General features: G+C 40.7%; 46 protein-coding genes, 1 tRNA gene and 1 riboswitch (1 of these 48 only partly in view). Of the genes, 39 read left to right on the plus strand and 8 right to left on the minus strand.

Annotated features, from left to right (window positions below; genetic code table 11):
* Positions 1 to 124 precede the first annotated feature (124 nt).
* From trhA to M3O96_RS00300, 10 genes are all read left to right on the plus strand, one after another.
* Entirely contained in the window at positions 125 to 769 is a 645-nt protein-coding gene (gene trhA / locus M3O96_RS00255; RefSeq protein ID WP_249717430.1) for a PAQR family membrane homeostasis protein TrhA, read from the plus strand.
* Between the two features lie 130 nt (positions 770 to 899).
* Positions 900 to 972: transfer RNA gene (locus tag M3O96_RS00260), tRNA-Gln, on the plus strand.
* A gap of 123 nt (positions 973 to 1,095) precedes the next feature.
* Positions 1,096 to 2,241 (plus strand): 1-acyl-sn-glycerol-3-phosphate acyltransferase, encoded by a 1,146-nt coding sequence (locus M3O96_RS00265; RefSeq protein ID WP_249717432.1) that lies wholly within the window; start codon positions 1,096 to 1,098, stop codon positions 2,239 to 2,241.
* A 493-nt stretch (positions 2,242 to 2,734) separates the two neighbouring features.
* A complete protein-coding gene (locus tag M3O96_RS00270) occupies positions 2,735 to 2,869 on the plus strand; it encodes an ATP-binding protein (RefSeq protein WP_349630826.1) in 135 nt (44 codons plus the stop codon).
* A gap of 4 nt (positions 2,870 to 2,873) precedes the next feature.
* A complete protein-coding gene (locus tag M3O96_RS00275; RefSeq protein ID WP_249717434.1) occupies positions 2,874 to 5,267 on the plus strand; it encodes an ATP-binding protein in 2,394 nt (797 codons plus the stop codon).
* A gap of 79 nt (positions 5,268 to 5,346) precedes the next feature.
* Positions 5,347 to 5,619 carry a response regulator gene (locus M3O96_RS00280; RefSeq protein WP_249717436.1) on the plus strand — a complete coding sequence of 91 codons (273 nt, stop codon included), beginning with the start codon at positions 5,347 to 5,349 and terminating at the stop codon, positions 5,617 to 5,619.
* Positions 5,620 to 6,183: 564 nt separating this feature from the next.
* Positions 6,184 to 6,756, plus strand: a complete 573-nt coding sequence (locus tag M3O96_RS00285) for a peptidylprolyl isomerase (protein WP_249717440.1) — start codon at positions 6,184 to 6,186, stop codon at positions 6,754 to 6,756.
* Positions 6,757 to 6,963: 207 nt separating this feature from the next.
* Entirely contained in the window at positions 6,964 to 10,206 is a 3,243-nt protein-coding gene (locus M3O96_RS00290; RefSeq protein WP_249717443.1) for a S41 family peptidase, read from the plus strand.
* Positions 10,207 to 10,433: 227 nt separating this feature from the next.
* On the plus strand, positions 10,434 to 10,838 hold the full coding sequence (locus M3O96_RS00295; RefSeq protein ID WP_249717447.1) for a hypothetical protein: 405 nt from the start codon (positions 10,434 to 10,436) through the stop codon (positions 10,836 to 10,838).
* 93 nt (positions 10,839 to 10,931) lie between these two features.
* On the plus strand, positions 10,932 to 12,314 hold the full coding sequence (locus M3O96_RS00300; protein WP_249717450.1) for a glycoside hydrolase family 30 protein: 1,383 nt from the start codon (positions 10,932 to 10,934) through the stop codon (positions 12,312 to 12,314).
* Between the two features lie 6 nt (positions 12,315 to 12,320).
* Here M3O96_RS00300 and M3O96_RS00305 read toward each other — a convergent pair whose 3' ends face one another.
* Positions 12,321 to 13,688, minus strand: a complete 1,368-nt coding sequence (locus tag M3O96_RS00305) for an exonuclease domain-containing protein (protein ID WP_249717452.1) — start codon at positions 13,686 to 13,688, stop codon at positions 12,321 to 12,323.
* Between the two features lie 261 nt (positions 13,689 to 13,949).
* On the opposite strand from M3O96_RS00305, the gene M3O96_RS00310 reads away from it, so the two are divergent.
* Positions 13,950 to 15,158: a Gfo/Idh/MocA family protein gene (locus M3O96_RS00310; protein WP_249717454.1), complete on the plus strand. Its 1,209-nt coding sequence runs from the start codon at positions 13,950 to 13,952 to the stop codon at positions 15,156 to 15,158.
* A 124-nt stretch (positions 15,159 to 15,282) separates the two neighbouring features.
* Here M3O96_RS00310 and M3O96_RS00315 read toward each other — a convergent pair whose 3' ends face one another.
* From M3O96_RS00315 to M3O96_RS00325, 3 genes are read right to left on the minus strand one after another with little or no spacing between them, the layout of a single operon-like run.
* Positions 15,283 to 15,621, minus strand: a complete 339-nt coding sequence (locus tag M3O96_RS00315; protein ID WP_249717457.1) for a nucleotide pyrophosphohydrolase — start codon at positions 15,619 to 15,621, stop codon at positions 15,283 to 15,285.
* Complete coding sequence (locus M3O96_RS00320) at positions 15,621 to 16,694, minus strand: mannose-1-phosphate guanylyltransferase (protein WP_249717459.1); 1,074 nt, start codon at positions 16,692 to 16,694, stop codon at positions 15,621 to 15,623. Before M3O96_RS00320 ends, M3O96_RS00315 begins: the two co-directional genes overlap by 1 nt.
* Positions 16,695 to 16,703: 9 nt before the next feature.
* On the minus strand, positions 16,704 to 17,672 hold the full coding sequence (locus tag M3O96_RS00325) for a KpsF/GutQ family sugar-phosphate isomerase (RefSeq protein WP_249717462.1): 969 nt from the start codon (positions 17,670 to 17,672) through the stop codon (positions 16,704 to 16,706).
* A 102-nt stretch (positions 17,673 to 17,774) separates the two neighbouring features.
* Here M3O96_RS00325 and recQ point away from each other — a divergent pair, with 102 nt between their 5' ends.
* The 4 genes from recQ (at position 17,775) to M3O96_RS00345 (ending at position 23,172) form a co-directional block, all read left to right on the plus strand.
* Entirely contained in the window at positions 17,775 to 19,952 is a 2,178-nt protein-coding gene (recQ, locus tag M3O96_RS00330) for a DNA helicase RecQ (RefSeq protein WP_249717464.1), read from the plus strand.
* 14 nt (positions 19,953 to 19,966) lie between these two features.
* On the plus strand, positions 19,967 to 21,265 hold the full coding sequence (purD, locus tag M3O96_RS00335; RefSeq protein WP_249717467.1) for a phosphoribosylamine--glycine ligase: 1,299 nt from the start codon (positions 19,967 to 19,969) through the stop codon (positions 21,263 to 21,265).
* Positions 21,266 to 21,401: 136 nt separating this feature from the next.
* A complete protein-coding gene (locus tag M3O96_RS00340) occupies positions 21,402 to 22,724 on the plus strand; it encodes a PSP1 domain-containing protein (protein ID WP_249717470.1) in 1,323 nt (440 codons plus the stop codon).
* A 1-nt stretch (position 22,725) separates the two neighbouring features.
* A complete protein-coding gene (locus M3O96_RS00345; protein ID WP_249717475.1) occupies positions 22,726 to 23,172 on the plus strand; it encodes a gliding motility lipoprotein GldH in 447 nt (148 codons plus the stop codon).
* A 2-nt stretch (positions 23,173 to 23,174) separates the two neighbouring features.
* Here the strand turns inward: M3O96_RS00345 and M3O96_RS00350 are convergent, their stop codons facing one another.
* Positions 23,175 to 27,119, minus strand: a complete 3,945-nt coding sequence (locus M3O96_RS00350) for an AAA domain-containing protein (protein WP_249717479.1) — start codon at positions 27,117 to 27,119, stop codon at positions 23,175 to 23,177.
* Between the two features lie 4 nt (positions 27,120 to 27,123).
* Complete coding sequence (locus M3O96_RS00355; RefSeq protein ID WP_249717482.1) at positions 27,124 to 27,936, minus strand: SDR family oxidoreductase; 813 nt, start codon at positions 27,934 to 27,936, stop codon at positions 27,124 to 27,126.
* A gap of 173 nt (positions 27,937 to 28,109) precedes the next feature.
* On the opposite strand from M3O96_RS00355, the gene rlmD reads away from it, so the two are divergent.
* The 12 genes from rlmD to M3O96_RS00415 all read left to right on the plus strand — a co-directional run bounded on the left by rlmD (position 28,110) and on the right by M3O96_RS00415 (position 44,451).
* On the plus strand, positions 28,110 to 29,516 hold the full coding sequence (gene rlmD / locus M3O96_RS00360; RefSeq protein WP_249718043.1) for a 23S rRNA (uracil(1939)-C(5))-methyltransferase RlmD: 1,407 nt from the start codon (positions 28,110 to 28,112) through the stop codon (positions 29,514 to 29,516).
* Positions 29,513 to 29,890 carry a hypothetical protein gene (locus tag M3O96_RS00365; RefSeq protein WP_249717485.1) on the plus strand — a complete coding sequence of 126 codons (378 nt, stop codon included), beginning with the start codon at positions 29,513 to 29,515 and terminating at the stop codon, positions 29,888 to 29,890. The genes rlmD and M3O96_RS00365 overlap by 4 nt, the downstream gene beginning before the upstream one ends.
* A gap of 283 nt (positions 29,891 to 30,173) precedes the next feature.
* On the plus strand, positions 30,174 to 30,782 hold the full coding sequence (locus M3O96_RS00370) for an RNA polymerase sigma factor (RefSeq protein WP_249717488.1): 609 nt from the start codon (positions 30,174 to 30,176) through the stop codon (positions 30,780 to 30,782).
* Between the two features lie 113 nt (positions 30,783 to 30,895).
* Entirely contained in the window at positions 30,896 to 31,933 is a 1,038-nt protein-coding gene (locus tag M3O96_RS00375; protein ID WP_249717490.1) for a FecR family protein, read from the plus strand.
* Positions 31,934 to 32,104: 171 nt separating this feature from the next.
* Entirely contained in the window at positions 32,105 to 35,563 is a 3,459-nt protein-coding gene (locus tag M3O96_RS00380; protein WP_249718045.1) for a SusC/RagA family TonB-linked outer membrane protein, read from the plus strand.
* A gap of 11 nt (positions 35,564 to 35,574) precedes the next feature.
* Positions 35,575 to 37,095 carry a SusD/RagB family nutrient-binding outer membrane lipoprotein gene (locus tag M3O96_RS00385; RefSeq protein ID WP_249717491.1) on the plus strand — a complete coding sequence of 507 codons (1,521 nt, stop codon included), beginning with the start codon at positions 35,575 to 35,577 and terminating at the stop codon, positions 37,093 to 37,095.
* 77 nt (positions 37,096 to 37,172) lie between these two features.
* Positions 37,173 to 38,108, plus strand: a complete 936-nt coding sequence (locus M3O96_RS00390) for an RraA family protein (protein ID WP_249717494.1) — start codon at positions 37,173 to 37,175, stop codon at positions 38,106 to 38,108.
* A gap of 26 nt (positions 38,109 to 38,134) precedes the next feature.
* Complete coding sequence (locus tag M3O96_RS00395; RefSeq protein WP_249717497.1) at positions 38,135 to 39,421, plus strand: mandelate racemase/muconate lactonizing enzyme family protein; 1,287 nt, start codon at positions 38,135 to 38,137, stop codon at positions 39,419 to 39,421.
* Positions 39,422 to 39,472: 51 nt separating this feature from the next.
* Positions 39,473 to 40,753, plus strand: coding sequence for a mandelate racemase/muconate lactonizing enzyme family protein (locus M3O96_RS00400; RefSeq protein WP_249717499.1), 1,281 nt, complete (start codon positions 39,473 to 39,475; stop codon positions 40,751 to 40,753).
* Positions 40,754 to 40,777: 24 nt separating this feature from the next.
* Positions 40,778 to 41,728, plus strand: coding sequence for an RraA family protein (locus tag M3O96_RS00405; protein WP_249717501.1), 951 nt, complete (start codon positions 40,778 to 40,780; stop codon positions 41,726 to 41,728).
* Between the two features lie 59 nt (positions 41,729 to 41,787).
* On the plus strand, positions 41,788 to 43,272 hold the full coding sequence (locus M3O96_RS00410; RefSeq protein ID WP_249717502.1) for a mandelate racemase/muconate lactonizing enzyme family protein: 1,485 nt from the start codon (positions 41,788 to 41,790) through the stop codon (positions 43,270 to 43,272).
* 99 nt (positions 43,273 to 43,371) lie between these two features.
* Positions 43,372 to 44,451: a bile acid:sodium symporter family protein gene (locus M3O96_RS00415; RefSeq protein WP_249717504.1), complete on the plus strand. Its 1,080-nt coding sequence runs from the start codon at positions 43,372 to 43,374 to the stop codon at positions 44,449 to 44,451.
* A gap of 76 nt (positions 44,452 to 44,527) precedes the next feature.
* On the opposite strand, the gene thiL is transcribed toward M3O96_RS00415, so the two are convergent.
* Positions 44,528 to 45,556 carry a thiamine-phosphate kinase gene (gene thiL, locus M3O96_RS00420; protein WP_249717506.1) on the minus strand — a complete coding sequence of 343 codons (1,029 nt, stop codon included), beginning with the start codon at positions 45,554 to 45,556 and terminating at the stop codon, positions 44,528 to 44,530.
* 127 nt (positions 45,557 to 45,683) lie between these two features.
* Positions 45,684 to 46,088, minus strand: coding sequence for a methylmalonyl-CoA epimerase (gene mce / locus M3O96_RS00425; protein ID WP_249717511.1), 405 nt, complete (start codon positions 46,086 to 46,088; stop codon positions 45,684 to 45,686).
* Positions 46,089 to 46,178: 90 nt separating this feature from the next.
* Here mce and M3O96_RS00430 point away from each other — a divergent pair, with 90 nt between their 5' ends.
* The 12 genes from M3O96_RS00430 to M3O96_RS00485 all read left to right on the plus strand — a co-directional run.
* Positions 46,179 to 46,505, plus strand: a complete 327-nt coding sequence (locus M3O96_RS00430; RefSeq protein ID WP_249717514.1) for a HesB/IscA family protein — start codon at positions 46,179 to 46,181, stop codon at positions 46,503 to 46,505.
* Between the two features lie 117 nt (positions 46,506 to 46,622).
* The gene (gcvT, locus tag M3O96_RS00435; protein WP_249717517.1) at positions 46,623 to 47,717 is read left to right on the plus strand and encodes a glycine cleavage system aminomethyltransferase GcvT; all 1,095 of its coding nucleotides are present in this window, start codon (positions 46,623 to 46,625) and stop codon (positions 47,715 to 47,717) included.
* A 65-nt stretch (positions 47,718 to 47,782) separates the two neighbouring features.
* Positions 47,783 to 48,505 carry a 2-phosphosulfolactate phosphatase gene (locus M3O96_RS00440; protein WP_249717519.1) on the plus strand — a complete coding sequence of 241 codons (723 nt, stop codon included), beginning with the start codon at positions 47,783 to 47,785 and terminating at the stop codon, positions 48,503 to 48,505.
* 111 nt (positions 48,506 to 48,616) lie between these two features.
* Positions 48,617 to 49,543, plus strand: coding sequence for a ribose-phosphate pyrophosphokinase (locus tag M3O96_RS00445; RefSeq protein WP_249717521.1), 927 nt, complete (start codon positions 48,617 to 48,619; stop codon positions 49,541 to 49,543).
* A gap of 41 nt (positions 49,544 to 49,584) precedes the next feature.
* Positions 49,585 to 50,157, plus strand: coding sequence for a 50S ribosomal protein L25/general stress protein Ctc (locus M3O96_RS00450; protein ID WP_249717522.1), 573 nt, complete (start codon positions 49,585 to 49,587; stop codon positions 50,155 to 50,157).
* 88 nt (positions 50,158 to 50,245) lie between these two features.
* Entirely contained in the window at positions 50,246 to 50,806 is a 561-nt protein-coding gene (gene pth, locus M3O96_RS00455; protein ID WP_249717524.1) for an aminoacyl-tRNA hydrolase, read from the plus strand.
* A gap of 310 nt (positions 50,807 to 51,116) precedes the next feature.
* Positions 51,117 to 51,222: riboswitch (SAM riboswitch) on the plus strand.
* A 314-nt stretch (positions 51,223 to 51,536) separates the two neighbouring features.
* On the plus strand, positions 51,537 to 52,706 hold the full coding sequence (locus M3O96_RS00460; protein WP_249717526.1) for a trans-sulfuration enzyme family protein: 1,170 nt from the start codon (positions 51,537 to 51,539) through the stop codon (positions 52,704 to 52,706).
* A 174-nt stretch (positions 52,707 to 52,880) separates the two neighbouring features.
* Positions 52,881 to 53,411 (plus strand): YdeI/OmpD-associated family protein, encoded by a 531-nt coding sequence (locus M3O96_RS00465; protein WP_249717528.1) that lies wholly within the window; start codon positions 52,881 to 52,883, stop codon positions 53,409 to 53,411.
* A gap of 5 nt (positions 53,412 to 53,416) precedes the next feature.
* Positions 53,417 to 53,842: a DUF1801 domain-containing protein gene (locus M3O96_RS00470; protein ID WP_249717530.1), complete on the plus strand. Its 426-nt coding sequence runs from the start codon at positions 53,417 to 53,419 to the stop codon at positions 53,840 to 53,842.
* Positions 53,843 to 53,941: 99 nt separating this feature from the next.
* Entirely contained in the window at positions 53,942 to 54,355 is a 414-nt protein-coding gene (locus M3O96_RS00475) for a hypothetical protein (RefSeq protein WP_249717533.1), read from the plus strand.
* Between the two features lie 77 nt (positions 54,356 to 54,432).
* The gene (locus M3O96_RS00480) at positions 54,433 to 55,929 is read left to right on the plus strand and encodes an efflux RND transporter periplasmic adaptor subunit (RefSeq protein WP_249717535.1); all 1,497 of its coding nucleotides are present in this window, start codon (positions 54,433 to 54,435) and stop codon (positions 55,927 to 55,929) included.
* Between the two features lie 67 nt (positions 55,930 to 55,996).
* On the plus strand, positions 55,997 to 57,671 hold the 5' portion of the coding sequence (locus M3O96_RS00485; protein WP_249717537.1) for an efflux RND transporter permease subunit. 1,415 nt of this gene lie beyond the right edge of the window; only the first 1,675 of its 3,090 coding nucleotides appear in the window; it begins with the start codon at positions 55,997 to 55,999; its stop codon lies beyond the right edge, outside the window.

Here is a 57,671-nt window from a genome sequence, read left to right on the forward strand (position 1 = left end):
TTTCTATAAATACAATATAATCAGATATTTAGTAACATTAATTTAAATTACAATCGATTTCGATATAATAATTGGTGGGTTATTTTTGATTCTTGTCACTATATTTAATGCAACTTATCAAGGAATGGAAAGAAAGCAATCGCTTCAAGAAGAATTTGCCAACAGCATCACCCATGGTTTCGGGATTTTATTCAGCATCATCGCCATCGCATTGTTGGTCACTTTTACCGTACTTAATGGGTCAGCCATCCATATTGTCAGTTGTAGCCTTTTTGGAGCCTCCATATTGTTGTTATATACCTTTTCTACCCTTTACCACGCTACGCCTCCGGGTGCCATCAAAACTTGGCTGAGAACCTTTGACCATATAGGAATCTATTTCCTGATTGCGGGAACATATACACCATTTTTACTATTGGCCGTCAAAGGGATATTAGGCTGGGTTTTTTTTGGGATCATTTGGGGACTTACAGTGTTTGGTATTATTTTTAAAATATTCTTTACTCATAAATTCCAAAAAGCTTCACTGATACTCTACTTGGGTATGGGTTGGATGGCAGTCTTCCTGATCAAACCCCTGCTGACTACCTTGAGCACCCCTACCCTATTTTTAATTGCGGCGGGAGGACTCAGCTATACCCTCGGTACCATTTTTTATACCAGACCCCAAATGCGCTTTGGTCATACCATCTGGCACCTATTTGTCTTGACCGGTACAATCTTACATTTTATAGCGATCATGAACATGATACTGGTCGATAACCTATAAACTTTTTGGGCTGACATTAAAGCATTTAAAATATATACTCAAAAAATCTTCAGTACCCTACTTGCATAAAAAGGAAAGTACCCCTACATTTGTGACACCTTTCAAAAAAGGGGTGAATTCAATTAAAAATTGGCCGATGGTGTAACTGGCAACACGTCTGATTTTGGTTCAGAAGAGTCCAGGTTCGAAACCTGGTCGGCCAACATAAGAGCAGCTCAAAAGGCTGCTTTTTTTATTTTCATTCATATGGATTCATTTTCGAAATCCAAACCCAGCTTCCCCCTTTACCTGAAATTCACTTAATTTGCAATATCAAAACCATTAAGATGTCATCATTCGATTCTATCAGGCCATATTACGATACAGAAGTAAATGACGCAATCCGGGAGATCATGGACCACCCGATGCTGAAGGCCATGATGAATTTTACCTTTCCCGAGGAAAAAGATGAATTCTGGAAAAACCTGATGCTGCATTGCCACTCCATCAGGGACTTCCAAATCAACTTTATCTACCCTGCCATCCAAAAAGTGCTGGAGAAAAGTTCCAGTGGCCTTTCCACATCAGGATTTGAAAAACTAGAAAAAAACACCTCCTACCTTTTTATATCCAATCACAGGGACATTATTCTTGATACATCTTTGCTGAATGCCTCACTATACGAACACGGTCTCCGTATGACCACCTCAGCTATTGGCGATAACTTGGTAAAAAAGCCCTTCCTGAGAACTTTGGCAAGATTGACGAGGAGTTTTATAATCAAAAGGGGGATACCATCAAGAGAATTGTTGGAAAGTTCCAGGTCAATTTCTGCTTTTATAAAACAATCTCTCCTGAGAGAAAACAGATCTGTATGGATAGCACAGCGTGAAGGCCGCACCAAAGACGGAAACGACATGACCCACAAAGGCGTGCTGAAGATGATTGGAATGGCTGCAGGACCGGGAGAAAATATCCTTGATTACTTCAAAAAAATCAATGTCGTACCCGTAAGTATCTCCTATGAATATGACCCTACGGATGTGCTCAAAATGCCTGAACTATTGGCTAAAGCCCGGTCAGAAGCCTATGTCAAAGGAGAGAATGAAGACTTTCATACCTTATTGAATGGCATCATAGGCCAAAAAAGAGGGATACATATCCATATCGGAGATGTACTTACTGACCCAATTGATCATATTTCAAAAACAGTTTCCACCGGTGTCAAACAAATGCAGGAGTTAGCAGAATTGGTTGACAGACAGATCATTCTTGGATACAGGTTATGGCCTACCAAATACGTCGCGCATGACCTCCTCCAAGGGACAGATGATTATTCAGATAAATATACCGCGGAGGAAAAAGAACTTTTCGAAAGAAGATTCAGAAAAGGCGTTGACCAATCTGACCCTATGGCTGTAAAGAGTTTTCTAGCCATGTATGCCAATCCTGTAGCCAATCAGATGAGGATTATAAAAGAGACTTTAAACTGATTTCAGTTTGCCTCTTCTTCATATTGGCTAATTTTATTATTTCGACTGATTTGCTCACGTTTTATCGCTTATTTAATCAGGTCTTATACCACTCATCTAGAAAATAAATTTTATTCCAAAAAAAATCTTGATCAACGTAATTATCAAACCCTAATTTTTTTTTCCCACGCAGGATTTTTAATGACTTAGAAAAGTATTTAAAACTTACTTTTATATAATAAGTACCAAAATTCTATTAAATACGACTTTTTTTATAATAACCAGATGATTTTCAAGCATTCAGGTCATTTTCACTGACAAAATACACCAAGCTATATTCTTTAAAAAAGATGAATTTTGTCGGTCAAATATTCTTAATTTCATAATACTTAAACCTGAAAATGAGCCGGCCAGGCAGGTTTCAGGTTTTTGTTATGATCTACTAGACTCTCTTTCGCTAACCGAATTACCCAACATTACCCCTAAAAACCTCTGTTATTTTCGAAAGCACCTTATCCAAAAAGAATTTTCCGGCACAGGAATCGGTCTCGCCATCTGCAAAAAAATAGTCGAAGAACTTGGCGGGAAAATATGGGTCGAATCTACCCTCGGTCTTGGAAGTACATTCCATTTTACAATTCCAAAATAATCTGATGAGAAAAAAATTAAAGTCGCTGCTCAAGAATTTCAATAAAAGGCCGGTTCTGACAGGAATAGTTGCTTTTCTATTCACCCTTGGACTGACCCAATTTCTGACATATAAAGATTACCTACTTGTAAGGTCTTCTGAAAGGGAAGCTGTTATAGAACAGACAAACCTATTGGAAAACAAAATTGTGACAGGTTTGAGCTTTGTCTTGTCAGCCACCAAAACACTTTCTTACCTCGAGAGAAAGTATGGCATCGGGGGTGATTTTAATGAAATAGCCAGGGAAATCCTACAACACAATCCCAATGTGGATGCCATTCAATTGCTTGAAAAAGGAACCATCAAATACACCTATCCATTCATAGGAAATGAAATTGCCATTGGATATGATATTTTTGCTGATTCTTTGAGAAGGACAGAAGCCATCAAAGCCATGGAAAGTAAAACCCTGTTCTTTGCCGGCCCTTTTCAACTCAAACAGGGAGGTTCCGGAATTGTAGGACGATTGCCTATATTCAAGAAGAATGAATTTTGGGGTTTTGCAGCAGCAGTGGTCCGGCTGGAAACGTTTTATGATATCATTGGAATGGATGACTTGGATCAAACTTCCTATGCTATCCAATTTTCAAAAATCAATCCCGATACAGGAAAGGAGGAATTTTTTCTCCCAAAACATGACAGTGAATATTCAGGTCATCGTCACGATATGCGTATTCCACTCGGAGATTGGAAGCTATCTGTACAACTAAAGGAATCCCAAGCATTAAAGAAGAATTACCTTTCATTTGTCTTGCGTACAATCTTGTCAGGGATTTTGGGTATTACAGCATGGTACCTCGCCATACAGCCTTCCATCCTTCAAAGCAAAGTCAACAGGCAATCCAAACAACTGAAAAAAAGCAACGAAAGATTTGAATATGCGACCATGGCAACGTCTGATGCCATTTGGGACTGGGATTTGGTTTCCAACAAAGTGTACCGATCGGATAATTTCGAAAAAATGTTTGGGTACACGAAAGCGGAATTCAATGACCAATCTGATTTTTGGAATTTGCACATTCATCCGGAGGACCTGAATAAAACCAGAGATGAACTAGACAAAACCATCCAATCCAAACAGGAATACTGGGAGCAAGAATTCCGGTTTTTGAAAAAGGAAGGAAATTATGCCTATGTCGTGGACAAAGGCATCATTATAAGAAACAACAGGGGAAAAGCAATAAGACTAATTGGTGCTACCCATGATATCTCCAAAATCAAAGCTACAGAGCTGGCCATTGAAAAAGAAAAAGAATTTCTCAATGCGATGATGGAAAATATTTCGGAAGGCATCGTGGCATGCGATGATAAAGGACAAATATCTGTCATCAACCGGGCAACGAGAAATCTTTTTGGATTGGCTGATCACTTTGAGATTTCTGATTGGGCTGATCATTATGAACTTTTCAAACCTGATGGCATCACTCCTATTCCAATCTGTGAAGTTCCCTTATATCGCGCATTTAGAGGAGAGCAGGTCACTGATTATGAGATGGTCATTTTATCCAAGGTGGGTCTGCGTAAAATTGTCTTATGCTCGGGAGAAGAAATAAAAACCACTGATGGCAGAAAACTCGGCGCAGTCGTCGTCATGCTGGACATTACAGAAAAAAGAGAAAAAGAAAAAGACCTCATCAAAATGAGTGAGGAACTTAAAACCAGGGCAATAGAACTAGAAATTTCCAACTCAGAGTTGGAGAAGTTTGCCTATGTAGCCTCTCATGATCTTCAGGAACCGTTGAGAATGATTACTAGTTTTTTGAAATTGATCGAAAAAAAATATGAAGCGATTTTGGATGAAAAAGGTAAGCAATACATTCACTTTGCTACTGATGGGGCAGTCAGAATGAGGCAGATTATAATGGATCTGTTGGAATATAGCAGGACCGGCAATTCAGGTAAGATGGAGAAATTTGAGCTACAGGAAATCATGGAAGATGTGATCCTGCTAGAAAAAAACCACTTTAAGCGCCTAGGTGCCATATTGACCCAAGATCCGCTACCACTGATATTTGCTGCCAAAGCACAGATCAGGCAGTTGATGCAGAATCTTATCAACAATGCCTTGAAATATAGCACCCCAGGCACCAAACCAGAAGTCCATGTTTCCAGCAAAGGACATCCTGGTTATTGGGAGATCAGTGTCAGGGACAATGGAATCGGTGTGCCAACCGAACATCATGGAAAGATTTTCCAGATTTTCCAAAGGTTACATTCAAGAGAGGAATATGAAGGGACAGGCATAGGCTTAGCCATCTGCAAAAAAATAGTAGAAAGTCATCAAGGGAAAATCAGCATCATTTCAAATGACGGTTTAGGCAGTACCATTTCTTTTACCTTAAAGAAGCCGATGGACTGAATGAAGAAATAATACTGCTTCAGGCCTGCCATTGTAGGGGTTTCGGATTGATTTTTTTTGGGCCTCTGAATCACCACTTATGGAAATTTACAGTAAACTGAAGGTTAAGAATTATCTTAAGTTCAATCTTAATTCGGAGATCAACCATATGGAGGCAATAAATATACTTTTGGTCGAAGACAATGAAGGTGACATTGTGTTGACTTTGGAAGCATTTGAGGATGCCAAATTCAATATCGATATAAGCATTGCAAGAAATGGTGAGGAAGCCATTGACTTTCTCCTCAAAAAAGGCAGATTTATACAAGACAAAACACCCGAATTGGACACTGTCCCGAAAAAATGGCATTGAAGTGTTGGAATTTATCAAATCGCTAGAATCATTCATGCAGATTCCTGTGATCATGTTGACTACCTTCTCTTCCGAAAAAGACATCGCCAATTGCAATTAGAATCATGCAAATTATTTTATTACTAAACCCTTGGGTATTTAGGAATTTAGCAAGGCCATCCCTGAAATTGAAAATTTCTAGTTAAGGCTAGCCAAACTTCCCCAAAATAACTCCAAATAATACACCGCATAATGTTTCAAAAAGACAGCCCCTATTGTGCAAGTGATGGGTGATAGGTACTATCTCCACCCTCTTTCCTCCCACCTTCCCCTATACCTTCCTTAACCCCTCCCTGTAGATACTCCGTGTCTGAGTTACCGATACTCCGTGTCTGAGCTACAGATACTCCGTCTCCTACTTACACCTGACCTATTCCTGATGTACCAATGAGGTATTCCCGATTGACACTTTCACTCTTCAATACCACATCTTCTTTTCAAATTCTGCTTTCCTTTATTTCATTTGTATTACATTTAAATACCCAAATGAACTTTTGCCATTTTCCTTAAAATAAAAAGAGAAAAATGAAAAAATCCATATTCATTGTAATTGCGTATATCTTTTCCTCATTTTCATTTGCACAGGAAAAGAACCCTATTGGCCTGATCGAAACCCCAAAAGGAAACATCTACATCCGTCTTTTTGACGAAACCCCAAAGCACCGGCAAAGCTTTATTCAACTGGCGGAAGCCGGATATTGGGATTCCCTGACTTTCAATAGGGTCATCCCCAACTTTGTCGCACAGGCCGGTTGTCCGGATACGGAAGAAGGGTTCAAAGATCCTGAATACCTCCTCGAACCGGAGTTTGTCAAAGGCATCACCCATATTTATGGGGCTGTGGGTGCCGGTAGAGATGATAATCCGGGAAAGCTATCTGCAAGGTGTCAGTTTTATATCGTCCAAAACAAAAACGGATTGCATAGATTAGACAATGATTATACTGTTTTTGGTCAGGTTGTCAAAGGGATGGATATCGTCGATCAGATTGTCTACCAAAAAAGAGATAGCAAAGATGAACCCGTGAATCCTATCACCCTAAAAATCAAAATGCTCTATCTGACCAAGGCTGAACTGGAAAAACTGATAGAATCCTAGGATTTTTTTGCGCTAGCAAGTACAGAGAGTTCATTCCCACGGTATGTATCTTTATTAATACACCCATACGGAGTTGGAAAAAGACATGCAACAGCCCAAAGAAAACAGACTCATTGAATTACAAATCTTCTTTCTACATTTTTTGAACGGTTTTACGAAATGTCCCCATTTATTTAAATTTAAAACTTATTCACTCCCAAATATGCTATGAAAAAAATCTCTTTTCTCTTTGTGCTATTGATAACCACCCAATTTGCGCATGCCCAAGGCACAAGATTGCTTCGGGAACCTACCATCAGCCAAGAACATATCGTATTTGTCCATGCCAATGACCTTTGGAGGGTATCCAAATCCGGTGGAGCTGCAGTTAGGCTTACCAGCAATGAAGGGGCGGAAACATTGCCAAGATTTTCTCCCGATGGCAAAACCATTGCCTTTACGGGTCAGTACGACGGCAACACAGATGTCTATGTAATCCCTGTAGAAGGTGGAGAACCAAAACGGCTGACTTGGCATCCTGGTGCCGACTTGGTCACAGGTTGGACTCCTGACGGCAAGGAGGTACTTTTCAATTCGGCGAGAGTCGGTGTACCAACCCAAGAATCCAAGTTTTTTAAAGTTTCCAAGGACGGTGGCATGGAAGAACCATTGGATATCCCGAGGGCTGTCAACGGCAGGATTTCTCCGGATGGAAAATCAATTGCATACCAACAAATCGCATTTTGGGATCCAGAATGGAGAAATTACCGTGGTGGTCAGGCCAAGCCGATCTGGATCGTGGACATGAAAAGCCATGCGCTCAAATTGACTCCACAAATGGACAACGAGCGGCATACCCAACCCATTTGGAACGGAGACAAGGTTTTTTTCTTGTCAGAAAGAGATTTTGCCAACAACATCTGGTCTTTTGACCCAAAGTCGGAAACATTAAAGCAGGAAACATTCCATACTGATTTTGACATCAAAAACCATGATTCCAACGGTACTGATGTAGTTTATGAGCAAGGCGGTTATCTCCATATCCTCAATCCGGCAACAGGGGCTTCAACGCAATTGGCGATCAATGTCAACGGGGATTTTCATTGGGCAAGAGAAAGATGGCAGGAAGTCAATGGCAGAAGCCTCACCAATGCTTCCCTGTCTCCTACAGGCCAAAGGGCAATTTTTGAATACAGAGGAGAAATCATCACGGTGCCAAAGGAAAAAGGTGATGCCCGCAACCTGACCAAAACATCGGGCATTGCTGACCGCTCACCCGTTTGGTCGGCGGATGGACAGCAGATTGCATGGTTTTCGGATGCTTCAGGTGAATACCAACTCATGATCGGAGATCAGGAAGGGCTATCGAAACCAAAAGCAATCGCCCTTCCCAACAAATCCTTTTATTTCAGACCGGAATGGGCTCCGGACGGAAAAAATATTGCGTTCACGGACACAGATTATAACCTTTGGATAGTCAATGTGGCCACAGGTGAAGCTAAAATCGCCGACACAGAACGATTTGCACATCCCAACAGAAGCTTAAATCCTGTATGGTCTCCCGATTCCAAATGGGTAGCCTATGCAAGACTTTTGGATAATCAATTCAAAGCAATATTCGCTTACCAAATTGAATCTGGCAAAAAGGTCCAAGTGACCGACGGTTTGGCGGACGCCATCAGCCCGGTTTGGGATGCCAATGGAGATTACCTGTATTTCCTGGCAAGTACCAACTTTGGGTTAAATTCAGGTTGGCTGGACATGAGTTCTTATGAAAGACCCACGACCAGAAGTTTATACCTGGCAGTTCTAAACAAAAACGGGAAATCACCCCTACTACCAGAAAGTGATGAGGAGAAACCAAAGGAAACAGAGAAAAAGGAACCAGAAAAGAAAACAGAAACCAAACCCATAATCATAGATGAAGATGGATTATGGAATAGAATAATTGCTGTGGATATTCCGGCAAGGGATTTTACCGGCTTGGTCAAGGGGCCCGAAAACTTTTTGTTTTATACCGAATCCGTCCCAAACCAACAAGGGCTGACTTTGCACCGATATAATATCAAAGAAAGTAAGGCTGAAGTTTTCCTTGCAGGAATCAGCTTTGCCACGGCCTCAGCTGACAGAAAATCATTGCTCTATCAGGCAAATGGAAATTGGGGAATCGTGGACAGCAATGGCGGTCCCAAAAAAGTAGGAGATGGAAATCTGAAGGCATTAGCCAATTTCAAAATTAAAATCAACCCAAAGGAAGAATGGGAACAGATTTACAAAGAAGGATGGAGATATCAGCGTGATTTTCTCTATGTCGACAATGTGCATGGCGCACCTTGGAATGACATTTACAATTGGTACAAACCCTGGGTTTCACATGTCAAGCACCGAAGCGATCTGAATTACATCGTGGATATTCTTGGCGGGGAGGTCGCTGTGGGTCACAGCTACACATCGGGCGGTGATTTTCCTGATGTCAAATCGGTGAACATCGGATTGCTGGGGGCTGACTACGAGGTCAACCAAGGAAAATATAGAATCTCCAAAATCTATAATGCAGAAAGCTGGAACCCAAACCTGAAAGCCCCACTTGCTATTCCGGGAATTGATGTCAAAGAGGGAGATTATCTCCTAGAAGTAAATGGTATTGAAATCACCACATCAGAAAATCTTTACAAATACTTTGAAGGAACAGCAAACAGGCAAATCAAGATCAGGGTAAATGGTAAACCGGGTTTGGACGGATCTAGGTTAGTTACAGTCGTTCCGATCGAAAATGAAACGCAGCTAAGGATGATGAATTGGGTAGAAAGCAACAGAAGGAAAGTGAATGAATTGTCCGGCGGCAAATTGGCTTATGTCTATGTACCCAATACCGGAAATCCCGGTTACACCTATTTCAACCGCTATTATTTTTCGCAGCAGGATAAAAAAGGGGCCGTGATTGACGAAAGGAACAATGGCGGAGGCTCCGCAGCAGATTATATGGTGGACATCATGGCACGCGAGCTTCACGGGTATTTCAATAGCCGTGCCGGTGACAGAAGACCATTTACCACACCAATGGCAGGGATCTGGGGTCCAAAAGTGATGTTGATCAATGAAAGGGCCGGTTCTGGAGGAGACCTTCTCCCCTACCTCTTCAATAAAATGGAGATTGGGCCCCTGATCGGAACCAAGACATGGGGAGGATTGGTCGGTACTTGGGATACGCCTCCCTTTATAGATGGCGGCCGAATGGTTGCTCCAAGGGGCGGGTTTTTCGATGTCAATGGCGAGTGGGCAGTAGAGGGTGTTGGAATTTCTCCGGATATTGCTGTAGAACAAACACCAAAAGAAGTCATCCAAGGAAATGATCCACAACTTGAGCGGGCTGTAAAAGAAGCTTTGAAGCTCCTCGAAACCGAAGGTGTGGAATTGAAACCTGAACCAAATGCTCCCGTCCGATATGCAAGGCCACAAAAGAAAAATTAATCCTTCGGAGATGAAAAATTTAAAATTAAATTTCAGTGAAATACCACAAAAAGCTGGTTAATAACCCATCGAATCATTGAAACTTTAAAAAGAATAAAATAAATGTATTTGTCCTAATTGATGGATTAAATTGCAGGATATTGATAGAAATAGATCAAAACGGTAAATTTTTATATAAAAACAAAATATTTACCCTCAATCTTTTTACCTTTAAAGAAAAAACCATTATGAAAAAATCAATCTTTCTTTTCGCCATTTTGATCATGGCATTATTCTCTTTTAATGCAGAAGCACAGGCAATCAAAACGCCTAAAGTGGAAGTGCCGACCGCAGACCTTAAAAAACAATTGCTTGGAGCTTTGGACAATGTGCAGGGACTTGGACTGAGTGCTGATCAAACGTCAAAATTAAAAACCAACAACAAAGGTTTTGCCGATGAGATATTCAAAATACTTGGCGGTACCGGAACAGATGATGCAAAAAAAGGCCTTCTAAATAATTTGGGTGGTGAGAGACAGAAGTTCTTAACCGGACTTTTGGGTAATGATTTATTGGGAAAATACACCAAAAAAATTAACGGCTTGGTCAAACCATTTAAAAGTAAATTAGGATTGGCTTCATTGCTTTTCTAGATTCTTAAAAACCTTTTTTCCAAAGAAGGACTTACATTTTCAAAGCCGTGAAATTTCTTGTAAATTTCACGGCTTTCTTATTTAAACCCACCTATGAAGCTAATTCCCTATTTTATAATATTGCTGCTATTTGGTTGCAACCAACCAAAAATTGAAGCTGAGTTTCGTTTGACAGATCCCAAAAACAGCATCCTATTTGAAAAGCAGCTTCCGGTAATTTTTTCCAAATCTTCTCCTGAAGACCCCACAATCAACATCGATGAAACCCTGACTTATCAAGTGATGGATGGATTCGGCTTTACCCTTTCCCAAGGAAGTGCAAAGCATCTATTGGGGATGAATCCAACTGCGAGGAAAGAAATTCTAACTGAGCTTTTTGGAAATGAAGAAAACAGTATCGGAGTCAGTTACCTCAGGTTGTCAGTGGCTGCATCTGATCTAAACGAGTATCCCTTTTCCTACCATGATGTGGAGGAAGCAGAAAAAGACACCTTGCTTTTGCAGTTTGACCTAGGACCAGATAGAAATGATGTAGTTCCTATCTTAAAAGAAATTATGGGCATCAATCCTGATATCAAATTGATGGCCTCGCCATGGTCTCCCCCTGCTTGGATGAAGGACAATAAAGACACCCGTGGTGGAAAATTACTACCGGAATATTATGACCGATATGCTTTGTATTTGGTCAGGTACATCCAACAGATGGCAGACGAAGGGTTTACAATAGATGCCCTTACCATCCAGAATGAACCTTTGCATCCCGGAAATAACCCTAGCCTTCTGATGCTTGCTGAGGAGCAAAGAGATTTCATTAAATACCATTTGGGTCCTTTTTTTGAATCTGATCAAATCAATACCAAAATCATCATTTATGATCACAATGCAGACAGACCTGATTATCCGATCAGTATCTTGGATGATCCCGAAGCTAAAAAGTACATCGACGGATCGGCATTTCACCTTTATGGGGGTAAGATAGAGGCTTTATCAGAAGTTCATAGAGCCCATCCTGACAAAAACCTGTATTTCACTGAGCAATGGGTTGGATCACCGGGAAACCTTGCTGGTGACCTTACTTGGCATACCAAAAACCTGACCATTGGTGCGACGAGAAACTGGGCCAAAACTGTATTAGAGTGGAATTTGAGCTCTGCACCGGATCTCAAACCCCACACCGACCGTGGCGGATGTGACCAATGCCTAGGCGCGATTACGATCAAAATCGATAATGTTTTGCGGAATCCGGCTTATTATGTGATTGCCCATGCATCCAAATATGTGTTGCCCGGATCTATTAGGATCGATAGCAGTGAACCGGAAGGGTTACCTAATGTTGCCTTCAAAAGACCTGATGGAAAGATAGTCTTACTGATATTGAATGAGTCAAAAGAAGCCAAATCTTTCTACATCAAGAACAAAGAATGGTCTGGAGATATGACTTTGGAAGCAGGCGCTGTAGCTACTCTGCTATGGTAAATGGCATTATTTTACCACCAAAATCTGATTTAGGGAGATCTTAGGTAAAAAAGACCGTAAAATATATTTGGTTTCAGGAAGGTGCTTGACCTTTTTGAGATTCTGTAGGATCTCGGTTTCATCCGTAAAAGCATCTTCTTTATTTAGAAATCCATAGGCAGCAAAAACACCCTTTTCAAAATAAAGAAAAGCTGTCTCATTGGGATAGATTCCCATTTGTTTGATCATCACTGCTCCATCTTGTTCGACAATGGAATCCATAAACTGAAGAACGCGTTGATTATAATCTTCCGGTGATTCGTGGTTACAACATGCACCCTTACATTTGTGAATCTGAAAATCATAGCAGGCACCGACAGTTTTATGCAAGCCCGATAGTTTTGGGCAAAGCTGATAAACTTCTACCTGATCCATCAGATACTTCCACCCTTCCGAATGAAATTCAAATTCAAGCAGCGGTTTAAGATTTGCCGAATTCTTTCCCACCTGAAACCTTAAATATCCTTGCCCATCCTCATATTGGTACAAACCCCAATTCAAAGAATTGTATTTAAGTGCTTTATTAAATTTTGGCCATAAACGTTTGATTTCCAATGATTCAAGTAAAAATGCCAAAAACTCATTCCCGGTCAATTCCCAACTGATATCATGGATTTCATTGTAAAGCCGCATTTTGTCTTTGGAGCTAGATGAGAAATGGCCTTTGAACCTGCTTCGGATATCATTGGCCTTGCCTACATAAATTACCTGACCGTTTTTGCCATGAAAATAGTAAATCCCTGTACCTTCAGGAATCTCCAAAAAGCGCTCTTTGGAAATATGTGGAGGCAGAAAGCTCTCCCCGCTGCTCTTTTTTAAGGTTTGGAAAATGACATCCGGACTGCTCTTGATAATCCTGTCAAACAACTCCACAGTTGCCTCAGCATCTCCCATGGCCCTATGCCTTTCTTTGATCGAAATGGAAAGGTGCTCACAAATCCTTCCTAGGCTATAAGATCGAAATCCTGGAAACACTTTTCGGCTTAATCTGACAGTACATAACTTGGGGGCATTGTACTCTATCCCTGCAAGCTTCAAAGCTTCACGGATAAATGAATAATCGAAATTGACATTATGAGCCACAAAAACATTTCCTCTCAGGAAATCATGCAGCTCTTCAGCCACCTCTGAAAAAGTCGGCGCACCCTCAAGCATATTGCTGTCTATCCCGGTCAATCCTGTGATGAAATTCGGAATCATCCTTTGTGGATCAATTAAAGAATGAAACCTATCCAATACCTGATCACCGTCATGCAGGATGGCCGCAATCTCGGTAATTCCCCCTTGAGTGGGATTACCGCCTGTTGTTTCGATGTCTACGATGACGTATTGCATGGGATATATTTGCATGACAAGATTAATGAACTTTTTGTTCTGTTTATTTCTCTTTCTTTCATTCCGTCAGAGACTGTCAGGTATTTTTTGGGGATATTAAAAAAATGAATGATACAATTCCAATGAATGCATCCTACCACCCCAGATCGATTGACTGATTATCCGCAGCTTTAATCACTAATTTGAGCTTATTTCAAAGTAGCGGATAATCATAAAATTTTTTATACTTTTCTAGTCAGGTTCATCTAAACAACTACTACTTTGAAAAGGAGAGATTTTGTCAAATTGGGATCGATTTTATCCGCAGGCTCTTTGCTGCCAAGTACATTGTACTCAGGCTCCCCGCTTGAATCCCATGTAAAACCTTTTACAATAGGCATTTTGGGTTACGGAGACCGGGGATCAGGTTTATGCCAATTAATGAGCAGTCTTCCTGACATGTTTGAGGTAAAAGGTATTTGTGAGACCATCCCATTCAGACTTCAAAAGGCCAGAGAAACGTTCGGTTCCAAAGTCCTGTATCACACTGATTATTTATCACTTTTGGATCAAAAAGACATCGATGTAATTCTGATTGCCACCCCACTTTATCTCCATTTTGACCATGCTAAAGCCGTATTGGATGCTGGTAAGCATCTCTATTTGGAGAAGACCATGACCTTTTCTGTTGAACAGGCGATTGAATTGAACAGCTTGTCCAAGAAATACCCGAATCAGGTCATTCAGGTTGGACATCAATACCGATACTCACCGCTATATTTCAAAGTCAAAGAATTGATTCAAAACGGTTGGTTGGGAAAGGTTACCCAGATAGATGCAAGATGGGACCGAAATGCTGATTGGAGAAGATCGGTACCCTCACCCGAACTTGAAAGGCAAATCAATTGGAGGATGTACAGGGAATATTCCGGTGGCCTGACTGCCGAATTGCTTTCCCATCAGATTGATTTTATCAATTGGGCATTTGAAACTTCCCCAACAGAGATTGTCGGAACAGGGGGAATAGATTTTTTCAAAGATGGAAGAGAAACGTATGACAATGTCCAGGTCATGTTGCGGTATGGAAAAGAGGGTATGATCGGAAATTTTGGAGCTACCTGTGCCAACCAGTACGATGGGTATGCATTTAAGATAAAAGGAAATAAGGGAATGGTGTCTTTGTTGACCAATGACGGGGTATTCTATCCTGAACCTGATACTCGGGATGCATTGGAATCAGTGGATGGGGTGTCCGGCGCCACAAAACTCGCTTGGGCAGATGATAAAAAAGGGTTGAGAATTTTGGATGAACCGATCAGAGACGGATCATATTATGCAATTACTGATTTTTATAGATGTTTGGTAAATAAGGAATTGCCACATTCCAATGTTTCTAATGGTGCAAAAACTGCCATTACTGTGGCTTTGGCAAATAAATCAATCTATGGTGAAGAAAAGCAATTTTGGAAACCTGAATATAATTTTGGGTAAAAATTATATTAGATAAAATGGTAAAAATTAACGGCAGGATAATGATATGTCCGTTACATCGGTCTTCCTACTCTATTGAAACGGAAATTAAGTCACTGGCAAAGAAGCGTAATTCTATAAATTGTTACCTCAATTTTTTATTCTCCTGATGCCTGTCTTTGTCTCTGATATTTTTTTTATCAAAGTTCTTTTGTAACGCTTCTGTCAGGTCTACACCTGTTTGATTGGCTAGGCAAATAAGGACCCAAAGGATATCGGCCATTTCATCTGCCATGTTGATATCTTTGTCAGATTCTTTGAAGGATTGTTCACCGTACTTTCTTGCCATGATTCTGGCAAGTTCCCCCACTTCTTCCATCAATATCGCGGTATTGGTCAGTTCATTAAAGTAGCGAACACCGACTGTTTGGATCCAATCATCCACTAATTTTTGGGCTTCCGAAATGGTGACTTCTTTATTCATCAGACAAAATCCTCCCCTTTGGCTTTTGCTGCATTGACAAATTCTCTGAATTTTTTATCCCCATCCATTTTGCAGATGATGAGGACATTTTCTGAGTCATTGATGAGGTATTTGTCTAACCCTTCAATTACCACCAATTTCTGCGGGCTTACTTTGATAAAGCAGTTTTGGGTATTATAAAGAAGGGCATTTGCTTCCACAACATTATTTTCTTCATCCTTGTCATGAATTTCATGCAAACTTGACCATGAACCAAGGTCGGACCATCCAAAGTCCCCGAGAACAACATAAACCTCATCGGCCTTCTCCATGACACCATAATCAATAGAGATGTTTTTGACCAAAGAATAGGCCTTCTTGATAAAGTTTTCTTCACTTTCCTGAGCAAAATGCGTTACACCTTCTTCAAAAACCTCAGCCACATCAGGCATATATTTTTCAAAAGCCTTGATGATACTACTGACCTTCCAAACAAACATCCCGGAATTCCAGACGAAATCCCCGCTTTCCATAAATGTCAAAGCCAATTTTGCATTGGGCTTTTCAGTAAAGGTCTTTACTTTTTTGACAGGATTCCCTTGGTTGCTGATGTATTGGATATAACCGTAACCCGTCTCAGGCCTGTTAGGTCTGATGCCAAGAGTAATCAACCTATCATCTGTGTCCGCTGCTGCAATGGCTATTTCAATAGTTTGGAAAAAATTGTTCTCTTGAAGTATAAGATGATCGGCCGGAGTCACAATGACTTTAGCCTCAGGGTTTTTATTCAAAATCCTATAACTCGCATAGGCGATGCAGGTAGCCGTATTTCTTCTCAGAGGTTCAGTAAGGATTTGGTCTTCCGGTATTTCAGGAAGCTGTTCTTTAACCAGATTTTCATACTTGGAATTGGTCACTACAAAAAACTGTGATTTGTCAGAAATCATCACAAACCTGTCGTAAGTCATCTGTAACAATGTCCTTCCGGTACCAAGGATATCTAAAAATTGTTTGGGTCTGTTGTTTCTGCTATATGGCCAAAACCGGGAACCGATTCCACCAGCCATAATCACAATATAGGGTCGATCTTCCATCAAAGTTGGTTAAACTATTCCTTCTTTCATTAAATCATGAATATGGATAAATCCCGCCACTTTTTCGCCATCCAAGGCCACCAGTTGTGTAATATTAAATTCCTTCATTTTATTTAGTGCGACGATGGCATATTCTTCGACCTGAATGCTCTTTGGATTTACGGTCATGATATCGAGTGCCCTTACCTTGGAGATATCAGTCATCCTTTGAAGCATCCTCCTCAGGTCACCATCAGTGATGATGCCCATCAGCTTAGACCCCGAATCTAAAACAGCTGTCGCCCCCAGTCTTTTTCCGCTGATTTCCATGATTATTTCTGCCAAAGGCGCATTCTCTCCCACTGCCGGAACCTGGTTTTTTGGAACCACATCACCTACAGTTAGATAAAGCTGTTTGCCCAAAGCACCTCCCGGGTGGTATTTTGCAAAATCTTCACTTGTAAAACCCCTGGCTTCCAAAAGACAGACTGCCATTGCGTCGCCCAAAGCCAATTGTGCAGTAGTACTTGAAGTTGGAGCAAGGTTATTTGGACATGCTTCCTCTGCTATTATTGCTTTCAGAACAAAGTCTGCATTTTGTGCAAGATAACTATCAAGATTGCTCACCATGGCAATGAGTTTTGATCCAAGCCTTTTTAATAAAGGAACAAGAACCTTTATTTCAGGCGTATTCCCGCTTTTTGAAATACAGATCACAAAGTCTTCTTTCTGGATCATACCCAAGTCTCCGTGAATAGCATCAGCAGCATGCATAAAAAGAGCCGGAGTTCCGGTTGAATTCATCGTCGCTACGATTTTATTGGCTATGATCGCACTTTTTCCGATCCCGGTAATAACTACCCTTCCTTTTGACTCCAAAATTGCCTCAATACAGGCAACAAAATCCTCATCTATATAATTTACGAGGTTTTGAATGGCATTTGCTTCTGTTTGAAGCACTTTGATGGCACTACTTTTAATATTTTTTGTTAACTTCAAAACTGCTGTTGTTATTCATTAGATTTGTAACAAAGGTATAAAAGAAATCCTTTAGAATTTTAATTTGTACCCATATGGGTACCATGGTAATATCAATTAATTGTGGATCAAAGCGCAAAAGAAAAACTTAAAATCATTTTCGGTTTCAACCAGTTCAGAGGAACCCAAGAAGCTATTGTGGAAAACGTATTGAAGGGAAAAAACACCTTCGTCATCATGCCCACAGGAGCCGGTAAATCATTGTGTTACCAGTTTCCGGCCGTAGTCAGTGAAGGCACCGCCATCGTCATCTCCCCCCTTATTGCCTTGATGAAAAATCAGGTTGACCAATTAAATGCATTTGGTGTCAACGCCTATTTTCTCAATTCCACCCTCAATAAATCCGAGACAAACAAGGTAAAGAAAGAAGTGCTGTCGGGGAAAGCCAAGCTACTCTATGTGGCTCCGGAGTCTTTGACAAAGGAAGAAAACATGCTTTTTCTCAAAGAGGCGAAGCTTAGCTTTGTTGCCATTGATGAGGCACATTGTATTTCAGAATGGGGACATGATTTCAGACCGGAATACCGTAAAATCAAAACGATCATCGCCCAGATCGGATCGCACCTACCAATCGTTGCTTTGACTGCTACTGCCACTCCAAAGGTTCAGGTGGACATTCAGAGAAACCTTCAGATGGAAGAAGCTGATATTTTCAAATCTTCATTCAACAGGCCAAATCTCTATTATGAAGTCCGGCCAAAAGTGAAGAATGAAACCAAAAAGCAGATCATCAAATACATCAAATCCCAAAAAGGAAAATCAGGAATTATCTATTGCCTCAGCCGTAAAAAAGTCGAGGAAATAGCCGAACTCCTGAAAGTCAACGGGATAAATGCTGCGCCTTACCATGCCGGGCTTGACCAGAATGTACGGATCAAAAACCAAGATGATTTTCTCAATGAAGAGACTGACGTTATCGTAGCTACCATTGCATTTGGAATGGGCATTGACAAGCCGGATGTCAGGTACGTCATCCATTATGATGTTCCCAAATCTCTGGAGGGATACTACCAAGAAACAGGTAGAGCCGGCAGGGATGGCCTCGAAGGACATTGCCTGATGTTTTATAAGTATGATGACATCGTCAAGCTTGAAAAATTCAACAAAGACAAGCCTGTAACCGAACGGGAAAATGCCAAAATCCTTCTAGAGGAGATGACTGCCTACTCGGAAAGTACGATGTGCAGAAGGCGGGTTTTGTTACATTATTTCGGTGAAATGATGGACTATGACTGCGGCAATTGTGACAACTGCAAGAAGCAAAAGGAAAAGTTTGAAGGGATAGATTACCTGCTTTCAGCAATATCCGCGGTAAAAGAGACCAACAATAGATTTAACTTAGCCCATATCGTCAAAGTAATCAGAGGTGAAAAAGACGATTATATCGCAAGCTACGGCCATGATCAGATCTCTGTTTTTGGAAAAGGAAAGGACGAAGATGAAAAGCTTTGGAAAACTGTTGTCCGTCAAGCCCTGATTCTGGGATTCCTTGACAAGGACATCGAAAACTACGGAGTTATCAAAATAACTGCCAAAGGAGAAAACTACCTTGAGGGGCCTTATTCCGTTGTTTTAAGCAAAGATTTCGATTTTGATGAAGTCATTGTGGACCCCAATGCCGAGGAGATCGCAGCAGGAGGAAAAGCTTATGATGAAAAGCTTTTTGAATTGCTAAAAGCTGAGCGAAAGAAAGTAGCCAAATCCAAAGGGCTTCCACCCTATGTCATTTTTCAAGACCCGTCTTTAGAGGAAATGGCTACTGTTTATCCTACAAACAAGGAAGAACTGGCACAGATCAATGGGGTCGGAATGGGGAAAGTCACTAAGTTTGGTGCCTCCTTCCTGAAGCTGATCGAGGATTATGTGGAAGAAAATGAAATAATTACAGCGTCAGATGTTGTAGTCAAAACAGCCGGTAACCGATCCAAAGTTAAAATTTCTATTATCCAACAGGTTGACAGAAAGGTGAATTTGGACGAAATCGCAGAAAACCTAAATCTTTCCATGTCAGAATTGATTGGAGAAATAGAGCAGATTATCTATAGCGGAACCAAACTGAACATCAACTATTACATTGAAAATATCATGGACGAAGAACGTGAAGACGTTCTACATGATTATTTCATGACTGCTGATTCTGATAATATTAAAGCTGCTTTAGCAGAACTTGAGGAGGAGGATTTCGCTGAAGAGGAAATCCGTGTCTACAGGATCAAGTTCATTTCAGAGCATGCCAACTAAAACGAATTTTATTAATGAATATATTATTATTAGGTAGCGGAGGCAGAGAACATGCTTTTGCATGGAAAATTGTAAGCAGCCCAAACTGTAAGCAGCTTTTTGTTGCACCCGGTAATGCGGGCACCGCTTCTATTGCAAAAAACATTTCCATATCTCCTACTGATTTCAATGCACTTGCTGATTTTTCAACCGAAAACCAGATAGACATGATTGTGGTAGGACCTGAAGAGCCTTTGGTGAAAGGGGTTACTGATTTTTTCAGTAACCATCCTACACTTCATAGTTTGCCTGTGATTGGACCATCTCAAGCCGGTGCGCAATTGGAAGGATCCAAGGATTTTTCTAAGCAGTTTATGCAGAAATATGACGTTCCTACTGCGGCATACGAGACTTTCACAAAGGACACATTCAAAGAAGGAATAGACTTCATCCGTCAACAATCTCTTCCGATAGTATTGAAAGCAGATGGCTTAGCTGCCGGAAAAGGTGTGCTGATATGTCAAAGTTTTACAGAAGCGGAAGATTCCCTGAAAGAAATGTTGCTTGAAAGCAAATTTGGAAAAGCTTCTGACAAAGTTGTTATTGAGCAGTTTTTGAAAGGAATTGAGCTTTCTGTTTTTGTGGCCACAGATGGAAACCACTATAAAATCCTTCCCGAGGCCAAAGACTACAAAAGAATCGGAGAGGGTGATACAGGTTTGAACACCGGCGGAATGGGCGCAGTAAGTCCTGTACCTTTTGCAGATGCGGACTTTATCAAAAAAGTTGAGGACAGGATAGTAAAGCCGACCATTCAAGGTTTGAAGGAAGAGAATATCCCCTATGTTGGGTTTCTTTTTATCGGGCTGATGAATGACGGCGGTGAGCCTTATGTTATCGAATACAATGTCAGGATGGGAGATCCTGAAACGGAAGCCGTATTGCCACGGATCAATAGTGATTTTGTGGATCTTCTACATGCCATGGGAACAGGAAAATTGGACTCCTATGATTTGGAAATTGCATCATATACCTGCACAACTGTCGTATTGGTAGCAGGCGGATATCCCGGTGATTATGTAAAAGGAAAAAAAATAGAAGGTCTTGATTTTCCAAGTGACATTTCGGATTCCATCTTATTCCATGCCGGAACAAAAATTTCTGAGTATGGGGAAATATTAACCAACGGCGGAAGGGTACTTGCCATAACCGGAATAGGAAAAGACATAGACTCAGCATTGGAAAATGCGTATTCAAGAGTAGCCGAAGTTTGTTGGGACGGTATTTATTACCGGAAGGACATTGGTCAGGATGTGTTAAATTTGATTAAATAAATCCCAAAACCACGAGGAGAAATTTTCTCCCATTATATATAAAATTATGTCAGGATGTACTAGCTGCTCAACCACCTCCGGCTCTAGCGGAGGCTGCCAAAATAACGGCACCTGTGGAACAAGCGATTGCAATAAAATGAATTCCTTTGATTGGCTTACCCATATGGGGATACCTTCGGTTGATAAATTTGATATCGCAGAAATCAAGTTCAAAGGAGGAAGAAAAGAATATTATAGAAACATAGACCACATTTCCCTCACTACCGGTGATCCCGTAGTAGTCGATGTTCCAAATGGTCACCATATCGGATATGTTTCACTTCAGGGTGAACTTGTTCGTTTGCAGATGCAAAAGAGGAAAATCAGGGATGACGACAATATCCTTAGGATTTATCGTGTGGCAACACAAAAAGACCTTGAGAAATGGGAAGAAGCCAAAAACAGAGAAATCCCAACTCTTTATCGTGCAAAACAGATCATAGATGAAATGAAAATGGAGATGAAACTTTCTGACGTGGAGTTTCAGTCTGACAATTCAAAAGCTACATTCTATTATTCGGCCGACGACCGGGTTGATTTCAGGGAATTGATCAAGTCCCTAGCCTCGGAGTTTAAAATCCGGGTGGAAATGCGGCAGATAAGCCTTAGACAAGAGGCAGGTAGACTTGGCGGAATTGGAGTTTGTGGCAGGGAGTTATGCTGCTCCACCTGGATTTATGACTTTAAAAGTGTCAATACTTCTGCAGCGAGGTATCAAAACCTTTCTCTTAATCCAACAAAACTTTCGGGACAATGCGGAAGGCTGAAGTGCTGCCTCAACTATGAGCTCGACACCTATATGGCTGCTTTGAGTGATATTCCTGAAGTGGATAAACCCTTGCAGACTGAAGCAGGATCAGCAAAACTTCAAAAAACAGATATTTTCAGGAAGCTGATGTGGTTCAGCTACAACAATGACAATAACTGGCATTCGATCACTTGTGAAAGGGTTTCTGAAATTCTTGAATTGAATTCAAAAGGAGTGACTCCTTATGACCTCAAGACAAATCATGGCAAGGAACAGGAAGATTTGATTAACAAATCCAATATGGAACTTGATGCGCTTGATAAGAAATTCAGCAAAACCAAGAAGTCCAAGAAGAAAAAGAAACCAAGAAATCCGGGAGAAAATCTGGCAGATGCTAAAGAATCTTTGAAGGAGGAAAGACCAAGTAACCAAAAATCAGAAGTCAGACCCAATAAGCCGGCTTCTGAAAAACCCGGTCAAAACAGGCAAAATCCTACAAGGAAAAATGTAGAGAACAGACCAAAACCGGTTGAAAACCAAGAAAAGGGACCACAAACTCCAAGAGAGGGTAATCCTGACCAAGTTCCTAAGAAGAAGAAAAACAACAAAAGAAGGTTCAATTCCAAGAACAAAGGAGATCAAAATAAAGGAGATCAAAACGCAGGGCAATAATATGAAGCTAAGATTATTGGTATTGCTGCTCTCTGGCTTTCTATTTGTAAGCTGCGCGGGAGATCGGCTTTTTGAAGAATATGAAGGACTGAAATCCGGAACATGGCATGTTTCGGATACAGTTTCCTTTGATGTATCTAAGATCTCCAATCCCAACAAAACCCTAGTCGGCATAAAGTACACCAAGGATTATGAGTTTAGAAATCTCTATTTAATGTACATTCTCAAAGACAGTCTTGGTCAAACGGTAGAATCCAAATTGCTCGACATTCCGCTTTTTGAAAGCAAGACTGGAAAACCGCTTGGTGACGGTTATGGAAGTACTTTTACCCGATACGATACTTTGCCTTTAGGTACTCTTTATAGCAGTATTCATTTAGTCCAATACATGAGGGTGGAAGAACTTACAGGAATCGAGACTGTAGGAGTGAAAGTTGTTAAAAAATAGAATCAATCACCCAAAATCGGCTTATCCATCCAAAACTGCCTACTGTAATAAAATTTGTATGGCCATCCTTTTTCCCTGAGTTGTAATGGATGATAAACAAATGCCTCTTTGGCACCTGTAGAATCATATAACCTTTGGTCATCCGTCAGCAAGGCTTCTTTATATTCACCCGAATCTTTGACAGCAAGATCCATCCATGTGGATGCGTAGTATTTTTCCAAAACAAAACCTTGGTAATGTCTTTCGATTTTATCTTTCAATGACCATCCTGATTCGAATCTATTTGGAGATTGTATAGGTATTTTATAGCTTTTTCCTTCACTGATGTCAATTACAAAGCTGAGATAATCCCGGAGCATTTTTATTCCTTCATTCTTCAATTGATCTGAATTGAAATCACTTGGCTTGATACTACTTACAAGAGTAATTTTCTTTTTTGCCCTTGATATTGCCACATTCAACCTGTTGACTCCTCCCTTTTTGGAAAGCATACCAAAGTTAGCGATGAGCTTTCCTTTTTTATTTTTGGCATAGCCAATACAAAATATCACCCAGTCAAATTCATCCCCCTGAACATTTTCTATATTCTTGATTGAAATGTTTTCTTGCTGGATTTGGCTTTCTTTTGTCACAAGTTCCCGGATATATTCCATTTGGAAAAAATTAAAAGTGATTACCCCTATACTGAAATCAGGATTGGATTTCTGAATAGTTTTCATTTCCTCCAATACAGCTTCTGCCTCGGCTATGTTGGTTTGCTTTTCCCAAATCCCATCTACATGTTCCCACCTGAATGGGTTATCAGACGAATTGACCAATTCTAATTTCGTCAACATTTTTAACCTGTTTTCATAGAAATTTTGGTTGGAAAAATGGATCAAGGGCAATTGTTCGCTTCTATAATGTCCCTGCAACCAAAATTTTTGGAAATAGGCGGAGGCCAACTCGAGCAGGGATTCAGTCTCAGCTTCAATTCCCTCTTCTTCTGTTTCCAACCTGACCTGATAAAGATCAAAGGGCCGAAGTTGGTTGGAATCTCCGGCAATGACCGTCTGCTTTCCTCTAAGCATGGCTGGAAGCCCTCTTTCAACATAGCATTGGGATGATTCATCAAAAATCACCAAGTCAAAAGACTGCTTTAGAGGGAAAAGTGCAGAAACGGTTTCAGGCGAAGCCAACCAACAGGGAACTAGTTGGAATATTTCTTTTTCAAAATTTTCTACAAGCTTTTTGATACTCCAGATTTTCTTTTGCTTGCTTACTTGATGGGAAAGTTCCCGATAGGTAATGAGATTGCCAAGCCGGTTGAATTCCAGATTTCTATAGGTATTTTCCCTAAGCCTGATCTCTGCGATGTACTTGGACAGCTTCCATTTCTCCAAAACAGCCTCCATCAATTCCTCTTGGGTCTGATTTGTTTTGGAGGTGACCACATCTTGGAGCGCGGGATACTTTGTTTCGATATGCCCTATCCAACTCAATTTTAATCCCGCCAAAAACAAACTTTTTAAGTCCTCAAAATCTCTGCTTGGATAGGTGGAAAGTATTTTTTCCATGACCTGGACATCCTGTTCTTTTAGCCTGTTTCGCAGCCTATCAAATACCACCAAATCTTGGAAAACTTCTTTCACTTGGGATTCCAGAAGTAAAATCCCTTCTCCGGTATGTTCTGTAATCAGGTGCTGAATCTGTATTTTGCTTAGGTAAAGAGACCAATAAGGGATTTTTGCTTCCAACTGTTCAATGTGATTCAAAACCAATTCGATCCTTTCGATAAATTCCCTTCCCGCACGCAGGTTTTCTTTCAAAACATCTTCCAAAAGACCCAGCTTATTTAATAGTATTTTGGCCTTTACGGTTTCCGAATAAAGACTTGAGACATGGTTGAAAGATCTAAAATCAAAAGGTTTGATAGGTAAATCAATCCAACTTCTTTCGCTTAATACAGCATAGAGGTGGTTGAGATTCAACCTGTTTTCAAGCTTTTTGATCAGGGTTTTGACTCCATGAACAGTCGCCTGCAGCTGGTTTTCGAAAAGCAGGCGATATACCGACTGAAATCTTTTCTTCTTCCATAAAAGTGGGAAGTTCTTCCTCCATCCCTTTTTCCTTTCCAAAAATTCAAGACAGAGCTGTAGTTGATTTTCAACATCTCCATCTTTGCTGTGCCATTCCATTCCTTCCTCTGCAAAAAGTGCCTTGATCGCATCTAGTTTATGATTTAGCCAGAGCAGGTCAACTTCATTTTGCGGCAAAGCTTTGACAGTCCAAAAAAGGTTAAGCTTTTCATCATCCTTGAGTAATTCTAACAGGTCATAAATTTTTTGCTTTTGCTCAAAAAAAGAAAATAGAAAAGAAGCTTTAAATGATTTAAGGTTCACAAAATCATTTTCAAATCCCTTCTTCAGTGTATGGATTTCTGATATTACTTCCTGCATCCTCTTGGATACCGCAGGTTCGAAACTGCTAAAATCCACCCTGTGGAGCCAAAATGATTCTGAATTTTGAAATTTTCTAAATAAAGTGGTATAGCTCCTAAAATCCCTCAAAAAATCGTTGACCCTACCAGCATGAAATCTTCTGTAATACTGATTCATGTCAAATGCCTCTTCAGATAACTTAGAACTCAAGTATAATTCCTTGATCGGAACACCACATTCTTCGGTATTAAAGAGTGCTTTTTTTAAACCTGAAAAATATTCACTGTCAAAATCAATCAGTCGGGAAAGCTGTGAAAATTGCCTTTCCAACTTGATGGCGTCTATCCCACGATTCAGTTCCTGATACCTGTCCAAAGACAGTATCTGATCGTGTATTTTTTTGTATAGCGCTTTTCTATCCGCCCGAAAGTCATGTACCAAAGACAAAAAAGCGCCGAATCCCTCATTGGACAACCTTTTGAAAACAACATCCAAAGCGGCACGCTTCTGTGAAACGATCAGCACTTTCTTTCCTCTAGCTATGAAATCTATCGCAAGATTGCTGATGAGCTGTGATTTTCCGGTTCCGGGAGGACCTTCTACCACGCATGACCGTCCCTCTCTTACTGATTTGATCACTTCTTCCTGACTGGCATCCACAGGAAATACAGAGTACAATTGATCCTCCCTAACAGGAGTCGGCTGAATTTCTTCAGGAGCAAACCACTTTTGGAATAAGGATTCCAAATCGGGGAACTCCTCCCCTGCCATGATATCCTCATAGTCTTGGATCAAAAAACTGGCCTTTTGTGAAAACTGTCCCAAAACACCATAAGGCTTCAATTGAAGCTTTCCGGTTTTAAATTGCACTTCATCGAGAGACTTTGCTGATTCGGGAAATGCTGATATTTTACTCTCATACAATTCTGAACTGAAATTCAAAAAAAACTCCTCTTTGAGCAGTGCATATAGGTCATTCCGGAATCCAATTGGATCTGTTGAGAAATTTTCCAAAGGATTTTCTTCTCCAAAATAATTATGGTCTTTACCATAAGCATAGGCATAGGCCAATAAAAATGCTTTGTTGAAAAAGGGAGTGTCTGAGCCATTTCTTTCCAAAACCCAATGGTTATCAGACTTGACCAATGCTACAGGGAAGAAAATCAAAGGACATCTGATGACTTGATCGTTGAGTAATTTTCCTTCCACATATGGCCAACCCACAAAAAGGCTTTTCTCACCTGTTTCTGTTTCTGCAACTTTGACAAAATGTTCAAGCCTGTTGAGTCTTTGGGAAAGGAGATTGACTTGTTTGTCTCTTGGGTCCGCAAATGGAATCAGGGTCAGCTTTTTCTCTTTTGCCAAGAGTGATTCGACAATTTCGAATGCAGGTTGATGGTTGAGAAAATCCAAATCATTCAAGTCTACCATCTGACTTGGGATCAGTCGGGGAAGGTATATAGACCTGTTCCTGCTGGAAAGGTCCAATAACCGGTTGAGGTAGATCTGAAGGATATCTTTTAGCATGGATCTATTTGAACGGAGAATCTTTCTCCTTTGCCATGTGGTTATAGACAATGCCATCCATGACTCCCGGCATCCATTTGTTTAGAAATACCGCGAGTTTTCCCTGCCTTGTAAGCACAATATCTCTTTTCCTTTTGACAGTGGCATTGAAGATCTCTTGGGCGACTTCCTCAGATGTCATCATTTTTTCTTCTTCTCGTGGAGATTCACCCTGTACGGAACCATCTGCTGTCAGGGCATTATTTCGGATATTGGAGGAGGTAAATCCAGGGCAGGCAACAAGGACATGCACTCCTCTTTTCATGACTTCTGTCCTGAGTGATTCAAAAAAACCGTTCATAGCATACTTGCTTGCGGTATAGGCAGTCCGGGCGGGAGTACCCCGATAGCCATTGATGGAAGATACACCGACGATTGATCCTTTATTTTTTAAAATCTGCGGGAGACAGTATTTGGTGGCATAGACTGTCCCCCAAAAATTTGTATCCATCACCTTTCTGAAAACTTCCATGTCGAGGTCTTCGAAAAGTGCACGCATCGAAATGCCTGCATTATTGATCAAAATATCTATCCTACCATAATGCCTGACGGTATCTTCGGCCATGTATTTGTTGTCAACCTCCGATCCTGCATCTGCCAAAATCCCATAGGCTTCAATTCCTGACTTTCGCAGCAGGACCAAAGATTTATCTAACTTCACTTGAGACCTTCCTGTAATTACGATTTTAGCTCCGGCCTTCCCAAACACCAAAGCGCAAGCCTCTCCTATCCCTGAAGTAGCCCCGGTCACAATGACAACTTTATCTTTTAATTTCATGAAAACAACTTTGAAAGCTTAAAGATAAAAATTCGACTTGAAGCCTTGCAATCAGACTTAATGTTTTTGGAAAGTATAAGAAGGAGAAGCAGATTCCAATGAAAGCTAATTTTGCCTCTATTTTTAATTTTCATTTCTCCAATCTTCCGATCCAAACCCCTATTTTTGCGCCCATGTCGAGAAAGATGAAAAATAAGGTCATCCCCAACCTTAGGATAGAAAGGATAGCTGCTGAGGGAAAGTGCGTGGCACATTATGAAGGAAAGGTAGTTTTTGTAAGTAATTCTGCTCCCGGTGACCTGGTAGATGTCAGAATCAACCGTGGCAAAAGCTCTTTTATGGAAGGAGAAGCCATCAAATTCCATGAATACTCGGCAGACAGAATCGAACCTTTTTGCTCTCATTTTGGAACTTGTGGCGGTTGCAAGTGGCAACACATCAATTATGATTTGCAAAAAAGTTACAAAAGACAGCAGGTGGTCGATCAGTTTGAGCGTATAGCAAAAGTGGATATTCCGGAAGTGTTGCCGATTCTTGGCTCAGCTAAAACCCAATATTACCGTAATAAACTTGACTATACTTTTTCGAACAACCGCTGGTTGACCAGAGAGGAAATCAATTCAGGTGCACAATTTGAAAGAAATGCTTTGGGATTTCATATCCCAAAGATGTTTGACAAAATCATAGACATAGACCATTGTTACCTCCAAGGAAATATTTCCAACGAAGTGCGGATTGCAGTGAGGGATTTTGCAAGAGCAGAAAACCTCAGTTTTTACAACATCCGAAATCAAATTGGCCTTTTGCGTAACCTGATCATAAGGACAACAAGCACAGGTGAATCGATGGTCATTGTGCAGTTTGGGGAGGATGACGAGGAATCCGTCAACAAGGTCATGGAATTTCTTCATCTAAAATTCCCACAAATAACTTCCCTTCTTTATATCATCAACCTAAAAAAGAATGAAACTTTCAACGACCTCGATGTCATTACCTTTGCAGGCAAAGACTTTATCGAGGAAGAAATGGAAGGTCTTAAATTCCGCATCGGCCCCAAATCTTTTTACCAGACCAATTCCGAACAGGCCTACGAACTTTATAAAGTAGCACGTGAATTTGCTGACCTACAAGGTGATGAGGTAGTTTTTGACCTTTACACAGGAACTGGTACGATTGCCAATTTTATTGCAAAGGCTGCAAAACAGGTTATCGGAATAGAATATGTCGAAGCGGCCATTGAAGATGCGAAACTTAACGCCAAAGTAAACGGAATAGAAAACACGCAATTTTATGCAGGCGATCTAAAGGATATTCTGACAGAAGATTTTGTAAGAAACCATCCCAAACCGGATGTGGTCATTACCGATCCTCCTAGAGCCGGAATGCACGAGGATGTGGTCAAAATGCTTTTGAAACTGGAAGCTCCCAAGCTTGTGTATGTAAGTTGCAATCCTGCCACCCAAGCGAGGGATGTAGCATGGCTCTCAGAAAAATATACAGTAGATAAAATCCAGCCTGTTGACATGTTTCCACAGACTTATCATGTTGAGAATGTTGTACGCTTAACCTTAAAACCATGATATCAGATTTCAACGACCCGGAATTGAGCGGCAAATACCTTGGAACCATCACCAAAGACTTTGTGAAGGTTTCTGATATACTCAAGGAAGCTTCCTATCAAGTCAGAAGTAGAAAATTCTCTGACTTTCCGATCTTCCCTATTTCTAAGGATGTGCAGCCGATTGGCAAATTGCTTTTGGGAAAAATAGAAAAAGACTTGGACTGGAATTATTTCATCACCTATGTGGATGAATTTATTCAAAGAAAGCTTATAGGAGAGGATTTATTGGACGATTTTAAAGCAGCATACAAAGACCCCGACGAATTCTGTTGCCTTTTTGTTATGGATGGGGTATTTACGAGTTTCGTTTATATTCCTTATCCTGAAGATTAATTTTATCAAAGTCCTGACACTATCAGGACTTTGATTTTTTCAAGAACGAAGCTGATTTTAATCAGATAATTTAATTTTTTTTCCATTTACCATACTATTCTACCTCAGGACAGGAAAATCAGGTTTGAAAATGCTCAAGCTATTGATTTTCTTAAAAAGCGTATTTATATTGACTTATCAATGGTGAACAGAATATTATTTCACCATTCATTATTACAAAAATTAATCATTGCGTGAACCACTATTTATACGTTCCTTTAATTGAAATATTTATTTTCCGGAAATGAATAAAGAAAAAGCATTTGATATTCCTTCTGCAGTTTCCAAACTCCGGGAAGGTGATGAAAAAGCATTTTCTCAGTTATTTGAATTTTTTAGACCAAAAGTTTACAACACTTCCAAAAAGATGAATCTCTGTGCAGAAGACGCAGAGGAAATAGTACAAGAGGTATTTTTGATTATTTGGAAGAACAGACAGAATTTAAACAGCGAACTTTCATTTAATGCTTACCTGCTTACAATTTTAAAATCCCTCATCATAAAAAAATCGAAGAAGGAAGCCAAAAGGATAGCCTACGAGGTATACACTCTTTCTACTCAGGAAATAGAAAGTAATGAAACAGAACAGGAGATTGAATATTCCGAATTTGAGCAGCTATCATTTTCTGAAATCGAGAAACTTCCAAAAACTCAAAAGACAATTTTCAAAATGAAGAATTATGACAACCTTCATTCCGGAGAAATTGCAGAAAAATTGGGAATTTCAAAAAGAACAGTAGAAAGTCATATTTACATGGCCACCAAATCAATTAAAGATAAACTTCAAAAAAAATACTTGATTGCCATCAAATCTTTGGCAATAGGACTTTTTTACTACTTTTTGTCATATTGATTTACAGCGCTAAGGCTGAATTATTTATCATTTCAATAAAAAAAGAAAATATTTTCTATTTCGGACTAAGTAAATCCTATCTGATCGTGCTATATATATAAAAGGGATGCCGGATGAATTATAGCAAGAAAGATATAGACAGATTTTTTGAAGGAAAACTGTCAAAAAAAGAGGCGAAAAATTTTTTGAACTGGCTAGACTCCCCGGCCGGAGAAAATACCTATAATACCATCATCGAGGGGATTTGGACAAATGATCCCAACAAAACTGAATCACCACAAGAGAAGGAAGACCCTCACATTCCTGTTTTGTCAAAACCGGTAGCATTTGGTTCGTCAAATCCCAAAACCAATAATTGGACTGCAAAGAAAAAAGCAAAATTGGTAAGGTTCACTTTTGGGATTGCCGCTACCCTGATTATGGTAATTTCGGTGAGCTATATTTTCTATTTCAATACCGCACCAGCTCAGGAAGCGGTAGAACCTGTTGCTTCCATCACGGCATTACCTATTGAGAGATCAACTCCCAGAGGCAATAAAAAATTAATCACACTTCCGGATGGATCCACTGTGGTATTGAATGCTGAAAGCAAACTGACCTATTTTGATGATTTTGCCAAAAACCGCACACTCAAATTGGAAGGGGAAGGATTTTTTGAAGTAGTCAAGGATGAAACTCACCCATTTACTGTCATTACCGAAAACATCTCAACTACCGCATTGGGCACAAGTTTTAACATCAAAGCTTACCAAGGTAATCCAAACATTCAGGTAACATTGGCAACAGGGAAGGTCCGGGTAGAAAACAGTATAGACCAAAAACTTATTGAAATCCAGCCTGGTGAAGCGGTTTATTATTCTGAAGCCAAAAACACCCTGAAAAAACAAAATGCAGATTTATCCCAAGTGCTAAGTTGGAAAGAAGGCATCCTCCAATTTGAAAAAACTCCATTCAATGTGATAGTAAAAGATTTGGAAAGATGGTATGGGGTAAATATTGTGGTAAAAGGAAACAATACAATTCCGGAGTATAAATGCTCAGGCACATTCAAACCCCATGAGTATCTGTCCAATGTTTTGAAAGTCTTGAGCTTTTCAGTAAATTTTGATTACACAATAAATGGAAATGAAGTAATTCTCGAATTCAAATAACCTATGCCTATGAAACAAAAAATAAACCACCTCTAAGCAATCCACTTCTTAAGTTTAATGAAGTGATTTTCCATGAATTATCCCTACTAGAAATAAATCAAAAAATAGTACCATAATATATTGATTGACACTAACACAACCCAAAATATGTCACAATCGCTACTAAAAACTATGAATATGGTCTTTAAAAGCACTTTTATAAGTGCTCTATTATTGACCATAGCCTTCCTAGAGGCAAATGCAAACAACAATTCGGTCCAGATCAAAAGCATTGATGAAGTATACATCAAACTTGACATCCGGCAAGGCAGTCTTGAGAATATCCTTAATGCGATAGAAAGCAAAACGGATTACAGCTTTTTCTACACTGAGAAAAACCTCAAAGACAAATCAAATATTGAACTCAGTAAATATGACGGTACTGTAGCTGAAGTCCTGTTGGAAGTTGCCAATAAAAAGCAACTACATTTCAAACAGGTCAATAATGTAATCAGCGTCAAATCAATTACGCCAGAAAATTCGGCTAAGAAAATCGACATTGAAGTAAATGATGATTTTGTTGAAATCTCCGGAACGGTCACCAGTGAATCAGGTGAAACGCTACCGGGTGTTGCTATTTCCGTTGAAGGAACCACACAAGGAACTGTAACAGACATTGACGGAAAATATAGAATCTCTGCTCCTGAAGGGGCTACATTGGTATTTTCCTACATAGGATTTGCTCCCCAAAGAATTCAAATTGGAAACCGCTCTGTAATTGACGTTGTGATGGTACAAGAGGCAAGAGCCCTTGAGGAAGTCGTAATCGCGGCTTTGGGTATCCAAAAAACTTCCAGAAGTATTGGTTACTCTGCTACCAACGTGAGTTCGGATGAAATGACAATCAACAGGACTCCAAATTTCATGAATGCGCTTCAGGGAAAAATAGCCGGTGTGGCCATCTCGCCAATGGGAACCGGACCTGGTGGAACAACCAAAATCAGAATCAGGGGTCAATCTTCAATTTCCGGCCAAAACAATCCTTTGATTGTAGTCAACGGTATTCCGATTGACAACACCAACTTTGGTACAAATCCAGGTAACACCGGTGCTGACAATTCTATCGGTGTAAGGGGCGGTGGTGTTACTTCTGACGGTGGTGACGGTCTGAGTAGTATCAACCCAGATGATATCGAAAGCATGACCGTCCTAAAAGGTGCGGCTGCATCTGCACTTTATGGATCCAGAGCCAAAGACGGTGTCATCATGATCAATACCAAATCAAGAGGGGATTCAAAAGGTATCGGAGTAACTTATAATTTGAATTATACCAATGAAACACCTTTGGACTTTACGGACTATCAATATGAATATGGACAGGGTGAACAAGGTGTAAGACCTACTACTGCAAATCCCACTTCAGGTCAATGGTCTTTTGGTGAAAAATTTGCGCCGGGGATGTCACAGGTTCTGTTCAACGGAGTGACTGTTCCATATGTGCCTGTACGGGGTATTGTAGATGACTTTTTCAGAAATGGACAAAATGTGACTAACTCTATTATGGTATCCTCTTCAAGCGAAAAGGGTGGTCTTAGCTTCTCCTTCTCTGACCTTAGTAGTAAAGGTATTGTGCCTAACAACTCTTTCAACAGAAAGACTGTCTATTTAGGATTTGGATATCAGTTGAGCAAAAGACTCAATTTTAAGGGAAATATCAACTACTCTATTGAAGATAACAAAAACCCACCAAACATAGCAAACCAGGATAACTCCATTCCTACTGCGCTTTATAACATGGCCAATTCGATGCCTCTGAATGTTCTTGACGAAAATAAATTCGATGCCAATGGAAATGAAGCAGTCTATTCTAGATTTAGAAACAGAACCAATCCCTATTTTACACTTGCTAGACAGTTTCAGAATATCAAAAGAGACAGGATTTTTGGAAACGTAGCTGCAAAGTATGACATTACCCCTTGGCTATATATCCAAGGCCGTGTTGGACAGGATTATTGGTCACGAGACCAAGATTTTAACAATTTCCCAACAGGACAAGCATCTTTGGCTGCAGCTCCTGTGGGATTTGTCAATGGCCTTTATACCCAAGAATCAAGAAGATTCAGAGAAGTCAATGCTGATTTCATCCTTTCCGCCACCAAGGAATTTGGTGATTATGGTATCAATGCCAATATAGGAGGTAACCACATGCAGCGAAGTTTTGATGTGAATAACGTTCAGGCAAGGGATTTTGTAGTGCGTGATCTCTATACTGTCCAAAACGGTAGGGTTAAAGATCCGATTTTTGACAGGTCCGAAAGAGCTGTAAATTCCCTCTTCGCTTTTGCTGAATTTTCTTATAAAAAGTATCTATTTATAAATGGTACAATAAGAAACGATTGGTTCTCCACCCTTTCCCCTGCAAACAGAAGCATTCTTTATCCTTCCGTTTCTACAAGCTGGGTTTTCACAGAAAATACCGGAACATCCGATTGGTTTAATTTTGGAAAACTGAGATTGGCTTATGCAGAGGTAGGTAGTGACTCGGATGTGGGACCTTATTCCAATGTTCTATTCTACGGCGTCAATGCCAACCTATTCAACAATCAACCTGTTGGCGGACCTATTGGAAGCACACTTCCAAATCCAAACTTGAAACCTATGCGGGTGGCGGAGACTGAAATAGGTGTGGACATGAAGATGTTCCAGGGAAGGCTCTCATTGGATCTTGCAGCATACAGAAAGATCACAAGTGATCAGATTGTAAGTGCACAGATTTCCGATGCTTCGGGATTTGTGAATACTTCTATCAATAGCGGTCAAAGTAGTAACAAAGGTATTGAAATGTTATTGACTGTTGTACCGGTTGAAACCAGTAATTTCACTTGGGAAGCTTCCTTCAATGGAGCCTATAACATTACAGAAGTCTTGAGCCTATTGACAGACGTACCTGGCGACAGAATAACTGTAGGTCAACATGTATTCAATGGTGAACTCAGACAGATCGTAGGCCAAGAAATGGGTCAGATTGCAGGATTTGGTTACAGAAGAGATGATCAGGGAAGAAAAATCTTCGGCGCAAATGGTTTACCATTGAGAACAACTGATCTTATCAATTTTGGCAGTGCGCTTCCCAAATGGATTGGAGGGATTAACAATTCCTTTAATTACAAAGGAGTTTCTCTTTCATTCCTCATTGACTTCAGGTTAGGTGGGACAATGTTATCAGGAACCAACTTCAATGCAGTAAGACATGGATTGCACAAAATGACCCTAGATGGCCGTGAAGGCGGAGTAGTAGGTGATGGAGTGAATCAAGCAGGCGAAGTCAATACTGCCGTAGCACCTGTTCAGTCTTATTGGGAAGTTGTAAGATCCCTAGCTTTGGTAGAACCGGTTATTTACAACTCCGGTTTTTGGAAGCTGAGACAAATTACTATGGGTTATGACTTCAGCAAATTTATTCCTGAAAAATTCCCTGTGAGCGCAGTTAGACTAAATCTGGTTGCCAACAATGTCTTCATGATCAAGAAATGGGTGGACAACATTGACCCGGAATCATTTGGGTACACCTCAGACAACCTTGTGGGTATGGAATCCACAGGTCTACCTACTACAAGAGGCCTTGGTTTCAATCTTAATGTTAAATTTTAATCAGAGCAACCATGAAAAAGATATTAAATTTTATTCTCATTGTGCTAATGCTAGGCTACAGCACATCATGCGACCAAAACTTTGATGAGCTAAATACCAACAGAGTTGCTGCTACTTCCATTGATCCTGCGTTTCAATTGAATAATGCTACTGTCAATTCTTCACCAAACTCATTTGGAATGTTGGTTTTTGAAATGGGAATTGTCCAACAAATCATATCTCCCAATTCAGGTGTATTGACAGGGGCAAATTTCAACCAGGACAACAGGGGTTCCACCCAAGACAACTGGATCAAATATTACAGAAATGTGATCAAAAACACCAAAGATGTGATTTTCCGAATCAAAGATGACCCAACTAGAAGCAATCTTCTGCAGATGACCCGGATCATGCAAGCCTATGGATTTATGGTTTTGACTGATTCATACGGCTCAATACCTTATTCAGAAGCCGGTGTGGGATACAGCAGCCAAATCTTTTATCCAAAATATGATACCCAAGAATCCATTTATGCGGATATCATCAAAGAATTGGAAGAAGCTTCGGCTGCTTTGAATACCAGTGGAAGAATTGAAACTGCTGATATTTTATTTGCAGGAAATATTGATAAATGGAAAAAATTCGGCTATTCTCTTTTATTAAGAGCAGGAATGAGGCTAAGCAAAGCAAACCCAACACTTGCCCAACAGACTGTTGCAAAAGCATTTGCAGGTGGTGTCATTCTAAATAATACCGATAATGCCGTTATAATTCATGACGCCAATTATGTCAATCCTGCAGGCAATACACTCAACGCCACCGAAGCTGCTAACTTTTACATGACAGCACCTTTTGTGAATTTCTTGAAAAGTACCAACGACCCAAGATTAGGAGCAATTGCCGTAAGATATGTGGGTGCAAAATCTGGACCTGAACAACAACCTGCAAGGCAAACTTTTGACCCGGCACTTCAGATTGGTATGCCTATGGGCAATGATAACGCTGGTGCTATAGCGGCTGCTGCAAATCTTGGATTGGCCAGCTTCTATGATTTCAGTCAGGTTGACAGAAGAAGGGTTGCAAAAATAACTGCACCTGGATTTATTGTTACAGCTTCTCAAACCAATCTTTTGTTGGCAGAAGCAAGACAGAGAGGTTGGATTACTGCCGGTACAGCAGCAGAATATTTCCAAGCAGGTGTCAGAGCGCATATGGTGCAAATGGCTTTGCATGATGCGGCTTCGACCATTCCAGCACCGGCAATTGATGCTTACATCACCGCCAATCCTTTGGTAGATGCTACTGCGCTACAGCAGATCAATTCTCAATATTGGGTATCTTCATTGATGAACGGCCCTGAGTCCTTTGCGAATTTTAGAAGATCTGGTTTCCCTGTTCTTCAGGCAAATCCATTTCCGGGCAGAGAAGTATTGTTTATCAATAGGCTGACTTATCCAAACTCGGAAATATCTGTTAATTCAGATAAAGTAGGCGAAGCCATCGCCGCACAAGGTGCTGACAACCTTGAAACAAAAGTTTGGTGGCATAAATAATTTCCAATGAAGGTTCGGTATATGCCGAACCTTCATTTCCTTATCAAAATCCTTTATTCAATTTAATTTTCTCAAAAATGACTAGGAAAATATTCCCTGTTTTGGCTTGCCTTTTTCTAATTGTATTTGGAATAGAAGCCCAACAAATCTCGAAAGAAGAACTTATTTACCTGACGCGTGAGTGGAAAGGAGAACGATTTGAAGATGGCAGACCAAAAGTTTCTGATGATCTTTTGAAAAGGATGAGACTTGTCACCCATGATGAAGCCTGGGCGGTCATGCGAAATGCAGGATACAAATATCAATATGCAGACGGATGGCAAATCATCAATCCTGATAGTATTCTGATAGGTAGAGCAGTTACGGCAACTTTCCTTCCAGGCAGACCTGATATCCATGATGCCATAGATGACAGAGGTAAAAAAGAAGGTAAACGCGGACAAAACTCTTGGCCAGTAGACTTACTTGTCAAAGGTGATGTCTATGTAGCTGATCAGTTTGGTCTTCATGTAGATGGCCCGACTATAGGCGATAACGTAGGAAATGCCATTTATGCAAAAACAGGAAATGGAATCGTATATGATGGCGCAATCAGAGATGTAACAGGTTTAAAAGAAATTGGAGGATTTACTTCCTATTACACCAGTTACCACCCCTCCCACCATAACCAACAAGGAAATCTAAATACCATGTTGACCGGAATCAACCAACCTACCAGAATCAGGCAAGTGACAGTAATGGCCGGAGACGTGGTTTTGGGTCGAGACGGAGGTGTTTCATTCATCCCTGCCCATTTGGTGGAGCAGGTAGTGGTGACTTCCGAAGTAGTCCGGCTCAGGGACATGTTTGGTCACGAAAGGTTGAGAGCGGGCGTATACACAGCAGGTCAAATTGATACAAGATGGTCTGATGAAATTGAAAAAGACTTTTCCAATTGGCTTAATGAGCACATTGATGAACTTCCGATTCCTCGAGAACAAATTCAGGAAATTCTGAAAAAAAGAACCTGGTAAGATAATCCAACTTAAAATTCACGATCATGAAAACTGACAATAACAGGCGTTCATTTATCCAAAAAGGCTTGATGGCCGGATTGGCTACCTCTGCTTTAATTCCAAGTTTTGGTTCTGAATTGATTGCGGCAGTTGACCGTGGACCCAAATATTCCAATCCTTCCGATCTTAAAATCACAGGTATCAAAACGGCATTTATGAAAGGCCATGGCACACACATGTTTGTGAAGCTGACAACAAATCAGGGAATCACAGGATATGGAGAAGCAATGGATGCTGTCCGGGGAACTTATGGCGTAGCCACAGGAACTGAAGGATGGGACAACATGACCCAATTTCTAATTGGACAAAACCCATTGGATATCAATAAAATTGTTGAGCAGATTTTGAGACGAGGCCATTTTGGTGGTGCGCAGGGAGGAATGTATGTAGCGGTTCTTACCGGGATTGAAATTGCGCTTTGGGACCTTGCAGGCAAAGCCATGAATCAACCTGTCTACCGTCTGATGGGAGGTAAATTCAGGGATAAAATCAGACTCTATTGTGATAGTGCAAGCAGTTCCGAAAGTCCTGAAGACATGGCCGCAGGTGCTATGGAAGTAAAAAATGCAGGTTTCTCAGCTATCAAATTTGATCTTGACTGGGCCGGTGATCCTGCCAAGCAGGATGAATTCAACCGAACTGCGTCCAATGGTGAGATTGACAGGATGGTGAAGCAAATAACTGCAGTCCGGGAAGCTATCGGGATGAATATGGATCTGTGTCTCGATGCACATGGTAGGTATGATTTGCCTTCCGGTATCCAGATTGCCAAAGAGATGGAACAGTTTAAACTCATGTTTTTAGAAGAGCCTGTACCTGCCGAGAACCTGGATAGCCTCCGGGAGATAACAAGTCAGACTACCACCCCAATCTGTACGGGCGAGAACCAATATCTAGCACATGATTTCAGAAAAATCCTGGAAAAAAAGGCTGCTGATATTGTCATGCCTGACTTACATAAATGTGGTGGACTAGGTGAAGGACAGCGGATCGCCAACTTGGCAAATCTATACTACGTTCCCGTTGCTCCCCATATGGTAGCCTCTCCTTTTGGTGCTATGGCCGCTTGTCATTGTTGTGCTTCCATATCAAATTTTCTTTGCTTAGAATGGCATTGGTTCTCCAAATGGAAACAATGGGATGAGCTGATCTTAGAAGCACCATTAATCAAAGATGGCTATATCCATATCACAGACAAGCCCGGTGTCGGTGTCACACCCAATGAAGAAGCTATCAGGAAATATGCGGTAGCAGATGCTCCCTTCTTCTGAAAAAAAATTAAACCTAAAAATGATTCATAAAATCCCATTTTAAACCTGAGTATGAAAAACAGCAAAGATAGTAGAAGATCATTTATTCAAAAAGGATTGGTGGCAGGTCTTACAGGAGGAGCACTTTTGAGCACTTTTGGTCAAGGATTGAATGCCGCAGTGGACAGGCAGTCACCATATTCCAATCCCTCAGATCTAAAGATCACAGATGTGAAATGCGGTTACGTGAGAGGGGCACTATATGTGAAGATATATACCAATCAAGATGTCTGGGGTTGCGGTGAGGCAGTAGATGCTATCCATGGTACCTACCATCTGGTAAAAAGAATGGGCAATCAGATCAAAGGACAAAGCCCGCTCAATCCAAATAGATTAGCCGAACAATTGAGAAAAGGCGCCTTTTTTGGAGGAGCTCAGTCAGGAGTTTTTGTTGCGGTGATGACAGCGATAGAGACAGCCTTATGGGATTTGACTGGTAAGGTTTTTGGAGTGCCCGTTTATCAATTGTTAGGAGGAAAATTCCGTGATAAAATACGCGTTTATTGCGATACCGCTCTTTATACTTCTACCAATCCAACACCTCAAGATTATGCCAATGCAGCTAGAGGTGCTGTCGATCGCGGTTATAATGCCGTCAAATTCGATGTGGATGACGCACGTGATCCTAATAAATATGACCGATTCAATTGGACTGCCAATCCAATGGAAATAGAAAGAATGTACAATGCCATTGCGGCAGTACGCCAAGAAGTCGGTCCCAACATTGATATCTGTGTCGACATGCATGGTAGATATGACGCGGTCACAGGCTTGAAAATGGCTAAAATGTATGAAGACTTGAACCTGATGTTTTTGGAGGAGCCTATCCCAGCGGACAATCCTGAGGTTTATAAATCAATTACTTCCCAAACTTCAACCCCCATCTGTACCGGGGAAAATATTTACCTGGCTTATGGTTTTACACGATTACTTTCGGAATCAGCCATTGATATCATCATGCCGGATATTCAAAAAGCAGGCGGATTGGGTGAAGCACAAAGGATCGCAAACCTTGCAAACCTGTATTATGTGCCTTTTGCACCTCACATGGTAGCCTCATTTCTTGGTGCGATGGCGAGTTGTCATGTTTGCGCTTCTGTTCCCAATTTCATGATCATGGAATGGCAGATTTACATGGATACTGATCAGCTTTGGAAAGACATTGTGATCTATGATGGTCCAAGGACAGAAAATGGTTTCATCACACTTTCTGAAAAACCGGGAATCGGTGTCGAAATCAATGAAGAAGGAATGAAAAAACATGCAGTAAAGGATATTCCTTTTTTTGAATAGAAAATTCATTTAACCCAAGTAATCATGAATCATAAAAACAGATTTACCAAAGTACTACTGATTGCCGCTCTTTTGTTGACGGCAGGATTTGCAGAAGCACAGAATGTGGGTTCTTCTCCGGATTATATCAAAGCCTTGACCTCCGAGTGGAAAGGCGAAAGATTTCCGGACGGAAGGCCAAAGGTTTCGGACGGAATATTGGAGAGATTAAGAAACATTTCCATTGAAGAGGCTTGGGGCGTGCTGAGAAATAAAGGTTACCAAAACCAATATGAAGGCAATTGGCATATCATGTTGGAAAATGAGGCCATGACCGGAAGGGTCGTCACTGCCCAATACATGCCACTCAGACCTGATCTTCAGAATCAGGTAAAGGACCAAGGTGTAAACAAGGAAGGCAGGTCTCCAAAAGGCGGAACCAACTCTTGGCCCATTGATATCCTGACCAACGGCGATGTATATGTTGCGGATGGTTATGGAAAAATCGCTGATGGAACATTGATCGGAGATAACCTTGGAAATTCCATTTATGCCAAGTCCAAGCGAGGGGTAATCTTTTACGGATCTGTGAGAGACGAAGAAGGGTTGTCTGAAATCAAAGGATTTAACGCATGGCACAAAGGGCAGGATCCTTCATTCATCAATCAAATGATGCTGACGTCCATCAACGCACCTATCAGAGTAGGTAGGGCAACAGTTCTCCCCGGAGATGTGGTTTTGGCAAAAAAGTATGGTGTAATTTTCATTCCTGCACATTTGGTTGAAGACTTGGTATTGACCTCTGAGGTAACAGGATTGCGCGACGAATTTGGCCACCTGAGACTTAGGGAAGGAAAATACCTAGCCGGTGAAATCGACAGTGAATGGACTGAAGCCATCAAAAAGGATTTTCTGGACTGGGTGAACAAATACCCTGGAAAACTACCCATGAGCAAACAAGAATTGGATAATTATCTCAAAGAACGTAATTATTGATTACTTCTTTTTTAGAATAACTACCCGGAATAAACTTTCAACAATAACCCATAAACAAGATGAAAAACACATTAAAAGGAATTATTTCAGCCCAAAAAGAGCAGGAGAAGCAATATGCTGTACAAAGGCAAGCCGAAATCGAGCATATAGATACCAAGGCAAATAGGAGGGACTTTTTGAAAAAAACAGCATTGGGAGGCATGTCTTTGACAGCACTGATGGGATTGAGTTTCGAAGACAGCATGGCCCAGACCACCTCAAAAGTACAAAAATCCTCTGCTCCCTCTGATTTGAAAATTACTGACCTGAGGTATTGTGTCACCACTGTATTAGGAAGGACCGCCATCATCAGGATAGACACCAACCAAGGGATTTATGGTCTTGGTGAAGTCCGCGACGGAGCTGATCCACGCTATGCATTGATGCTCAAGAGTAGGATACTTGGCGAAAACCCATGCAATGTTGAAAGGATATTTAAAATCATCAAGCAATTTGGCGGTCAGGCAAGACAAGCCGGTGGTGTCTGTGCTGTAGAAATGGCACTTTGGGATCTTTGTGGCAAAGCATATAATGTGCCTGCATGGCAATTATTGGGAGGCCGCTACAGAGATACTGTCAGGCTATATGCAGATACACCTACCGGAGAAACGCCAGAAGACCAAAGAGAGAAAATCAAATATCGTACTGAGGTACAAGGTTATACTTGGCTTAAAATGGACGTATCCATCAATCAGGTCAAAAACATTCCCGGCACGCTGAACAACACTTCTATAATGAACCAAAATTCAAGTCAGTGGCAAGGCGGTTATATGTCTTATGCAAATACAAAACACGCCTTTACAGGGGTTCAGATCACGGAAAAAGGTCTGGATGAATTAGCAAAGATTGTTCACAGTGTACGGGAAATGGTTGGCTATGAAATTCCGATTTCTACCGATCACTATGGCCATATCGATGTCAACAATTGTATCAAATTAGGAAAAGTTCTGGAAAAATATAATTTGGCTTGGTTGGAAGACATGGTGCCTTGGCAATGGACCGAGCAGCATAAAACGATTACAGATGCTTTGGAAACTCCAACAACTACCGGAGAGGATATTTTCTTATTAGAAAACTTCAAAGACCTTATCCATAACCATGCTGTGGACATTGTGCATCCGGATCTTGCTTCCTCCGGCGGTTTGTTAGAAACAAAAAGGGTGGGCGATTATGCAGAAGAATTTGGAATTGCCATGGCAATGCACCAAGCAGGAACACCGGTTTCCTTTATGGCAAACGTTCATTGCGCAGCCGCGACCCAAAACTTCCTTTCATTGGAACATCACTCTGTCGATCTTCCATGGTGGGAAGATATGGTCAAAACCACAGATGGCGGAAAAATGATTGTCAAAGGTTATGCACCTGTTTCCCTGACAGCTCCTGGATTGGGAATTGAATTGAATGATGAAGTCGTGAAGAAACATCTCCATAAATCAGATTCGTCCTACTTTGCACCTACCACCGAATGGGATGAGAAGAGATCCCATGACAGAACCTGGAGCTAAGTAGATTGATTGTGTTAGTGCCATCCGAAAGCTGGGAGCAATCCCGGTTTTCGGATATTTTTGCTTATCATCGTGGACCCCAAACAACCCTGATATCCATTGAAAAATCCCATATTTAAAATTGCCACAATTCTATCAGCCGTATTCCTACTACTATCATTAGGAATAACTCTTTTTCAGGGAATCAGCCATACAGGTCCTTTTTGGATATTATTTCTGGTCGCTCTCGGCATCATGTTTCGTGGGAATGAAAAATTGAAAGGTTTTACTTATACAGTGATGATATTTGCCTGTGTGGCAGCAGCTATGTTTTACCCGTTGACCTTTGTACAGGTTGGAGATTACAAATTAAGCGGATTGATTGTTCCACTTCTTCAAATCATCATGTTTGGAATGGGAACTTCCATGAGTTTGGGAGATTTTGCAGGTGTGGTCAAAATGCCCAAGGGAGTCATCATCGGGATCATGCTTCAATTTACCATCATGCCATTTATAGGCTATACATTGGCCAAACTCAGTGGTTTCCCTCCTGAAATTGCCGCAGGAATTATCCTGATTGGTTGTTCTCCAAGTGGAATGGCATCCAATGTCATGAGCTTTTTGGCAAAAGCAAATCTTGCCTTGTCGATAACCATTACTGCATTTACTACCATGTTGGCACCTTTTGTAACCCCGGTTTTGATGGGATGGTTAGCGGGAGAGTTTGTAGAAGTTGATGTCTGGAAAATGGTTTGGGATATCATCAAAATCGTCATTATTCCAATCGGAGCAGGATTGATTTTCAATAAATTCCTAAGTGGAAAAGTGAAATGGCTGGATGCAGCTATGCCTTTGGTATCAATGATCGGGATTGCTTTGATCATTACCATTATTACCGCTGCGGGCCGAGATAGTTTGTTGAATATCGGACCGATTTTGATTTTGCTTGTGGTATTCCATAACATGGCAGGATATACTCTAGGCTATTGGTCAGCCAAACTATTCAGGATGGATGAAAGGGATTGCAGAACCTTGGCACTTGAAGTTGGTATGCAAAATGCCGGATTGGCTTCCGGTATTGCCAAAGAAATGGGCAAAATTGCCACCGTCGGATTAGCCTCTGCGGTCTTTGGACCATTTATGAATATAACCGGATCTGTGTTGGCTTCTTATTGGCATAGAAAACCACCGAAGGATTGAAGAATTTTGCCAATTTAAACCACAAAAGCCCTTGAAATTTTATTTCCAAGGGCTTTTATTAAAATCAAAGTAAAACCTAGAAATGCTTCCATCCCTGTGCCTTCAAAGAAACTTCTGTTCCGCTTTTGGTCACCATGAGTTTGCCATCCTCAGCTTTGGTAACATGACCTATAAAATGAATATCGGGGTGTTTTTCTAATTTGGAGAAATCGTTTTGATCAATCGTAAACAACAATTCATAATCCTCTCCCCCATTCAATACACAGGTGATCGGATCCAGATTCAATTCAACTGCTGTATCAAAAGTCTGTTTGTCTATCGGTAGTTTGTCCTCGTAAATCGTCACTCCTATCCCTGAGGCTTTACAGATATGGAATAGCTCTGAGGCCAATCCATCAGAAACATCTATCATACTTGTCGGGACAATTTCCATTTCCCTCAATTCATGGATGATGTCCATCCTTGCCTCCGGTCGAAGCTGTCTTCCCGTGACATATTGGTATCCATCCAATTCAGGGGACATTTCAGGATTGGCAAGATAAACCTGTTTTTCTCTTTCTAAAATCTGCAAACCTACCAAAGCACCCCCCAAGTCGCCGGTCACGCAGACGATGTCATTGACTTTGGCACCTGACCTGAAGCTCAGTTGTTCTTTTTGGGCTTCTCCTATCGCAGTTATGGAAATAACCAAACCGGATCGTGATGCAGTCGTATCCCCTCCTACTACATCAATCCCATATTGTTCGGCTGCTGCATTGATTCCGGAATACAAGGCATCTACTGCTTCTACGGAGAACCTGTTTGACAAAGCGATGCTGACTGTGATCTGCTTGGGAATGGCATTCATGGCTGCGATATCAGAGACATTAACAGCAACAGCCTTAAATCCCAAATGAGGTAAGGGAACATAGGAAAGATCAAAATGTACGCCTTCCAATAACAAATCTGTCGTAACTACTTTGACATGGTCCCCTGCATCTATCACCGCTGCATCATCCCCTATCCCTTTTATTGTTGAGGTATTTTTGATTACAATTTTTTCGTTCAGGTGGTCTATCAACCCAAACTCACCAATTTCGCCTATTTCTGTTCTATTATCTGACATCTTTTTCCTTTCAAAAGGATTTAAATCCTGCTTATATTTTTAAATTCTCGAAGTTACTTCCTATCAATCTTCAAATTTTTCAATCTTACCATCTTGTAATTTTCCAATCTTTCAATCTTCCAATTGATTACCCTTTCTTCTCCTGACACAATTCCACCAAAACCCCATTGGTCGAGCGGGGATGCAAAAATACAACTATTTTGTTGTCGGCTCCTTCTTTGGGGATTTCATTGAGGATTTCAAAACCCTCACTTTTCAACCTGACCATTTCAGCATATATATCTTCGACATCAAAGGCGATGTGATGGATCCCTTCTGATTTTTTGTCTATGAACTTTGCGATGGGGCTGTCTGGTCGTGTTGCTTCCAACAATTCTATTTTGGTTCCCCCAATCATAAAAAATGAGGTTTTTACACCTTCTCCTTCTACTGTTTCCTCTTTGTAATTTTCTCTTCCTAATAATTTCGAAAACAGTTCATTGGATTTTTGAAGATCCTTGACTGCAATCCCCAAATGCTCAATTTTTCTCATTTAAATAATTTTTTATCTTTGCTGATGAATCAATTCAACTTGAAGCATGTTAACTTGATGCTCTAATAACTGAATTTAATACTTAAAGATATGATAACTGTTTCGGAAAAGGCAAAGGAAAGAATCCTTTCATTGAGAAAAGAGGAAGGTAGAACCGAAAATGAGAACATCAGGGTTTCTGTAAAAGGTGGCGGATGCTCGGGATTGATGTATGACCTTGGATTTGATGCAAGTTTGGTAGAAACCGACCATATATTTGAGGACAAAGGCATCAAGATTTTGGTAGACAGAAAAAGCCTCCTATACCTTGCTGGGACAATTCTTGAATTTACAGATGGATTAAATGGCAAAGGATTTCAGTTTGTCAATCCAAATGCTTCCAGGACCTGCGGTTGCGGGGAAAGTTTCTCGGTTTAGATCACACATTGAAAAAATGCATAGGTGCTGATAAGTTTTATCAGCATTTTTTGTTGGTGGCAGGGAAACTTTTATCCCAATTGTTACCTTTGCGCACAAGAAAATAAACCCCATATCATGTCAGAAAACATCAAAAAAATACAACTCAATGACCTCCATATTGCTTTGGGAGGCAAAATGGTTCCTTTTGCAGGATTCAATATGCCGGTAAGGTATTCTTCAGACACTGAAGAACACCATACAGTCAGACAGGGAGTTGGGGTGTTTGATGTTTCGCACATGGGGGAATTTAAGGTTACCGGCCCAAAAGCCCTTGACCTCATCCAAAAAGTCACATCCAACGATGCCTCCAAACTTGTCATAGGCCAAGCCCAATATTCCTGCTTCCCGAATGAAAAAGGCGGAATCGTGGACGACCTGATTGTTTACAAATTCGGAGAAGAAGAATACATGTTGGTCGTCAATGCATCCAATATCGAAAAGGATTGGAATTGGATCAACAAACACAATGACATGGGTGCAGCGTTGGAAAATATCTCTGACAGCATTTCACTTTTTGCTATTCAGGGACCAAAGGCGATAGAAGCTGTGCAGTCTCTGACAAGTGTCAACCTTTCTGAAATCAAATTTTACCATTTTGCAGTGGGAGATTTTGCAGGTGTGCCGGATGTCATTATCTCGGGTACAGGTTATACCGGTGCGGGAGGTTTTGAAGTTTATGTGAAAAATGAAGATGCCGAAAAGGTTTGGAACGCAGTCTTTGAAGCAGGAAAAGCATACGATATCAAGCCGATAGGTCTTGGGGCAAGAGACACCCTGAGATTGGAAATGGGCTATTGCCTGTATGGCAATGACATCAATGATGAAACATCTCCAATTGAAGCCGGACTTGGTTGGATTACCAAATTCACCAAGGAATTTATCAACAGTGAAAACCTTAAAAAGCAGAAGGAAGAAGGAGTCAGTAAAAAATTGGTAGGATTCATTTTGCAGGAAAAAGGCATCCCTAGAGGCCACTACCCAATTGTCAATCTGAAGGGAGAACCTATCGGAGAGGTCACTTCAGGCACTATGACTCCATCAATGGGGGTTGGTATAGGAATGGGATATGTCAAATCTGACTATGCTGCTCCAGGAACAGAAATAGCCATTACTGTCAGGAACAAAAACCTTTTGGCCAAAGTGGAAAAATTTCCATTGTACAAAAAATAATCAAAGGACATACATACAAACCCGCAGAAGGATCCCTTTGCGGGTTTTTTTATTAGCTACCAAGAATGAGAAATATAGAAGTCTGTGTGAGTCCTGAGTTGATTCATTTGTATGATACAAAAGGAAAGAATGTAGTAATCGTAGATATTTTCAGGGCTACCTCTACCATGATGGCAGCCTTGGCAAATGGAGTGGCATCGATCACTCCCATCATGGATTTGGAATCTTGCCGGGCCATGTCACCTTCCGGTTATGTGATTGCCGGCGAAAGAAATGGACTCACTGCTGAAGGATTTGAATTGGGAAATTCTCCCTTGGCTTACCTAGACAATGCCTATGCCGGCAAAAAGATCGCCATGACTACAACCAATGGCACCTTAGCGATCGAAAAAACCAAAACCGATGCCAACCGGATTTTACTAGGAGCTTTTGTGAATCTGAAAGCAACAGCCAGGTATTTGAAAGATCAAAACCAAGATATTTTGATCCTTTGCGCAGGTTGGAAAGGCAAGTTTAATTTGGAAGATTCACTATATGCAGGTGCTTTGGTCAGTAATTTACATCTTCATTTCCAAACAGATTGTGACTCTGCGATTGCGCTCAAGAGTCTTTATGAAAGCAATTCCCACAGGCTTCAGATTTTCTTGGGCCAAGCTTCCCACGCCAAAAGGTTACAAAACCACAACATCGAAGCAGATATTGATTTTTGTCTAACTCAGGATAAATATGATATAGTGGGCTTACTATCAGGCGAAGAACTGATAGCCTTTGAAATGAGCGGTAAATAAAACCAAATATTATTTCAATTATAGTAGTCCAAATTCTGAAAGCCATCAATTTTCAATACCTTTGCAACTAGATTTAAGCCTTTCCATTCACCGATTATTTCTCATAAAATCATGTCTGAAGTCAAACTCTTCTCCGGAACTAACAGCCTTCAACTTTCAGAAAAAATTGCCAAACATTACGGAAAACGTCTTGGGGACCTGACAATCTCCAAATTTAGCGATGGTGAACTTTCCCCTAGCTATAATGAATCAATAAGAGGCTGTACGGTCTTTTTGATTCAGACCACCAATCCTACTGCCGACAATTTATTGGAACTCTGTCTGATGATTGATGCGGCCAAAAGGGCAAGTGCCTACAAAGTCTGCGCGGTGATCCCTTATTATGGTTATGCAAGGCAAGATAGAAAAGACAGACCACGTGTTTCCATTGCTGCGAAGCTGATTGCCAATATGCTGACCTCAGCAGGTGCCGATAGGATCATGACTTGTGACCTTCATGCCGGACAAATTCAGGGTTTTTTTGATATTCCTTTGGATCATTTGAATGGATCAGCTATTTTTGTGCCCTATTTGGAAAGGCTTGCCTTGGACAATATGATTTTCGCAGCTCCTGATGTGGGTGGTGTGGCAAGAGCAAGGTCTTATGCTAAGCACTTTGAAGTAGAAATGGTCGTCTGTGATAAGCATAGAAAAAGAGCCAATGAAATCGCTTCCATGCAGGTGATCGGAGATGTGGAAGGAAAAGACGTCATCTTGGTAGATGACCTTGTAGATACAGCAGGGACACTTTGCAAAGCAGCACAGATCCTGATGGAAAAAGGAGCATTGTCTGTAAGGGCGATTGCAACTCATGGAGTATTGTCAGGAAATGCTTACCAAAACCTTGAAAACTCTGTTTTAAAAGAATTGGTGATCACTGATACCATCCCGATGAAACAGACTTCTTCCAAAATCAGAGTCTTGTCTGTATCCGATTTGTTTGCAAAAGCAATCCATGCAGTTACAGGTAATACTTCAATCAGTGCATTATTTATTTAGAATTACTTAATCAAATTATATACAATCAAATTAAAAAATTTATGAAATCATTAGAGATTATAGGGTTTAAAAGAGCAAATCTCGAGAGTGGAGACTTGAAGCAGATCCGTGAAGAAGGTAACGTACCTTGTGTAGTTTACGGTCCTGCCATCAAAGAACAAATCCACTTTTATTCTCCTGCCATTCTTTTCAGAGACCTTGTTTACACACCAGATGTACACATGGTTGACTTGAATATTGAAGGCAACATATTCAAAGCAGTGTTGAAAGACACACAATTCCATCCTGTAAGTGATGTATTGTTACATGCTGACTTCTTGGCTTTCAGCCCGGATAGAGAAATCAAATTTGAAATACCTGTTGAAATCGTCGGAACGGCTCCCGGTGTTCAAAAAGGTGGTAAGTTGGAATTCAAAACAAGAAAAATCGCTGTAAAAGGTTTGGCAGGTAGTCTTCCTGACAAAATCAAAGTTGATGTTTCTAAACTTGACCTTGGAAAATCAGTTAGAGTAGGGGAAATCAAAGCTGAAGGCTTTCAAATCCTTACAAGTCCAAATGTATCGATCATTTCTGTCGGTATCCCAAGAGCATTGAGAGGTAAAAAAGGTGAATAATTTCACTTCTTAAAACCAATAAATCAAATCCTGCTTAGTCCTTAAGCAGGATTTTTTATTTTTGCTCCACATTCCAAAAATTGAATTGATGAAATACCTGATTGTAGGACTTGGGAATATCGGTCCGGAATATGAGTTGACCCGGCACAATGTGGGATTTTTGACAGTAGACAGACTCGCCGACAAGCAAGGTGTCTCTTGGAAAAGCGACCGTCTTGCGTTCAGCACCAATTTCAAGTACAAAAGCAGACAGATTTACCTGATCAAACCCACCACTTACATGAACCTAAGCGGAAAAGCTGTGAATTATTGGATGAAGGAATTGGATATTCCCAAAGAAAACATCATGGTCATCGTGGATGATGTGGCCCTGCCATTTGGTAAACTCCGGATGAGAGGAAAAGGCTCTGCGGCAGGACATAATGGACTCAAAAATATTGAAGAACTTACAGGAGGACAGGATTATCCTAGACTGAGATTTGGTATTGGAGATGATTTTCCAAAAGGAAGACAGATAGAATATGTTCTCGGAAGATGGTCTCAAAAAGAAATCGACGAACTTCCTATTTTCATGGACAAAGCCATTGAAATGACACTTAGCCTCTGTACCGTCGGTATCAATATGACGATGACTCAATTTAATGAATGAAAACGAAATATGCTTCGTGAAATAGATTGAAATATGCAATTGGCGATATATAATTGAAATACGCTTCGCGAAATACCATTGAAATAATTTTCAGGTCAGACCGTATTTCCATTTTGTTTCATCCTTATTTCTATCATATTTCTACTCTATTTCTACCTTATTTCCATCATATTTCCATCGTATTTCAACCCTATTTCCATCATATTTCTACCATATTTCAATCTTATTTCCCTTCAATAAAAAAGTATTATGGAATAATCTTTTGAAATCAACTTTTTGGAAACTTACTTTGCAACCAACTCAGGCAACTGATTTATAAAGAAGAGGTGAGAGAACAGGCTCGCTGACCCTCTGGCAACCATTCGCAACAGTGAAAAGGTGCCAATACCTGCCCGAATAAACGGGAACTATAAATTAGACATTATGCGATTTCAGCTTTCCAATCATCTTTCGGAATTTTCCAGAATTTTAAGGTACAAAGTACGAAGTACGAAGTACGATGTAGGAAGTACGAAGTTTGAAGTAGGATTTAAGATTTATGATTTACGATTTACGAATTCCAAGGAATTTCTTATTTCGATTTTTTCCTCAATTCTAAATAATTTGTGTTCCTGCCATAAAATTATATTGGCACTGAGTTTTTTGATTCTTCCAAAATTTTCCATTAACACATTCCCTTTATTTCAACACACCACTAACCTATTAACCAATACCTAAATACCATTCTCCCATGTCCCATTTCGAAACCGACGCCATCCGCATCAGCGCAAGCCAATCAAGCCAAAGAGAACATTCCTCCCCGATTTACCTGACTTCGAGTTTTACTTTTGATTCGGCTGAAGAAGCGAGACAGATGTTTGCCGAGGAAGTCGAAGGAAATATTTATTCCCGGTATTCCAATCCCAATTCGTCGGACTTGATCCAAAAAGTCTGTGCGGCAGAAGGAACAGAATCCGGAATTGCGACCTCATCGGGCATGGCGGCCATGTTTGGAAGTATTGCATCGCTATTGCAGCAAGGAGACCATATTTTGGCTTCCCGCTCCCTTTTTGGTTCTACACATCAGCTACTCACGCGCATTTTCCCAAAATGGGGAATAACTTCCACTTACGGAGATATTTCGACCTTTCAGCATTGGGACAAACTCGTGCAGCCTAACACCAAAATGCTGTTTATCGAAACTCCTTCCAATCCGGGATTAGAAATCATTGACCTGGAGTGGGCAGGGAAATTTGCAGCTGCACATAACCTGATCTTGGTAGTTGACAACTGTTTTGCTACTCCTTACCTGCAACAACCAGCAAAATGGGGAGCCCATATTGTTACGCATTCTGCCACCAAATATATCGACGGTCAAGGTCGGATTTTGGGAGGTTTGATCTTGGGTAAAAAGGAACTGATCAAAGAAGTAGAATTTTTCACAAGACATACCGGACCATCTATCTCTCCCTTCAATGCTTGGATTTTGTCAAAAAGTATGGAAACCTTGGCTGTCAGAATGGACAGGCATTGTGAAAATGCATTGAAAGTGGCATCCTATTTTGAAGGAAACAAAGAAATTGATTTTGTCAAATATCCGTTCCTTCCCTCCCATCCTCAATATGAACTTGCCAAAAAACAAATGAAACAAGGTGGAGGAATTATTACCCTCACCTTGAAAGGAGGATTGGCAAGGGCACAGAAATTCATTGATTCCCTTCAGATGGTATCCATCACACCAAACCTCGGAGATAGCCGCAGCATCATCACCCATCCTGCTTCTACTACTCATAGCAAACTCTCAGTGGAAGAAAGGGCCAAAGTGGGGATTTCGGATGGATTGGTAAGGTTATCCGTTGGGCTTGAACATTATGAAGACATTATCAAAGACGTCGAAAATGCCCTGATACATTCAAAATAAAGGATTTTGATCAAAAGTGAATACTACCAAAGGCATAAAAGGTCGACTTTTGTGCCTTTTGTACTATTTCAATATTTTTTGTCCAAGCCTGAGGCTGGTATTTTATCGGAATCAGAATTAAATTAGATTCTCAATCTAATCTTTCCCAAAATGATCAAAAACCCAATAGATATAATGGATAAACTGAAATCCATTATTTCGCAAACCGAACTGGAAAGGACAATCAAATGGGGAATTGATGTCTATACCTACAGAGGTCAAAATATTTTGGGCATTGCGGCATTCAAATCCTATGTGGGGATTTGGTTTTACAATGGCGTTTTTTTAACCGATCCTGCGCAGGTTTTGGTCAATGCGCAAGAGGGCAAAACCAAATCACAACGGCAATGGAGGTTTCAATCCATCGATGAAATCAATCCCGATTTAATCATTTCTTACATCCAAGAGGCCATTGAAAATGCTAAAAATGGGCTTAAACCTGACATCCAAAAATCTAAGGAAATAGAAATCCCCACCATACTCAGCGAGGCATTGTGTTCGGATGAAGAATTCAATTTCTGTTTTGAAAAGCTAAGTTCTTACAAACAAAAAGAATATTCGGCATACATACAGGAAGCCAAACGGGAAGCAACTCAATTGACCCGACTGGAAAAAATCAAACCGATGATCATGCAGGGAATCGGTCTAAATGATAAATACAAATAGAAACCATGACCAAGAACAAAACCCAGGAAACGGACAGTTCTGTAACGAATTTTATCAATTCCGTAGAAAATGACCAGAAAAGAAAAGACAGCTTTGAACTGATCAAGATTTTCAGCGAAGTGTCAGGTTTTGAACCCAAAATGTGGGGCCCAAGTATCATTGGATTTGGTTCTTACCATTATAAATATGACAGTGGCCGTGAGGATGATGCACCGCTTTTGGGATTCTCACCGAGAAAGGCTGCTATCTCACTTTATTTATTATGTGATGTAGAAGGTCAGCATGGTGCGCTGCTCGGCCAATTAGGCAAATTCAAAAATGGTAAATCCTGTGTGTATATCAACAAGCTTTCAGATGTGAGTGAAGAGGTAATCAAGGCTTTGGCCAAAGAATGTATCAAATTCATCCATGAAAAATACCCCACTGAGTGACTTTTGTCATTGGGCAGTTTATTTGGATCATTTATATTTAAAACAGATAATTTGCCTTCAATGATGAATCATTTGATGCGTTCTTTATCTTTGAATTAAATGCTGAAAAACTATCTGTCCCTGTTTTTTTTATCAGTCTCCACATTGATGATGTTGGGGCACAGCATTTTTCCCCATCATCACCATGGAAATGCGGATGAATTTCACCACAATCACCATTCACACCAAGGAGAAGTCATAGGTTTTAATTCTGCTGATCATCATGGCCTATTAGATAATGTCTTTTCATTTGTTCCCCACGGACAAAAAGGAGTAGAATGCATCTCCTGTCCCAATATGGACGAGACATTTAACAAACAGTATTTTGATTTCCAGTCTAATGATACATTATGTCTGAAAATCAGTTTTCCTGTATTTGTTGTAAATAAACAATTTTTTGACCCTACTGAAGCTTCGCTAATAGTTGGCTATTTTCCACCCGGTGGATTAAGAGCACCACCGTTTTTTAGCTGATTTCATTGTGACCAATAATCCTGCTTGGATTCTCTTTGGCACACCATCTTCTATTTAAAATCTAAATTTACATTTCCATGAAAAAGGCAAATACCCTTTTGGCTTGGCTATTGGTCCTCGCTTTCAGTTGCGGCCAACCCCATGACCATAGCCACGATGAGGAAGAATCAATCCCGCCCGTGGCATTGACCTCCTATTCAGACAAAACCGAACTTTTTACAGACTTCCCTTACCTGATAGCCGGAAAACCAACAACCATGATGGTTCACCTGACTAGTCTCGGGGATAAATTCCAACCGATTCAAGATGGGGAAATCAAAGTCACCCTTACCGTGGACGGAAAGAATTTTTTGGCTGAAGCAAATAGCCAAGCAAGTACAGGCATCTATGAAGTTGAAATCACCCCTGAATCAAGCGGTGCAGGGAAACTCACTTTTGATGTCCAAACCGGTCAAAGTTCAGAACAATTTATTTTTGAAAATATTGAGGTTTTCAGCGATTTGGTCGCTGTGGTCAGAAATCAGAAAGCGTCTGAAACCGGGGAGGAGATTAGCTATTTGAAGCCTCAGGCTTGGAATATTGAATTTGCCAATGAACCCGTACGCAGGGTTACTTTCAGGGAAATCCTAAAAACAAGTGGTCAGGTCCTTCCCGCTCCGGGAGATGAAACAGTGATCACCGCCAATTCAGGGGGCGCGGTCATTTTTGCGAGCAACAAAACGATTGTTGGATCAAAGCTGAATGTCGGTGACCATCTTTTTACCATCACCGGTGGAAGCCTTGCCCAGGGAAATCCCGATGTCTACTACAAAGAAACCAAAGCCAAATACGAATTGGCCAAAGCTGAATTTGAACGGGCTGAAATTTTGGTGAAGGATAAGATTATTTCGGAACGGGATTTCCTCAAAACCAAACTTGAGTATGAAAACATGCAGTCGAGCTATCAGGCAGTTTCCAAAAACTATTCCGCTTCCGGCCAAAAAGTAACCACGAGTTCAAATGGTTTCCTCAAAAATCTCCTTGTTTCTGAAGGTCAATATGTCGAACCCGGAATTCCTTTGGCCTTGGTCAGTAAAAACAAAAAGATAGTACTTCAGGCAAATGTTTCCCAAAAGTACTTCCAAAAATTGCCTTCCATCAGCGCTGCCAATTTTAAAATCATCAGCGAAGAGACAGTTTTTGATACAGAAAACATGAACGGTAAGGTTATCTCCTTCGGAAAAAGTACTTCTGAAAACACGTCCTACATACCGATCTCTTTTGAAATAGACAATATTGGAAATATCATCCCGGGATCTGTGGCTGAAGTTTACCTGAAATCAACTCCCATACCGGATGCTTTGGTGATTCCTTCTTCTGCCTTGATGGAAGAGCTTGGAAATTTCTTTGTTTTTGTACAGACAGGAGGAGAAACTTTCCAAAAAAGAGAAATCAAATTGGGAGGCAATGATGGAAAACATGTACAGGTACTCTCAGGAGTGAAAGAAGGAGAAAGGGTCGTCACTAAAGGGGCCTATGCCATCAAATTGGCAAGTGCCTCAGGAGCTATTCCGGAGCATGGTCACTCCCATTGACCTTGAGTTGTTTTATAGGGATATCACCCCAATCTACTGATTTTCAATATAATACATCAAGAAAAACATGCTCAACAGAATCTTAAAATTTTCACTTAACAACCGACTTTTGGTCATTGTCGGCTTTGGTCTGTTATCACTTTTTGGAACATACATTGCCTTTAATATGGAAGTGGATGTTTTCCCTGACCTGACGGCGCCTACTGTGGTGGTCTTGACTGAAGCCCACGGCATGGCCCCGGAAGAGGTGGAGCGTCTTGTCACCTTTCCTATAGAAACGTCTGTCAACGGTGCAAGTAATGTCCGACGGGTCCGCAGTGCATCATCAGGAGGTTTCTCAGTGGTTTGGGTCGAATTTGAATGGGATACGGATATCTACCGGGCAAGACAAGTGGTCAACGAAAAATTAGCCACTATATCTGATAGGCTTCCTGACGGAGTTGGAACTCCCACTATGGCACCACAATCTTCCATTATGGGAGAAATTATGTTCGTCGCCCTTTCTGCTGACAGCACCACTATGATGGACTTGCGAACCATCGCGGATTGGATTATCCGGCCAAGGCTCTTGGCTACCGGTGGTGTAGCTCAGGTAATCGTGTATGGTGGAGACTTCAAGCAATACCAAATACAAGCCAATCCCCAAAGGATGAACTTCCATGGTGTCTCCCTTTCGGAACTTATTGCTGCAGCCGGAGAATCAAACGGCAACTCTTCAGGAGGATTTTTGAATGAGTATGGAAATGAATACATCATCAAGGGGATTGGAAGAACGAATGACGTAAGCGAAATCGGAAGGTCAATTATCAAAAAATCAAGTGGACAGATCATCAGGATCGAAGATGTCGCAGAAATTAAAATCGGCTCGGCACCAAAAATCGGAGATGCTTCCAATAACGGTAAGCCATCTGTGGTGCTCGCTGTATCCAAACAACCGAGTGTCAATACTTTGGAATTGACCTCAAAAATCGATGAAGCCGTCTTTGATCTTCAAAAAACCTTGCCTGCAGACATTGTCATCAATACCAAAGTTTTCAGGCAGGCAGATTTTATCAACGCCTCCATCAGCAATATCCAAAGAACACTCATGGAGGGAAGTGCCTTTGTGGTGATCGTTCTCTTTTTGTTTTTGATGAATTGGAGAGCAACGATCATTTCCCTATTAGCGATTCCTATCTCTCTGCTTGTGGCAATTTTGACCTTGAAGTGGCTTGGTTTTACGATCAACACCATGAGTCTCGGAGGCATGGCGATCGCAATCGGTGATTTGGTAGACGATGCTATCATTGATGTGGAGAATGTTTTGAAAAGGCTGAAGGAAAATGCCAAGAAACCAAAAGCAGAAAGAACCAATCAGATTGAGGTGATTTTCAATGCCTCTTTTGAAATCCGTCAATCCATCATCAATGCTACATTTATAATCATTGTGGCATTTATTCCACTATTCTTTCTCTCAGGAATGGAAGGAAAGCTTTTGGCACCATTGGGCATCGCCTTTATCGTGGCGCTTTTTGCTTCCCTGATCATTGCCATCACATTGACCCCTGTACTGTGCAGCTATATGCTGACAAATGAAGAAAGGCTCGAAAAACAGGAGAAGGAAAGTTGGCTCGTGACCAAACTTCAAGTGTTCTATGTTACTTTTTTGGAGTTTGCTATGAAGTGGAAAAAGGCTTTTATCGGTTCAGCGCTGGGAATGTTGGTTTTGGCTATTTTAGCATTTACCCAATTGGGAAGAAGCT

Source organism: Aquiflexum sp. TKW24L (genome assembly GCF_023502205.1).
Lineage (GTDB): Bacteria > Bacteroidota > Bacteroidia > Cytophagales > Cyclobacteriaceae > Cognataquiflexum.

Bases quoted from the DNA above. Each gene is read 5' to 3' on its own strand.
- trhA (WP_249717430.1), top strand. From the start codon at position 125: ATGGAAAGAAAGCAATCGCTTCAAGAAGAATTTGCCAACAGCATCACC.
- M3O96_RS00265 (WP_249717432.1), top strand. From the start codon at position 1,096: ATGTCATCATTCGATTCTATCAGGCCATATTACGATACAGAAGTAAAT.
- M3O96_RS00275 (WP_249717434.1), top strand. From the start codon at position 2,874: ATGAGAAAAAAATTAAAGTCGCTGCTCAAGAATTTCAATAAAAGGCCG.
- M3O96_RS00280 (WP_249717436.1), top strand. From the start codon at position 5,347: ATGGAAATTTACAGTAAACTGAAGGTTAAGAATTATCTTAAGTTCAAT.
- M3O96_RS00285 (WP_249717440.1), top strand. From the start codon at position 6,184: ATGAAAAAATCCATATTCATTGTAATTGCGTATATCTTTTCCTCATTT.
- M3O96_RS00290 (WP_249717443.1), top strand. From the start codon at position 6,964: ATGAAAAAAATCTCTTTTCTCTTTGTGCTATTGATAACCACCCAATTT.
- M3O96_RS00295 (WP_249717447.1), top strand. From the start codon at position 10,434: ATGAAAAAATCAATCTTTCTTTTCGCCATTTTGATCATGGCATTATTC.
- M3O96_RS00300 (WP_249717450.1), top strand. From the start codon at position 10,932: ATGAAGCTAATTCCCTATTTTATAATATTGCTGCTATTTGGTTGCAAC.
- M3O96_RS00305 (WP_249717452.1), bottom strand. From the start codon at position 13,688: ATGCAATACGTCATCGTAGACATCGAAACAACAGGCGGTAATCCCACT.
- M3O96_RS00315 (WP_249717457.1), bottom strand. From the start codon at position 15,621: ATGAATAAAGAAGTCACCATTTCGGAAGCCCAAAAATTAGTGGATGAT.
- M3O96_RS00320 (WP_249717459.1), bottom strand. From the start codon at position 16,694: ATGGAAGATCGACCCTATATTGTGATTATGGCTGGTGGAATCGGTTCC.
- purD (WP_249717467.1), top strand. From the start codon at position 19,967: ATGAATATATTATTATTAGGTAGCGGAGGCAGAGAACATGCTTTTGCA.
- M3O96_RS00340 (WP_249717470.1), top strand. From the start codon at position 21,402: ATGAATTCCTTTGATTGGCTTACCCATATGGGGATACCTTCGGTTGAT.
- M3O96_RS00345 (WP_249717475.1), top strand. From the start codon at position 22,726: ATGAAGCTAAGATTATTGGTATTGCTGCTCTCTGGCTTTCTATTTGTA.
- M3O96_RS00350 (WP_249717479.1), bottom strand. From the start codon at position 27,119: ATGCTAAAAGATATCCTTCAGATCTACCTCAACCGGTTATTGGACCTT.
- M3O96_RS00355 (WP_249717482.1), bottom strand. From the start codon at position 27,936: ATGAAATTAAAAGATAAAGTTGTCATTGTGACCGGGGCTACTTCAGGG.
- rlmD (WP_249718043.1), top strand. From the start codon at position 28,110: ATGTCGAGAAAGATGAAAAATAAGGTCATCCCCAACCTTAGGATAGAA.
- M3O96_RS00365 (WP_249717485.1), top strand. From the start codon at position 29,513: ATGATATCAGATTTCAACGACCCGGAATTGAGCGGCAAATACCTTGGA.
- M3O96_RS00370 (WP_249717488.1), top strand. From the start codon at position 30,174: ATGAATAAAGAAAAAGCATTTGATATTCCTTCTGCAGTTTCCAAACTC.
- M3O96_RS00375 (WP_249717490.1), top strand. From the start codon at position 30,896: ATGAATTATAGCAAGAAAGATATAGACAGATTTTTTGAAGGAAAACTG.
- M3O96_RS00380 (WP_249718045.1), top strand. From the start codon at position 32,105: ATGAATATGGTCTTTAAAAGCACTTTTATAAGTGCTCTATTATTGACC.
- M3O96_RS00385 (WP_249717491.1), top strand. From the start codon at position 35,575: ATGAAAAAGATATTAAATTTTATTCTCATTGTGCTAATGCTAGGCTAC.
- M3O96_RS00390 (WP_249717494.1), top strand. From the start codon at position 37,173: ATGACTAGGAAAATATTCCCTGTTTTGGCTTGCCTTTTTCTAATTGTA.
- M3O96_RS00395 (WP_249717497.1), top strand. From the start codon at position 38,135: ATGAAAACTGACAATAACAGGCGTTCATTTATCCAAAAAGGCTTGATG.
- M3O96_RS00400 (WP_249717499.1), top strand. From the start codon at position 39,473: ATGAAAAACAGCAAAGATAGTAGAAGATCATTTATTCAAAAAGGATTG.
- M3O96_RS00405 (WP_249717501.1), top strand. From the start codon at position 40,778: ATGAATCATAAAAACAGATTTACCAAAGTACTACTGATTGCCGCTCTT.
- M3O96_RS00410 (WP_249717502.1), top strand. From the start codon at position 41,788: ATGAAAAACACATTAAAAGGAATTATTTCAGCCCAAAAAGAGCAGGAG.
- thiL (WP_249717506.1), bottom strand. From the start codon at position 45,556: ATGTCAGATAATAGAACAGAAATAGGCGAAATTGGTGAGTTTGGGTTG.
- mce (WP_249717511.1), bottom strand. From the start codon at position 46,088: ATGAGAAAAATTGAGCATTTGGGGATTGCAGTCAAGGATCTTCAAAAA.
- M3O96_RS00430 (WP_249717514.1), top strand. From the start codon at position 46,179: ATGATAACTGTTTCGGAAAAGGCAAAGGAAAGAATCCTTTCATTGAGA.
- gcvT (WP_249717517.1), top strand. From the start codon at position 46,623: ATGTCAGAAAACATCAAAAAAATACAACTCAATGACCTCCATATTGCT.
- M3O96_RS00440 (WP_249717519.1), top strand. From the start codon at position 47,783: ATGAGAAATATAGAAGTCTGTGTGAGTCCTGAGTTGATTCATTTGTAT.
- M3O96_RS00445 (WP_249717521.1), top strand. From the start codon at position 48,617: ATGTCTGAAGTCAAACTCTTCTCCGGAACTAACAGCCTTCAACTTTCA.
- M3O96_RS00450 (WP_249717522.1), top strand. From the start codon at position 49,585: ATGAAATCATTAGAGATTATAGGGTTTAAAAGAGCAAATCTCGAGAGT.
- pth (WP_249717524.1), top strand. From the start codon at position 50,246: ATGAAATACCTGATTGTAGGACTTGGGAATATCGGTCCGGAATATGAG.
- M3O96_RS00460 (WP_249717526.1), top strand. From the start codon at position 51,537: ATGTCCCATTTCGAAACCGACGCCATCCGCATCAGCGCAAGCCAATCA.
- M3O96_RS00465 (WP_249717528.1), top strand. From the start codon at position 52,881: ATGGATAAACTGAAATCCATTATTTCGCAAACCGAACTGGAAAGGACA.
- M3O96_RS00470 (WP_249717530.1), top strand. From the start codon at position 53,417: ATGACCAAGAACAAAACCCAGGAAACGGACAGTTCTGTAACGAATTTT.
- M3O96_RS00475 (WP_249717533.1), top strand. From the start codon at position 53,942: ATGCTGAAAAACTATCTGTCCCTGTTTTTTTTATCAGTCTCCACATTG.
- M3O96_RS00480 (WP_249717535.1), top strand. From the start codon at position 54,433: ATGAAAAAGGCAAATACCCTTTTGGCTTGGCTATTGGTCCTCGCTTTC.